Here is a 56,912-nt window from a genome sequence, read left to right on the forward strand (position 1 = left end):
GTGTTCGCTTGCCTTGATATTAGGTGATGATTCACCCTCATCGGCAAGCGCCCACATGAATTACCTGATCAAATTGTTAAAGAGCTACTGTCATCATTTCGCTGCGACGGGCTCGGTGACCTGAACCGTGTTGCCTCAGCGAGGAAGGCGTATTCTACGCATTCCGTGGTGTTTGTCAAGGCCTGCTTTCAGCGCGTGAAGCGAGCGATCAATCCAACCAACAGATGACGCTAACTTCCTGACAAACCGAAGGTTTTTCAACCTTCTTCACCGCTGGTAACGCTTGGCGTCCCCGGCAGCGGATGCGTACTTTACGGATTCGCTGCCGGGTTGGCAAGGAGTATTTACCAAATAGTCAAAAAAAGTCGCCCACGCGATCACACAACCCGTGGAAAGCACTTCGGCGCTTACTGTTTGGCGGTTACACTTGGCACTCCGCAACATTCGCCACATCTATTGCACCTACGGATATGAGGTCTTCGATGAGCCAGCACTTGTTAACCGTCGATTCATTAAATCGCGAAAGCGTTGATCACCTGTTACGGGTGGCCGCACGCATGGAGCCGATTGCCAGTCGCCGTCAGGTCACGCGAGTGCTGGAAGGTGCGGTACTGGGCAACCTGTTCTTCGAAGCCAGTACGCGGACGCGGGTGAGTTTCAATGCGGCTTTCTGCCGTCTGGGAGGCAGTGTCTGTGACACCACGGGCTTTACCTTCTCGTCCATGGCCAAGGGCGAATCCTTGTACGACACCAGCAGGGTAATGAGCGGCTACTGTGATGCCATCGTCATGCGCCACCCGGATCAAGGGTCGGTTGCCGAGTTTGCCGCCGCAACGCATGTGCCGGTCATCAACGGTGGTGATGGTCCAGGCGAGCACCCAAGCCAGGCGCTGCTGGACCTTTATACCATCGACAAGGAGTTCCAGCGGTTGGGCAAGCGCCTGAGTGGTGCCCACATTCTACTGACCGGGGATTTGAAATACGGGCGCACGGTGCATTCGCTGATCAAGCTGCTATCGCTTTATGATCCGCTGCGGATAACGCTGGTCTCCCCACCCGGCCTGGAAATGCCGTCTTATCTGGTGGATCTGGTGGTATCGCGGGGCCATCGGATCGAGCAGCGCGACTCCCTGGCCAGCGACTTCTCGGATCTGGACGTCGTCTATACGACGCGCATCCAGAAGGAGCGCTTCACGGATGAAATGAACGAGAGCTTCCAGGGGCTTTCCGATGACTTCATGGTCAATCGCGATTTTCTGGATCACCGCTGCAGCCAAAGCACGATCGTGATGCACCCGCTACCGCGCGATAGCCGTCCAGGCGCCAATGATTTGAACGTCGATTTGAATGGCGATCCGCGCCTGGCGATCTTCCGCCAGACAGATAACGGCATCCCCATGCGGATGGCCATTTTTGCCACGCTATTGAAAGTGGACGAGCTGATCGAACAGGACATGCGGCCAGTGCGCTGGTTCGTACCGCCGCAAATTGGCACGCTGGACCGCTGAGGAGCCGACGGCTGAGCAGCTAAACGCTCAGTGCGCAGTTCGCCCACTGGGGAGGCCTTCTCGGTGGGCGAACCAGCCTTCCAGAATCAGCACGGCAGCGATGCCGTCCACGCTTTGCTGACGATAGTTGCCGCGATGTCCCGATGCGTGGGCGATCTGCTTGGCTTCACGGGTAGAGCCACGCTCATCGACCATTTCGCACGGCTTGCCATAACGCCCATGCAGGCGGTTGCCAAACTTGCGCGCACGGGTGCTCATGGGCGATTCGCTACCATCCATATTTAGCGGCAGCCCGACAACGAACAGGTCGGGCTGCCACTCCTGAACCAGACGAGACACCACGTTCCAGTCAGGAATGCCATCCCGTGCAGGGAGAGGCGTCAGCTCGCGGGCGCTGTTGAGCAGCTCATTGCCTACCGCCACACCGATGCGCCGCGTTCCATAATCGAATGCCAGGATCAGGCGTTCCCCACTGTCGGCCATCGCGTTACTGCCCCTTCGTCATGCGTGACCGGCGTCACGGGTCATCAGGTTGAGATCGACGCCCAGCAGGCCAGCGGCAGCGGCCAAGCGCTCGGCGGGAGGGGTGTCGAACAGCACGCTTGGCTGGCCTTCCACCGTCAACCAGGCGTTGTCCTTGAGCTCATCCTCCAGCTGCCCTACTTCCCAGCCCGCGCACCCCAGGCACACGAGGAAGTGCTCTGGCCCCGTGCCATCCGCCAGCGCCTGAAGAATATCCATGGACGTGGTGAGGGCAATGCCATCTTCTACCTGGACGCTGGAATCCCACGCCTGGCTATCCCCTTCGTGAAGGATAAAGCCACGGTCTTTATGGGTGGGGCCACCGTAATAGACAGGCGCATTGCGGTGCGGGCTCTCATCGCCCCCCAGGGAGAGCTGTTCAAACAGCGCATCCAGGGTGATCTCCAGGGGGCGGTTGGTAATCACCCCCATGCAACCATTGTGGTCATGGTCACACAAGTACACCAGGCTGCCCGCAAAGTTGGGGTCGTCCAGATGCGGCATGGCCATTAAAAAATGGTGTTTTAAGCTTTGCATGCGTCTCCTATGGCTTGCCGCTGAATCAGCAAGTCGGGCGTTATTGGGCGGAAGCAAGGCGACGCTCGATGGCGTCCAGCAGCATGCCGGCGATGTCGGTGCCGCGCTGATCGTCGATTTCCCGCACGCAGGTGGGGCTGGTCACGTTGATCTCAGTGATGTAGTCACCGATGACATCCAGACCCACGAACATCAGCCCTTTCTCACGGATCAGCGGCTGTACCTGCTGGATCAGCCAGTGATCACGCTCGGTCAGCTCGCGACTCACGCCACGCCCACCGGCGGCCAGGTTGCCGCGGGTCTCTCCCGCCGAGGGGATACGCGCCAGCCCAAAGGGCACAGGCTCGCCATCGACCAGCAGAATACGGGTATCGCCGTGTTTGATTTCCGGCAAGTAGCGCTGCGCCATGATCTGACGCTGACCGCGCAGCGTCAGCTGCTCGATGACGGCGCCAATGTTGCGGCCATCAGGGCCGATATGAAAAATGCCCGTGCCCCCCATACCGTCGAGTGGCTTGAAGATCACGTCGCCATGCTCGGCGTGGAAGGCGCGCAGCACATCATCACGGCTAGCCACGACCGTTGGCGCGCAGCACTGAGGAAACTGCTGGGCAAAGAGCTTCTCGTTACACTGCAGCAAGGCGGCGGTGGGGTTCACCACCAGCACTCCCTCGCGCTCGGCAAAGCCCAGCAGGTGCACCGCATTGATGAACTCGGCATCTACCGGCGGGTCCTTGCGCATCAGCACGACGTCCAGTTCTGCCAGTGGCCGCTGAGCTGCTTCGCCAAGGTCGTACCAATGTGCAGGATCACGATGCACGGTCAATGGGCGCATGCGTGCGTAGGCCTGCCCTGCGTTCAAGAACAGATCGTCCTGCTCCATGTAGTGCAAGGTATAGCCGCGCTCCTGGGCAGCCCACAGCATCGCCAGGGTGGTGTCTTTCTTGTAGGCGATGTCACTGATCGGGTCCATCACGACACCGAGATGCAACGTTGAGTGGCTCATCGAAATACCGTCCATGCAGAAACAATCATTATTCAGTATGCCGTACTGCAGGCACGGCTCCAACCGCGGCTATTTGTCTGCGGTTTCGGAGAGCGCGCCGGGCACCAGGCGAATGGCATCAGGGGTCAGGGTGATCAGCTGTTGCTTGTAAAGCCGCCCAATCGCTTGTTTGTAGGCGCTCTTGCTCACCCCCAGGCGCGCCTTGATGGCGTGGGCATCGCTTTTATCGCCCAGCGGCAAGTAGCCGCCGCTTTCACGTAGCGCTTGCAGTATCTTGTCACCTACCACATCGAGGCGTGCCGCCCCCGGCGGCAGCAGCGAGATATCGACTCGGCCATCCTCGCGACGCTGTTTTACATAGCCTTTCAGCGTCTGCCCTCGGCGCAGCGGCTGGGTCATGTCGTCCTGATAGATCAATCCCCAGTAACGGTGCTCGACCACCACTTTCATGCCCAGGTCCGTGCGATCGGCCACCACTACCGTGACCTCATCCCCCTGCGACAGCACCCAGGCGTCGTCGCTCAGAAAGCGGTCCAAGCGCATGGATGCCACGGGACGCCCCTGGTCATCGCTATACAGCATGACCAGAACGCGCTTGCCGGGATCCGGGCGAAACCGCTGTTCGCTATAGGGCAGCAGCACGTCCTTGGGCTGGCCCCAACGCAGAAAGGCGCCCGTACTGTTCACTGCCGTCACGGTCAAGTAAGCGACTTCTCCCAGCTGGGCAGTCGCATCGCTGGCAGAACGGGGGGAGGCATGGGACTCACGGGCCATGGAGGTGTCCTTGCGAAGGGTTGAGAATCGGTAGCGTACCTTGCTAACGCTAGCCAAAGCGAGGCCGTATTCGGCCTGACAGCCTGCTATACAAAAGCCGCTGCCACATAGAATGCGGCAGCGGCTGACAGTAAGCGCTTACAAATCGCCGAAATGATGCTGCAGGAGGGTCAGCGCGACGACCGGTGCGGTTTCCGTACGCAGTACACGGGGCCCTAATGTCAGCGGCGTAAAGCCGCTGGCGGTGGCCGCAGCGATATCGGTCTCGCTGAGCCCTCCTTCGGGGCCAATCAGCAACGCTGCCGAAGCGGGCCGAGACGACTGTGCAAAGCCATTGCCCGTGGCCAGATGAAGCATCAGGCGCAGCGGCTCTTGCCGTTCGGCCAGCCACTCCTCCAGCCCCTGCGGCGGGTATACGGGAGGCACCACTGCACGCCCACTTTGCTCGCAGGCGCTGGCAGCCACCGCCTGCCAATGGGCCAGCTTCTTCTCTTCTCGGTCGCCTTTCAGGCGAACATCCCCCCGCTCGGTATAGAGTGGGGTGATGGCAGCGACGCCCAGCTCCACGGCTTTCTGAATGGCATAGTCCATGCGATCTCCCTTGGAAATCGCCTGGCCCAGATGCACCGCTAGCGGAGACTCCGCGTTGCCTGGCCATACCGACTCGACGGTTGCGGTGGTCTGTTTTCGCCCCACCTCCGCCAGCCGAACGCCTGCCTCCTGGCCCGCCCCGTCGAACAGGATCAGTGCCGCGCCCTCCCCCATGCGCAGCACGCGGGTAACGTGCCTGGCAGGGCCTTCCGGCAGCGTGACGGTTGCCCCGACACGCAGCTCGGTGGGCACATGAAGGCGCGGCATCTTGCCGTGCGTGGCGAGCCAGTGTGCTGCCGAATGCGCTTCGAGCATGGCTTAGTGGGTGTTCTCGGCAGCCTGGCTTGCCTGCTGCGCTTCACGCTGCTTGCGCTGGGCGTACATGGCTTCGAAGTTGACCGGCGCCAGCATCAGCGCAGGGAAGCCGCCACGGTTGACCAGGTTGTCGATACACTCACGGGCGTAAGGAAACAGCAGGTTAGGACAGAAGGCGCCTAACGTCTGCTCCAGCTGCGCACCTTCGATGCCGGAAATACGGAACAGGCCAGCCTGCTCGACTTCGGCCAGGAACGACGTGGTGCCGGACTCGCTGTCATTCACCTGGGCGGTGACCTTGACCACGACTTCGTACTGGTCGTCAGCCACTTTCTGGCTGGTAGTGTTCAGGTCCAGATTGACCTTGGGCTTGAACGCCTGCTTGAACACGGAAGGAGAGTTCGGCGCTTCGAAGGAAATGTCTTTCACGTAAATACGCTGCAAAGAGAATTTCAGCTGCGGCTTTTCGCCTTCAGCGGCACCGGCCTGCGGGGTGTTGTTATCTTCCGCCATGGGAGACTCCTCGTTATTCATTCAATAAAAAAGCGTGCGGCCCAGAGGCCGCTTTCGTCGTTTACTTCTTCACTACGGGAAGGCCATCGGCCTGCCACTGCATCATGCCACCACGCAACTTCGTGGCCCGCTCGAAGCCCGCCTTGACCAGCTTGGCTTGTGCGGCACCCGAGCTTTGGCCATGCTTGCACACCACGATGATCGGCTGGCTTTTGACTTTCTCCAGCTCGTTCATGCGGCTATCGAGGCTGCTCTGGGGAATGTTGCGTGCACCGGCGATATGCCCCGCCTTGAAGTCTTTGCTTTCACGAATGTCCACCACCACCGCATCTTCGCGGTTGATGAGCTGGGTGGCCTGGCTAGAGGACACGGCATTCGAGGCAGCGCTACGCGTTTCGTAGACAATCCACGCCGTGAGCACCAGCAAAAATGCCCCCACCAACAGGGGGTGGTTCATTACGAATTCGAACAGCTGATCGATCATCGCGAACACAATCTCTTGGTCTATGCAGAAAAAAGCGGCCTGGCCGCCATCAGAAACGCGACAAGTATACACGTCACAGGGCATACCGCGCAGGCCATGACGCCCAGCGGCTGCCTGCGTTATGATGCCCCAAGCACGCGCCCGCCGCGACCCTGTTTCTCAGGTACTGTCTGAAAACTGGCTGAATGGCCATTGCCAGCGTTTCAAACAGCTCTTTTCGTTGCTTGGCTGACCCATATAACGAGGTTTCTCATGGCATCATCTGCACCCCGCCCCGTCGCCCTGATCATCCTGGACGGCTATGGCCACAACCCCGATAGCGCACATAACGCCGTGGCTGCCGCCCATACCCCGAACATGGATGCTCTGTGGGCCAAACGCCCCCACGCCTTCGTACACACCGATGGCCGCCATGTGGGGCTGCCCGATGGGCAGATGGGCAACTCCGAAGTCGGCCATATGAACCTGGGTGCCGGGCGTATCGTTTACCAAGACTTCACGCGCATCACCAAAGCCATTGAAGATGGCGACCTGGATACCAACGAGGTGCTCACCAAGCCCATCGACGCAGCAGTCGCCAATGGCCGTGCCGTGCATCTGCTGGGCCTGCTCTCTCCAGGCGGTGTCCACAGCCACGAAGACCACTTTATCGCCATGGCCGAGCTGGCGGCACGGCGCGGCGCTCAGCGAATCTACGTGCATGCCTTCCTGGATGGCCGCGACATGCCCCCGCAAAGCGCGCTGGCCTCCATCGAGCGCGCCAATGCCCGGCTTGCCGAACTGGTCGGTGCCGACAACGGCTTCGTGGCCTCCATCATTGGCCGCTTTTTCGCCATGGACCGAGACAACCGCTGGGAGCGGGTCGAGCAAGCCTATCGCCTGCTCACTGAAGGGCACGCCGACCACATCGCCACCAGCGCTGAAAGCGGCCTGCGGGATGCCTACGCGCGTGGTGAAACCGACGAGTTCGTGGCGGCCACCAGCGTTCCCGTCAACGGTAGCGCCATGACGTTACAAGATGGCGACGCGGCGATCTTTCTGAACTTCCGCTCTGACCGGGCCCGCGAACTGACCCGTGCCTTCACCGATGCAGATTTTTCCGGTTTCCAGCGCCAGACCCGGCCTGCCCTGGCGGGTGACGGCCTGGTGATGATGACCCAGTACGCCGCCGACATTGCCGCTCCGGCGGCATTCCCCCCCACCGACCTCACCGATACGCTGGGCGAAGTGGTGGCCAAACGCGGCCTGACCCAGCTGCGCATCGCCGAAACCGAGAAGTACCCTCATGTGACGTTCTTTTTCTCGGGGGGTAACGAAGCCGAGTATGACGGCGAAGAACGTATCCTGGTGCCGTCGCCTCGGGATGTGAAAACCTACGACGAAAAGCCGGAAATGAGCGCGTTCGACATCACCGACAAGCTGGTGGACGCCATCGACAGCGGCCGCTTCGACCTGATGGTGTGCAACTACGCCAACGGCGACATGGTCGGTCACACGGGGGATTTTGCCGCCGCCGTCAAGGCCATTGAAACCGTCGACACCTGCGTTGGGAGGGTCGTGGAGGCCATCGAGCGGGCCGGTGGCGCCTGCCTGATCACCGCCGACCACGGCAATGCCGAACAGATGGTGCACCCGGTGACCGGCGAGCCACAAACCGCTCACACCACCTTTGTGGTACCGCTGATCTACGTCGGTGAGCGCGAGGCTCAGCTGTCGGACGGCCGTCTGTGCGATTTGGCACCCACGCTGCTGGCGATGATGCATCAGCCACAGCCAGACGCGATGACGGGCCAGTCACTGCTGCGCTTCGCCTAATGCCATCGTGGCAACGGCTGCCCTTGCTGGCGCTGCTGATGCTGGGCACGCCCGCTGCCGTCGCGCAGGATGAGCGTGCCGCCCAGCAGCAGCTGGATGCGCTAGGCCAGCAAATCGATGCCATGACCCAGCAGTTGGGCGTGACGGACCAGGCCCGTGACAGCGCCCAGCAGGCCCTGCGTGCCGTCGAGACGGAGCTGGCCCAAACGCACCAGCGTCTGGACCAGCTGCAGGGGGAACGCCGCCAACTGAACGAAGAGAGCGAGCAATTGCGCCAGCACCGTGAGCGGCTCGAGCAGGAAAGAGCGGCGCAATACGCAGCGCTGGGCCAGCAACTGGCGGCCCTCTACCGGCTGGGCCCCACCCCGCAGCTCAAGCTGCTGTTGAACCAAAGCAACCCCGCAGAGCTGGACCGCATGCAGGCCTACCTGAACCGCTTGACGCAGGCACGGCAACGTCGCCTGGGCGACATTGCCCGCCTGGATACCGCGCTGGTGGATACCGAGCAGGCGCTGGCCGAGCGCCAGACCCGGCTGGATACCCTGGCGGACGAACTGGAAGCGCAGAGTGCGCTGCTGGCCCGCCGTACCGAGGAACGGCGCAGCGTCGTGACCACGCTGGATGATCGTTACGAGAGCGAAGCCGACCGTCTGGCCGACCTCAGCCAGAGCCGCGAGCAGGCCGAACAGCAGCTACGCGCCATCCAGGCCGAGCTTGCCCGACTGGCCGAGCCGACGCCCTCCACCAACATCACCCGCACCCAGGGCGACCTGCCCTGGCCAGTACAGGGCGCCATCACGGCCAGCTACCAGCGCCGTCAGGGCGTGCATTACAACGGTATCGTGATTCAAGCGGGCGCCGGCACGGCGGTCACGGCCGTCCACTCTGGGCGCGTGGTCTTTGCGGACTGGATGCGGGGGTTTGGCAACCTGATGATCATCGATCATGGTGATCAGATCATGACCCTGTATGCCCACCTTCAGCAGTTCGATGCCCGCCCGGGCCAGCAAGTAAACCGGGGCGACCGCATCGGCCGAGTGGGCAACAGCGGAGGGCAGCCTTCATCCGCGCTCTATTTCGAAGTGCGGCGAGGTGGCGCCCCCATTAACCCGCAACGTTGGATTGCACGACGTTGACGGGATAAGCTGATAGCAGCGGCACCCTTGAAGGTGTCGCGCCGACCGTCTAACCCATGCGGCGCCCAGCGGCGCTGCCTTTCGCCTAGCGGAGTACGCATGACGCTATCTGTAACCGAGGTATCGGCCCCTGCCAAGCGTTTCTTGGCGACCCTGCTTCCGCTCGCGCTGCTGGCAGCACCCTTACCCCTAGCGGCTCAAACGGCCAATAGCGTCGCCGACGACCTTCCGCTGGAAGAGATCCAGACCTTCGCCGAGGTGTTCGAACGCATCAAACGGGCCTATGTCGAGGAAGTGGATGATCGTACGCTGCTGCGCAATGCCATGCGTGGCATGCTCAGCGAGCTGGACCCTCACTCGGCCTATCTGGATGCCAACGAGTACCAGAGCCTTCGCGAGTCCACCCAGGGCGAGTTCGGCGGCATCGGCATCGAAGTCGGCACCGAGAATGGTCAACTCATGGTGATCACTCCCATCGACGATACACCGGCCTCCCGCGCGGGCCTGCTGTCGCGGGACATCATCATCGCCATCGATGGCACACCCACCGATAACCTCTCCTTGCAGGAAGCCGTCAACCTGATGCGGGGCGAGCCGGGCAGCCAGCTGCGGCTGTCCATTCTGCGCGCGGGCGAAGATAGCCCACGAGACCTTACGCTGACCCGGGAAATCATCCGTAGCGAAAGTGTGCGCCATGAAACCCTGGAGCCTGGCTACGGCTATTTACGTATCAGCCAGTTCCAATCACGCACGCCGGAACAGGCACGCCGCGCCCTCGAGCGCATGGCACGCGAACAGCCGCTCGAAGGCCTGATTCTGGATTTACGTAACAACCCTGGCGGAGTACTGCAGGCGGCGGTGGGCGTGGCCGACCTCTTTCTGGATAGCGGGCTGATCGTGTATACCGAAGGCCGCCTGTCGGATACCGAGATGTCCTTTTCGGCATCGCCCGATACGCCTGCGCGTGATGTACCGCTCGTGGTGCTGATCAACAGCGGCAGCGCCTCCGCCGCAGAGATCGTGGCAGGCGCGCTTCAGGACCAGCGTCGCGGGGTCATCATGGGCACCGAAAGCTTTGGCAAAGGGTCGGTGCAGCAGATCATGCCGCTAGGCAACGGCGAAGGTCTGAAGCTGACCACGGCGTTGTACTACACGCCCAATGGCCGCTCCATCCAGGCGCAGGGCATCGAGCCGGACGTGGAAGTGGTGCGTGGCCGCCTGGAAGTGGCCGAAAGCCGCCGTGAACTGCGCGAAGCCGACCTGGAAGGGCATCTGGGCAGTCAGAACCAGCCTCGCGAGCGCGCAGCCATGTCGCAGCGGCTGCGCGACGACTATCAGCTCAGCGAAGCGCTCAACCTGTTGAAAGCGCTCAATGTCGTCGACCGGCGTCGCTAACGGCACGTGCTCGGCAGGCGACCTCTTTCACCGGTGGCCTGGCGCATGATGAGCCGCTTGAGTGGCACCCACTGGTTCATGCCACTCATGCCGACATTACGCAGCAGGGTCAGGCCCGGCTGCTGACTGCCAAACAGCCCCTTGAAGCCCTTCATCAGGGCCAGCATGGCCGTATTGTCGAGGCGACGGCGGCGTTCGTAGCGCGACAGGATGGCCAGGCTGCCCCAGGGCGAGCCACGCCGCCAGGCAGCAACCACTTCTTCCGCCAACACCGCCGCATCCATCAGCCCAAGGTTCACCCCTTGCCCCGCCAAGGGGTGAATGCTGTGCGCCGCATCCCCCACCAGGGCAAAGTGCTCCTGCACATAGCTGCGGGCGTGGCGTTGTACCAGCGCAAAGCGATAGGCTCGATCGAGCACCGTGACAGCCCCCAGACGGTGATCGAAGGCGCGACCCAAGTCCTCTCCCAGCGCTTGCGGTGCCAGCGACTCAAGCCGGGCCGCCTGCTCGGGTGGCACGGACCACACAATCGAGCACAGCCGATCATCGCCGTCCACGGTCAACGGCAGGAAAGCCAGCGGGCTGCCGCTTACGAAGGCCTGACGGGCCGTCGCTCCATGGGCGTGCTCACAGCGCACGGTGGTGACCACCGCTTCCTGGCCCATGGACTCCTCTGCCACCTCGATGCCCGCCAGTTCGCGCAGCACAGAGCGCGCACCATCGGCCGCCACCAGCAGCGGGGTTTCCAGCTGGCGGCCATCCTCCAATACCAGCCAGCGCCCTTTGGAACTGGTCTGTAGCGCGGAGACGCGCACGCCATTCAGCCGGGTCAACGTCGGCAGGTTGGCCAGCTGTGCATTGAGTGCGGCCAGGGTCACGTCGTTCTCGACGATATGCCCCAGCACGGCGGTGCCCGCCTCGTCCGCCGAAAAGTGGATGTTGCCACTGCCCTCGGCATCCCATACCTGCATGTAACGGTAAGGCGTGATACGCGTCGCCGCCATGGCAGGCCAGGCACCCAGATGGTTCAACAGCCGCTGTGACACCGGCGTCAGGGCGCTGACACGGGGCGCCGGTAGCGCCTGGGCCACCTCTTCCAACTGCAGAGGCTTCTCACGGGCCTCGACCAGCGCGACCTGCATACCGGCCTTGGCCAGCAACCCTGCCACGCTGGCCCCGACCATGCCGGCCCCCACCACCACCGCATCGAAACGCGTGACCGTGGCTCCCTGTTCTGCTTGAATCGTCATAGCCAATCCTTATTGTGTCAGCGCTATCGTTCTAGCCCCATGGCTCGGCGTGCCAACCCCCGGCGCAGCGGTCCCACCAGGTTCAGGCCGATCAATCCGGCACCACGGGCATGGGGCAGCAGTGGCAGCGAAGCACCGAACAGCCGCACCAGACCATCGCTGAAACGGATGACATTGGCACGGTCATCGGCACGGCGGCGCTCGAAAGCCGCCAGGGTTGCCAGACTGCCCAAGGGATGCTGGTGTTGGGCAGCCTGGGCCAGCGCCTCGACCAGATCCATCACGGAGCGCAGCGCAAGATTGAAGCCCTGCCCGGCCACGGGGTGCAGCGCGTGCGCAGCATTGCCAAGCACCGCCAGCCCCGGCCTTACCGGCTCTTCGGCAGTCACCAGCGAAAGCGGATAGCAATAACGCTGCCCAAGCCGATTGAAGCGGCCTACCCGGTCGCCGAATGCTTGCTGCAGCTGGCTCAAAAAAGCTTGCTCAGACAGCGCCATGCGCGCCTGCTCACCCCCGCTGGGGTGTGTCCAGACCAGCTCCATGGCCTGACCGGGCAAGGGCAACAGCGCAATGGGGCCGTCTGCGGTGAAGCGCTCGTAGGCGACCCCGTGGTGCGGCTGACTGACCCCCACATGGGCAATCACGGCGGTTTGTTCATAAGAGTGACGGCGACTCTGAATGCCCAACTGCTCTTTCAAGCCCGAGCGGCCTCCGTCGGCCAGTAACGTCAGCGTGGCAGTCAGTTCACTGCCATTCGACAGGCGAAGATGATGCTGCCCCCCCGCCTGCGGGGTCAGCGACGTGACCGAGGCGGGGCAGTGCCACTCGATGGGGAGTTGCTGCAATCGACGGTGCAGCACCTGCCCCATCCAGGCGTTGGGAATCACATGTCCCAGCGCCTCGACGCCCAGCTCTTCCGCGCTCAGGCGCGTCGCCCCCAAACGTCCTCGCTCGCTGATATGAATGCGCTGGATGGGCGAGGCCTCGGCCTGCATCTCCTGCCACACGCCCAGTTGGCGAAAGCGCTGGGCGGAACCCTCGGCAATGGCGCTGGCACGCGCATCGAAGCTGGGCTGCCAGGTGGCCTGGTCACTCGTGTCGGGCAGTGCCTTGGCCTCGATCATGGCCACGCGCCAACCAAAACGCTCTATCAGAGGTGCGAGGGCGCACCCCAGGCTGGCGCCTACCAAGCCACCACCCACGATCACGATATCGTGAGTGGCAGGCCGCTCACTGGAAGCTTCTGTTACCGCTGCGGACACCTGCATTCACCTCTCCTGGCTTGGCTGTTCAGCCCATGCGAATCATCGTAACCCATAACGTAATTTACATAACGACTTCTTTAGCTTTGTAGGCTGGTCACTATTTAGCCATCAATTGCTCGATGGCCTCGACCTGCTTGGGAACTCCCTCGGTGATCACCTCTCCCCCAAGCGCAGTAACCACCACGTTGTCTTCGATACGAATACCGATCCCACGGTAAGCCGTAGGAATATCGTCATCACAAGGGATATACAGGCCCGGCTCAATGGTTAGTACCATGCCCGGCGCCAGCGGCCTGGGCGTGTTTTCATCGAGTCGATAGGTCCCCACATCGTGGACGTCCAGACCCAGCCAGTGCGACGTAGAGTGCAGATAAAAGCGTCGATAACTTTCGTCATCGATACGTGCCTGCACCTCGCCTTCCAAAAGCCCCAGGTCGATGAGGCCCTTGGTCAAATCGTGCACGACCCCGTGATGAATATCGGCCAGGGTAGCGCCCGGAGCGACGGCGTTCACAGCACGCTCCTGAGCCTCCAGCACCACCTGGTAGAGCGCTCGCTGGGCATCGCTGAAGCGACCGGAGACCGGGAAAGTGCGGGTGATGTCGCCAGCGTAGAGGTCGAACTCAGCGCCCGCATCGATAAGCACCAGCGCCCCTGCCTCCAGCGCATCGCTGTTTTCAATATAGTGCAGCACACAGGCGTTGGCGCCGCCGCCCACGATAGTGCTGTAAGCGGGACCACTGGCCCCTTGCCACATGAACGCGTGCTCCAGTTCGGCCTGAAGCTGGTACTCATACACGCCTGCCTGGCAGGTGCGCATGGCACGCACATGAGCCTGAGCAGAAATGGCCGCCGCATGGCGCAGCAGGGCGATTTCCCCCGGACTCTTGATCAGCCGCATCTCATGGATGAGTGGGCGGCAATCCAGCCAGCCTTTCAAGGCAGGCTTACCACGGCGCACGCCCGCCTGAGCCTGGGCTAGCGCCTCTTCCAACAGGCTGGTCGCTTCGGGGTTATCCAGCGGCGCGTAGAGCAATTCGCGGCCATCGAGCAGCGCTGCCAATTGCACATCGCGCTGGGCGTTCTCGAAGGCCTGGTCGACCCCCAGCTGCTGTTCCACCCCGCCCGCACCCAACCGACGGCCCGTCCAGGCCTCCAGCGTGGGGTCCCGGTCCTGGCAGAACACCACGCTGCTGCCTTCGGCACGCCCAGGCAGAAGCACCAGAAGGCCGTCGGGCTCTTGCAGGCCCGTGAGGTAGTAAAAGTCGCTCTGCTGACGGAAGCGGTATTCGCTGTCGTGGGAGCGCGTCACCAGCGACGCACCGGGGATCAGCATGGCCGCGTTCGGCGGCAGCTGGGCCATCAGCGCCTCACGCCGCTGGCGGTACTCGTCGGGCCCAATGGGCGCGGGGCGCGGCAATAGCTCAGGCAACATAGTGGCTCCTTGCGTATTCTGAAGAACAGTCAGATATCAGTGGACGGGGGCGTCGACCTGCTCGACCTGGGGCTGGCCCGGGTGCTGCTCGGTATACAGCAGCATGGCCGCCATGCGCGCGTGCTCGGTCAATGCAAACAGGTCGTTCTCGTTGTCCGGGCTATCATCGATATCGGTTTCGATCTGACTCAGCCCTGCCAGATCTTCGATGGCCTCACGCAGGGTCTGCGACCAGCGCTCTCGCAGCGTGTCATCGGCCACCTCTTCGACGACTTCCATGAAGCCCAGCGTCCACTCCTTGAGCCCTTGGGCCTGTTCGGCAAGCGAGAACAGCTCATCCGGCAGCAGCGGCGCGTAATTCAAGTCGCTGGCACTCAAGGCTTCCAGCGTCTGACGTCGCCAGCCCAACAGTCGCTCTGCACTTGCCTGGTCCCGAGGCTGTTCGACACCGAGGCCCAGGCAAACCTCTTCCAGCCACCCTTCGGCACTCACATCACGCAGCGCCAGCAGGCCACATAGGCGCCCATCCAGAAAAGCGGGAGACTGCATGCTCCCGTGCAATAAAAATACATCCGCCACGTCAGAAAAGTCCTGGCGCTCGTCAATCAATGACATGTTTTGTGCTCGCTTTAGCAAAAGTCAGAGTAAGATTCTGCGCAGAGCGCGGCCGGTACGTGCGTTGACCCCGTACGAGCGGCTCTCTTATAGTGAATATCGTCTATCCATCCTATTTATGTGATGTTAACGCATTGGGGCCCTGACTGGCCCGTGCTGGAGTCAATGATGAGTACCGCCAAGCGGCCAACGAAAGAGATCACCCTATTGGGGCGCAGCTATGTCATTGCCTGCGATAACGGGCAGGAGGTGCAGCTGGAGCGCGCTGCTCGCTATCTGGACAGAGCCATGCACGGTATTCACGCCCAGAGCAGCGTGTTAGGCAACGAGCGCATTGCCATCATGGCCGCGCTGAACATCACCCATGAATTGCTGGAAGCGCTGGACGAGCACCGTGCGGGTGAGGCTAACCTGAGCCGCCTCAATGAGCGCCTCGAACGAGCGTTGGCAGGTACTCGCAAGCCAACGGACGCGTAAAGAGAGCCGTTCGGGGCATGGATGCTTTGGCATTGGCAGCGCCTCTGTTAGGATAGGGATGTTCTCTGGAATGCGCGCCAGTCGTTATAGTCCCTCGAGCCTATACGCAGTACCAGGGGGCCAAATGCTAGCCAGACCCGTGCGCATGTCCGTGCGTCGGAAAGCCTGACGGTCTGGCTGCGGCCACCCACCTGAACCCATAGGTTCAGGGCCAGAACGACAGCGGCATTCTGGGGAACACTTCAACATGGCCTGATAGAGATGACGCATACGACGCCCGATGAAAAGCAGGCCCTGCGCCGTGAACTCAAGCGCAGACGCAAGGCGCTGACCGCCAAACAGCAACAGCAGGCGGCCCACTCACTCTGCCAGCGCCTGAGGCATCAGCCCGAAATCAGACGCGCCAAACGCATCAGTCTCTACCTGCCGGTCAATGGCGAAATCGACCCGACACCCCTGATCGCATGGCTTCGCCAGCGACGCACCACGATTTACCTTCCTGTGCTACGCCCTTTCAGCGCCAATAGCCTATGGTTCGTGCGTTACGACCAGCATACCCCCATGGTCAAGAATCGTTTCGGCATTGCCGAACCCTGCCCAAGGTTTGCTGCCCACCGTGGCCATCGGCTACCCGCCTGGGCACTGGATACGCTGATCGTACCGCTGGTCGGGTTCGACCAGCAGGCCAACCGCATGGGCATGGGGGGAGGGTTTTACGACCGCAGCCTAGCCTTCATGCGCAGACCTGGCCCGGCTCCCGCCTTGATTGGGGTGGCGCACGCTTGCCAACAGGTCGACCAGCTGCCGTTGGAGCCCTGGGATATTCCTCTGAAGGCAGTGGTCAGCGATCAAGCTACGGTACGCCCCATAAAAAAGGGCTGATCCATGATCAGCCCTCTTGTTTGATCTTTTGCAGGCTCGCGACGTCGATACCGCTCTAGCCTGCAGACATCGATCAGCTTCCCGATATTGCCTGGGCATAGCCAGTCGCCAAAACCCCAAGTAAAAACACCACGGTTAGCGCCATGACCATATCAGGTTTTCTTCGCCGCATGCCAAATCTCCAACGTCTTTCCAAGTGCCGGTAGCCCTGGGTGCGTCACCAAGGAGTTGCCTTTGGAAAGATGACACACCTCATTATTTGTGGCGATGACTATAGGGCTATAAGGGGGGTAGTGACAACCGCTATTGGCACTATTTTCACCCCTTAATTAAACGTTTTAGTCTTGTGAACCTGGCGGGCAGTCCTTATCTGCGAAGTTAGCAAACACTTACATTCATTTACGCCATGAAAAGCCGATAGGCGGGATTGTCGCTCTCCTGCCAATAGCGGTAACCAATGGCGTCCAGGTACTCGGTCACATGGGTGCGATCCTCATTGGGTACCTGCATGCCCACCAGCACACGACCATAAGCAGCCCCGTGGTTGCGATAGTGGAACAGTGAAATATTCCAGTCATGGGGCAATTGGGTGAGGAAGTTCATCAAGGCGCCAGGACGTTCCGGAAATTCGAAACGGTAAAGTTCCTCCTCGAAGTGCTCCCGGGGCCGACCACCACTGAGATGGCGAATGTGCAGCTTCGCCAGTTCGTTATCGGTCAAGTCTTCGACCTGATACCCGCCTTCGCGCAGCTTTTCGATCACCGCCAGGCGGTCTTCGCCACCTGGCTTGACCTGCACGCCCACAAAGATATGGGCTTCGCTGTCATCGGCATAACGGTAGCTGAATTCAGTCACCATACGTTTGCCCAGCGTTCGGCAAAACTTCTTGAAGCTGCCAGGCTTTTCGGCAATGGTGACGGCCAGAATGGCTTCGCGCTGCTCGCCCAGCTCCGTCCGCTCGGCAATATGCTGTAGGCGGTCAAAGTTGGTGTTGGCTCCCGAATTGATGCACAGCAGGGTTTCCCCCTCGGCACCGGTCTGCTGCACGTATTTCTTCAGGCCGGCCAACGACAGCGCTCCAGACGTTTCCGCCACGGCACGGGTATCTTCAAAAATGTCCTTGACCGCCGCGCACATCTCATCGGTGTTCACGGTAATGACATCGTCGATCAGGTCACGTACCAGAGAGAACGGCAGGTCGCCAATTTGCGCCACGGCCACGCCTTCTGCAAACACGCCCACCTGCTCCAGCACGACGCGCTCCCCGGCCTCCAGAGCCGCTTTCAAGCAAGCGCTATCCTCGGCCTCGACGCCAATGATCTTGATATCAGGACGCAGGTATTTCACGTAGGCCGCCACCCCGGCAATCAGCCCACCACCGCCTACAGGGATAAAGATCGCATCCAGCCGCCCGCTGTGCTGACGCAGAATCTCGACCCCGATGGTGCCCTGGCCCGCCACGACGTCGATATCGTCAAACGGCGGAATATAGGTGTAGCCATGCTCCTTGATCAGCTCCTGCGCATGCTCGGCGGCGGCGGCAAAGGCGTCGCCCTTCAGCACCACTTTTGCCCCCCGCGCACGTACCGCCTGCACTTTGATATCCGGTGTGATGCGAGGCATCACGATGACGGCCTTCACGCCCATCAATTTGGCCGCCATGGCCAAGCCCTGTGCATGGTTGCCCGCCGAGGCAGCAATCACCCCTTTGGCTTTCTGTTCTTCCGTGAGCTGGGCCATCTTGTTGTAGGCCCCACGGATCTTGAACGAAAACACCGGCTGCAAGTCTTCGCGCTTGATCAAAATCTGGTTGTTGAAACGACGCGACAAAAAGGGAGCGGGGGAAATAGGCGTCTCGCAGGCTGCTTCGTAGACACGGGCCTGGAGAATCTTTTTGACGGTTGCTTCGAGCATGCTGATATCCCGGAAAAATGGCGTGACCCTGGCGGGTGCGAACAAAACCTCTATTGGTAGCAGATGACAGCCGCCATCGTCTAGCGGCGTTGCCATCGGCAGCGGGCGTTCAGGCCGTTATACTAAGCACGACTGCCCACCCTGATTGGACTCCATCATGACACAAGACGAACTAAAAGCCGCTGTCGCCGATGCCGCGCTCGATGAAATCGAGCCATATCTCGAAAAAAGCACCGTGCTGGGCATTGGCACCGGCTCCACCGCCAACCTGTTCATTGATCGTTTGGGCGCGTTACGCGACCGCTTCAAAGGGGCCGTGGCCAGCTCTGAGGCCAGTGCAGAGCGCTTGAAAGTACAGGGTATCGAGGTCTTCGAGCTCAATCACGTTGGCAACGTCCCCTTTTACATCGATGGTGCCGACGAAGTGAATGCTCACTTGCATATGATCAAAGGTGGGGGTGCCGCACTGACGCGTGAAAAGATCGTCGCCGCCTGCGCCGAGCGCTTCATCTGTATTGCCGATGGCTCGAAATACGTCGCCCAGCTCGGCAACTTTCCCCTGCCGGTAGAAGTGATTCCCATGGCGCGCTCTTATGTGGCCCGCGAGCTGGTCAAACTCGGTGCCGACCCCGTTTACCGTCAGGGCGTCATCACCGACAACGGCAACCAGATCATCGACTGCTTCAACTTCATGATCGACGACCCGGTAGCCATGGAAGCACGGATCAATGGCATCGTCGGCGTGGTGACCAACGGCCTGTTTGCTGCACGCGGCGCCGATGTCTTGCTGCTGGGTAAAGCGGATGGCGTAGAGCGCACGGCCTTACGCTGAGCTCTCGCCAAAGCCTGGCCTTGGCCAGGACTAATTCCCGGCCAAGGCCAGGCACCGGCCAAGCCCATCCAGCGTGCGCCAAAGCGCCCCGCGCTGAGCTTTGATGGCCGCTTGCCCAGCCAGCCCGCGCTGCCTGGCACACTCAGGGTTGGTGATGTGTTCTACCAGAACGCTTGCCAGCGCATCTGGCGTGTCAACCATCGTTAGTGCCTTGGCGGCCAAGAGCGGTTCGGCAACATCACTGAAGTTTTCCAGCGACGGACCACACAGCACGGGCTTACCCAGCGCAGCAGGTTCCAACACGTTGTGCCCGCCCAGTGGCACCAGGCTCCCCCCCACATAGGCGACGCTGCCCGCAGCGTACAGCGTCGCCAGCTCGCCCAGCGTATCCCCCAGGTAGACCTGGGTGGCGGGCGTGACGGGCTGTTGCTGGCTTCGACGACTCACCTTGAACCCTTCACGCTCACACTGGGCCGCCACTTCATCAAACCGCTGTGGATGCCTGGGCACCAGCACTAACAGCGCCGCGGGGAAGCGCGTGAGCAATTGACGATGGGCAGCCAGCAGCAGCGCCTCTTCCCCGTCTCGGGTAGAGCCAGCGACCCACACGGGACGCTGACCCCAGGCATTAAGTAAGTACTCACTCTCTTCCAATAGCCTTTCAGGAAAGGCTTGTTCGAACTTCAGTGACCCGACCACGGTGGTGGATTCAGCCGCACAGCCCAGCGCGTGAAAACGCTCGGCGTCCTCTGGCGACTTGGCAGCCAGCCACGTCACGTTGGCCAAGGCCCCCTGCATCAGCGGGCGCAAACGCTGGTAGCGGCCAAACGCGCGGGGCGATAGTCGGCCGTTCACTACGGCAACGGGCACCGCCTGCCGATGGCAGGCGTGAAGCAGGTTCGGCCACAGCTCGGTTTCAAACAGGATGGCAAGGTCCGGCTGTACGCGAGCCACAAAACGCCTGGCCGCGCCGGGAAAATCCAACGGCAAAAAACGGTGGGCAAGGCGCGTCTGGTCGGCAGCCTCCTGTTCTGCTATCAACGCCTGTGCCTGTCTGGCGCCGGTAGCCGTCATGGTGGTCAGCAGCAGGCTGTGGCGAGGAAAGCGCTCCAGCAGCCCTTCGATCAGCGGGCGTGCGGCGCGCACTTCCCCCACGGAAGCACAGTGCAGCCAAAGTCGCGGCGCGGGCGGGAGTGGTTCAAGGCGCAGTCCCAGCCGCTGGAGTCGTGAGTACGTGGGGACTTGCTCACGCCAGATGCGCCAGCCAATCAAGGGCGCCAGCCCATACAACGCTGCCGAATAGGCCAGCCGTGGCCAGCGGGGGGTGGTCATCAACTTTCGCGATCCAGAATCGAGCTGATCATTGCCGTGGTGGAAACACCATCCTCGAAGCCCAGCACCTTGACTTCGCCCCCGTTGGCAATCACGGCGCTGCCGCCAGCAATGTCTTCGGGACGGTAGTCGCCGCCTTTGACCAGAATATCCGGCAATACTTGCTCGATCAGGGCGGCAGGCGTGTCGTCACTGAACGGCACCACCCAATCCACCGCGCCGAGCCCCGCCAGCACCTGCATCCGCCGGTTCAACGGGTTGATGGGGCGCTTCGGCCCTTTCAACCGGCCAATGGACGCATCATCGTTCACCGCCACGACCAGCCGGTCACCCAGGCGCTTGGCCTGTTCCAGGTAGGCCACATGGCCTGCGTGGAGAATATCGAAGCAGCCATTGGTCATCACCACCCGCTCACCGCGCAGCTGCGCAGCGCGAACGGCATCGACCAGAGGCGCTGGCTCGATCACGCCGAACTCGGCCAACTTGTCGCTATGCAGCGCGGTGTAAAGCTCGGCAATGGAGAGCGCGGCGGTACCCGGCTTGGCCACCACCAGGCCCGCGCCCAGATTGGCCAGCATCATGGCTTCCGGCAGCGCATGGTTAGCGGCCAGGGCCAGGCCCATCAGGCCAATCACGGTATCGCCGGCCCCCGTGACATCGAACACTTCCTGGGCACGGGTGGGCAGGTGCAGCGGTGCATGGCCTTCACGGATCAGCGTCATGCCCTTCTCGCTACGGGTAATCAGCAGCGCTTCCAGTGCCAGCTCGGCACGCAGCGCTTCGCCACGCTCGGCCAGGATAGCGTCGGTGGCGCAGGGGCCCGCCACGGCCTCGAACTCGGCCAGGTTAGGAGTGATCAGACTGGCTCCCCGGTACCTGGTGAAATCCTGACCCTTGGGGTCGATCAGTACCCGCTTGCCGTGCTGGCGAGCCATCTCGATCAGCCGCTCGACCTGATTCAACGTGCCCTTGCCGTAATCCGACAGGATCACCACGTCGCATTCGGGCAGCGCCTGTTCCACTTGCGCCAGCAGGGCGCTGGTGTCCACGCTATCGAGGCGCTGCTCGAAATCCAGGCGCAGCAGCTGCTGGTTACGGCTCATCACACGCAGCTTGGTAATCGTTGGGACATCAGGGCTGCGCTGGAAGTAAGTGCTTACATTGGCTGCCGCCAGGCGCTGGGTGAGCAGCTCGGCATTGTCATCCTCTCCCACCAGGCCCGCCAGCGCGGCGTGCCCACCCAATGACGCCACGTTGAGCGCCACATTGGCCGCGCCGCCGGGGCGGTCATCGGCATCTTCCACGCGTACCACGGGCACCGGCGCTTCCGGTGAGATACGCGAGGTGCCGCCATGCCAGTAGCGGTCGAGCATGACATCCCCGACCACCAGTACGCGGGCATGTTCCAGGGCGGTTAGATCAACTTTCATCCGAGAGTCCTGTTGTGGTGTGCGCTGCGCTATGCGCCAGCAGCGCGTCTAACTTGGCAATGACGTCGTCCGCCTTGATCAGGTCCATGGCATCGGCATGCCGCACCCGCTGCCCCCAGCTCACTTCGTCCACCGATTTATGCAGATAGGTGCGTACCGCATCGGGGTACGCATTGACGGCAAAATCGCGCCACAGATAGGGCGCAGCCCGCTGAGGGTTGGTGGTGGCATAGAGGCCAAGCGTCGGCGTGCCCATGGCGTTGCCCATATGCGCAGGACCCGTATCTGGGGCAATCACCGCGCGAGCGTTATCGATCAGCGCCAGCACGCCCTTCAGCGAGGTGCCGCCGATGGCATTGATGACGCTCCCCGGCTGGCAGAGCGCCTCGATATGGTCGCCCATTTCACGCTCCAGGGGGCTACCGCCCCCCGTGAGCACGCTCTTGAGACCATGCTGTACCCAGGCGTGTTCAATCACGCTGGCATACCCTTCCACGGACCAGTTGCGAAAATTGCGCAAGCGCGCATTGCTACAGGGGTTGATCACCAAATAAGGCGTGTCGCCACTGATTGCCCGGGCTTCCTCGTAGGCAACGGCAGGCACCGCGAGATTCCACTCCAGACGCTCGTCTTCGACGCCCAGCAGACGCGCAAAATCCATGAACGACTCCAGCACATGGGCGTTCTCGTGGGGGGCTAGCTGGTGCTGGGTGAACCAGTGCTGGGCGTCCTTGGCACGGGCCTTGTCATACCCTACCCGGACGCTGGCTTTGAGGCCGAGCGAGAGCACACTGGCACGAATGGCCTGCTGCATATGCAGCAGCACGTCGAAGCGGGTATCGGCCAGCTCACGCCAGATGGCCCGCATGCCGGCAAGCCCGGTCGCTTTGTCGTACACGACGAACTCGACCCCGGAAAGCCCGGCCAGTAAACTGTGCTCCCCCTTGCCGATAATCCAGGTAATGCGCGCATGCGGCCACTGGCGCTGCAACGCTCGCACCGTGGGCACGAGATTGCACACGTCTCCCAACGCGGAGAGGCGCAAAATGGCAATATGGTTTGGTTGAGCAGGCAGAGAGGGCTTCATGCGCTTAGCGGCACTCCAGCAGAAAAATGGGCTGATTTTACATGATGCAGACAGTTTAAGTGACGCCTGCGCATCACACCAACTGTCCTCCCCGACTCACCCACTGAGCACGGCGCTGTTCGAGGCATATTACTGGCAATCGCGAGGCCTGGTAGTCGGCGAAGCACCCGGCCGTGGCAGCAGCCTGTTCCTGCAAGCACGCGACCATGAGCAGTGGGTGCTGCGCCCTTACCAGCGCGGCGGGCTCATCGCCAAGGTCAGCAAGCAGCGCTATGTCTGGCTGGGGGCAGAGCGCACACGGGCGTTTCGTGAAGTGCGCTTGACCGCCGCGCTGTATGAGCAAGGGCTTCCCGTGCCTCGCCCAGTGGCCTGTTGCGTCACACGCTTTGGCCTGACTTACGAAGCGGCACTGCTGACCGTGCGCATTCCGGGCGCCCGAGCGCTCGCCTCCTTACTGAGCGCCGAAGAGGCAGACGAGGCGCTGTTGATGCGCGTAGGCGCCATGATCAAGCGGTTTCACCAGGCAGGGCTCGATCATGTGGATCTGAATGCGCGCAATATTCTGGTGGATGAGGCAGGCAAGCCCTGGCTCATCGATCTCGACCGCTGCCGACTGCGCCCGCCGGGCAAATGGCAAGCGGACAACTTGCAGCGGCTGGAACGGTCTGTGGCGAAGTTTGCCCCTAGCCAAGAGAAGCGCCTAATGGCACCGCTTTACGCAGGCTATGCCGACACTGAGTAGATCTCCATTAAGCGCTTCACGTGCTGCTTGTTACTGAAGTGCTCCTCCACGCGCCGCCGCGCGGCACGCCCCATGGCTTGACGTGTGGCCGCATCACGAATGAGCGTGTCCATGGCATCGCGCCAGGCGGGCACGTCAAACGGGCCTACCAACACGCCGGAATCAGCATCCACTAGCTCCGGCAACGACCCGGTATTCGAGCCAATGATCGGCATGCCGCAGGCCATGGATTCGATGATCGTCAGGCCAAACGCTTCGTTTTCCGAAGGAATACACACCACGTCCAGCACGGGCAGAATCTCCGTCAAGTCGCTGCGATGCCCTAGAAAGGTGATTTTATCCGCCAGCGGCGTGCCCGCGATGGTGCGCTGCAGCTCGGCATAGAACGCTTCCACGCCACCTGACGCATAGTCAGTGCCACCGATAGAGAGCGCATAAAAGTGAAGCGTGGGGTCAAGCGCTAGCAGCGCGTTTACCCAGACGTCCTGGCCTTTGCCAGGCGTCACCCGGCCCGGAAGCCCGATGAGCACCGCGTCTGCCGGTACACCCAGCGCTTCGCGCTTAGCCGTAATGGCAGCGGGGTCACGATTGGGCTGATACTTATCGATATCGACTCCGTGGGGTAAACAAACCACCCGCTCCTGGGGAAGCGGTAAATTGCGAATATTGCGCTGATACGTTGCCTGGCTAATAGATAGCACACGATCAACGCTGCCATAGGCAACACGGTGATAGGGGCTTTTTTTAGGGCGCTGACCGCCAACGTGATCTGTATAAAGTATTCTCAACTTTGGTATCAGCGCTTTTAACAGCGTAGTGAGGCGCAGATCACTCGATTTATGGCAGTGAATGACGGAGATGTTTTCCTCCCTCAACCAGCGACGTATCGACAGCAGGTTGACCAGCGCCTGCCCGTTGCTAGCAAAGGCCTTATGCGGCACTCCGTTGCGCTGCATGTAAGTTTCTACCTTGGTGTCTTTCAGGCAGATGCCGATGACGTCCCAGCCTTCCGCCAGCAGGTCTTCTATCACTCGGTCTACGTATAGCTCCATTCCGCCTTTACCATCGGAAAGACACAGTTGCAGTACCTTATTTGCCATCGCTTGCCCTACCTAGCCGCCCACTGTTAAACAATCCTTACAATCTCTTGTAGTATACAGGCTGCTATTAATGGGGCCTAAATCATGGCGCAGAGACTGCTTGTCGTGCGTAACGACAAAATCGGCGATTTTATGTTGGCGTGGCCAGCCTTGGCGTGTTTGAAACAGGCATCGCCTGCGCCCCACGTTACGGTGCTGGTGCCCGCTTATACGGCCCCCTTGGCCAACGCGTGCCCATGGGTCGATGAGGTCATTATCGACCCCGGTAGCCAGGCCGATAAAGCGGCGCAGCAAGCATTATTGTTTCACGTGAAACAATCGCAATTCGATGCCCTGCTAACGCTGTTCTCGACGCCACGCATTGGTTGGCTAGGCATGAAAGCAGGTATTCCGCTGCGCGTTGCCCCCGCGACCAAGTGGGCGCAGGTGTTCTATAACGTGCGGGTACGCCAACGCCGCTCGCAGTCAGCAAAGCCGGAGTACCAGTACAACGTCGATCTGGCCTGTGAGCTGCTGGCACGCCTTTCGCTGAAACTCTCTACCCTGCCTTCACCACCCTTCTGGCCGCTGGATGACGCACTGCGCCATGCACAGCGCCAAGCGTTGATAAACGATACGTCAGAGCGCGTGGTGGTAGTTCATCCTGGCAGTGGCGGCTCGGCGGTGAATCTATCGGTGGCACAGTACGCCGAGTTGATCACTCACGTTCACCAGCAGTGCCAGCACTTGCCACTACGCTGGCTGATCAGCGCTGGCCCTAGTGAGCAGCCTCAGGCACAAGAGTTGAGGGAGCAGCTAGCCAAACAGGGTGTTGAAGCAGACCACTTCCCCGACACCGCAAGTGTCGACGCTTTTGCCTTACAGCTAGGCGGAGCGGACATGCTGATTGCTGGCTCGACCGGCCCGCTGCATATTGCAGGCTGCCTGGACATCGCCACGGCGGGTTTTTATCCGGCCAAACGCTCTGCCACGCCGCTCCGCTGGCAAACCTGCAACCGTGCGGAAAAGCGCCTGGCGTTCAGCCCGCCTTCAGGCGCTGACACACAGGACATGACTGCCATTGATCTCGACGCGGCAGCCCAACAGATCTCAGCGCTGCTTCTCGGCGGTTTGGGTACGCACCCATAGATCGGCGTACTTGGCGAACGTGGAATGCGCAGAGAGCAGCGCCAGCAACAGCCCCTGCTTGCCATCCTTGAACCCGGCTTTGAGCACGTACATCTTGAGAAAGCAGGCCAGACCATGGCGAATGCCTTGCCATAGCGTGGCCGTTTTGCCCTGCGCAGCCCGCTGCTCTGCCCAGGCCTGGGCATAGTGGGCGGACTTTTCCAGATAGTGGCGCAGATCGCGGTAGGTGTAGTGCAGCAGGTCGCCGGATAACGGCTTTTCGGCAAGGCCTGCGTCGACGACCAGCTTCTCGTGCACCAACGCGGCGTTATACCCTGCCTGACCTTTCGGGTAGAGACGCAGCACCCGGTCTGGGTACCAGCCAGAGTGGCGAATGAAACGGCCAAAACACCAGGAGAGCCGACTCACGCTATAGGCAGCGGGAGGCTGCTGAATGGCCGCCTGAATGCTGTCACGCAATTCAGGGGTCACGCGCTCATCGGCGTCGACCATCAAAATCCAGTCACTGCTTGCCAGGGCTTCTGCTCGTTGGCGCTGAATGCCAAACCCCTGCCAGTCGGCATTCACATGGACCTTGTCCGTGAACGCGCGGGCAATCTCGCAGGTGGCATCCTGGCTGCCCGCATCCAGCACGACGATTTCATCGGCCCAGGTGAGCGTTTCGAGACATTCACGCAAATGGTGGGCTTCGTTTTTGACGATCAACACAGCAGCAAGAGTCACAGTTCACCTATCCCAGCGAATTTATACCAACGAATCTATAGCAACGAATCCATAACAACGAATCTATAACAACGAGATGAGCGATCCATTCGCTCATGCTTCATGGCCAGTTTCATTGCATGCTACCACGACCATGAACGTCGAGATTTGGTAAGCTAGCAGGCTCATTCAGCAAGCGACGAAAAGGGACATGGCATGCTCGCTTCCAAGTCACCCCCCCTGACTCCCTGGCTACCGCTGGCCGTGATTGGCGCGAGCCTGGGCTATGCCGTTACTGTCTTGACGCGCTTGCCCTGGTGGACGCTTTTCATCACCGCCACCGTGTGGATGCTGATAGGCCTCAAGCTACGCTGGGGCGCTCCCTTGAACGCTCGCTACCGCCCCGTCTGGCCATGGTCGCTGCTACCGCTGAGCCTATTTGGCATTTACGTCTATTTGGTGGATAGCTTTGGCAGCGTGGACCTGGGCGCGGTATTTTTCCACCTGCAAGCGGGCATGGCCGACCATGGCGGTGGCGGCAAAATGGTCATGGCAGTGGTATATACGCTGGTCGTGCTCGCCATGCTGATCTCCGTCCTATATATCGCCCGTCACGACCAGCGCTGGCGTCTGACCGAACGCTTTTTTGCCATTGCCTTGTTAGCCGGAAACCCGCTGCTATACGGGCTGGGGCAACGCAGTGCCGCCATCGTCACCGACGATGGGGCCTGGCTGGATCGACGCTACGTTCAGCCGCCGCTGGAAGACCAGCCCGGTGCTCCTAACTTGCTGCTCCTCTACCTGGAAAGCATCGAGCGTACCTATCGTCACGACATATTCGGCAATGCCTATGATGACCTTGACGCACTGGGGGCGCGTGGCGTCGTTTTCGAAGGCGTGCAGCAAATGGACAACACCGGCTGGACCATGGCCGGGATGATCGCCAGCCAGTGCGGCGTGCCCCTGATGCCCGCTGGCCTGTTGCATGACAGCCAGTTCGAACCCCTTTCTCAGGTCGTGCCTGGCGTAGACTGCCTGGGCGATATTCTTGCGGGTCAAGGTTACCGGCTCAGCTATCTGGGTGGCGCCAGTACGCAGTTTGCGGGTAAAGGTCTCTTTTACAGAGGGCATCAGTTCGACACGGTCAAGGGCAAGGAGGATTTCATCACGGACATGGACGACCCCGAGTATCTCAATAGCTGGGGCCTCTATGACGATACCCTCTACGACTTCACCGTCGACGAAATACGTCGCTTGAACCGTGAAGACGATGGCCCCTGGGCAGTGGTCAACCTGAGCATCGCGGGCCATGCACCCAACGGCTTTCCCGCCCAGCGCTGCCGGGACCGCCAAGGGGCCTTCGATGGCCAGGACATTCTTTACTCCGTGGAGTGTTCGGCCTGGCTGGCCCGCGATCTGATCGAACGCCTGGAAGCAGAAAACCTGCTGGAGAATACGCTGGTGGTGGTGCTCAGCGACCACCTGACCATGCGCGTGTCGGTATGGGACCAACTGACGGCGCTGGATCGCGACAATACCTTTATCATGCTAGGCGACAGGGTGGTGCCCCAGCGGATACGCCGCGAAGCCACCATGCTGGACGTGTTTCCCACCATACTGGACGCCATGGGATTGCCGCTACACGAGGGTCGTGCAGGCCTTGGCACCTCCCTGCTGGGCCGCCGCGCGACCCTGGCGGAAACCCACGGGCTGAGTACGCTCAATGCTCGCCTGCGCGAAGAAACGGCCCTCCAGCACCGGCTATGGGAAGGACTCGCTCCTCAGCGCAGAGAGACCGAGGAGAGTTCCTCGGCGCAGGTCATGGAGACCCCGGCCGATCAAGCCGAAGAAGTCGAGATCCTTCACTGACAGCTGCCTTGGCAGCCCCCTCACGGCAGGCCGACGCAGATCGACTGATAGACGCGCTCGACGGACAAGTCATTGAGACAGTTGGTATGACCCAACGGGCAAACCCGTTCGAAGCATGGCGAGCAGGAGAGCCCCAGGTAGTGAATGGACGCCTGTTCGGTGAGGGGCGGCGTATAGGCAGGAGACGACGATCCATACAGCGCCTGAATACGTACCCCAACTGCTGCCGCTACGTGCATCAGGCCAGAATCATTGGTCACTACCTGGCAGCAATCGGCCAGCAGATCGACGGCGTCGGCCAGCTGGGTTTTCCCGCACAGATTGTGCGCATGCGACAACCCCTTCACGATCGCCTGCCCTGCCTCATGGTCCTTTGCTCCGCCCAGCACGCGCACCTCGAAACCGTCCTGGGTGAGCTTCGCCGCCAACTGGTGAAAGTAGGCCAGCGGCCACTGCTTGGCCGGCCCATACTCAGCGCCTGGCATCATGCCGATTGCTGGGCGGGAAGAGAGCGCGAGGCTCAACCGCAGATTCACCAGGTTGTCACGGTCAATGGTGAGCCTGGGCTTGGGAATGGCAAACTGGCCAGTTTGCGCTTCAGAGGCAGGAAGCCCCAGCGAGACAAAGCGCTTGACGGTCTGATCCAGCACCTGTTTATCCAGCTTGCGGCGCTCTTTCAGCAGCCCGTAACGATGCTCCCCCAGGAACCCTACCCGCTCAGGGATCCGTGCCATGAAAGGCACCAGCGCCGCCTTCCAGGAGCGCGGCAGCACAATGGCGCGGTCAAAGCGGCCCCGCAACCGAGCGGCCAGCTCCCGCCGACTCGCCAGGCCAAATTCACCATGGCCGACCTCCAGTGGCAACACCTCATCGACTTCGGGCATGCGCTCGAGAATCGGCTGCGACCAGGCCGGGGCCACCACGCCCAGCGTGGCCCCCGGGGTGCGCGCCTTCAAAGTCATGAACAGGCTTTGCGCCATGACCATATCGCCGACCCAGGAGGGGCCGACCACCAGAAGCCGCTTGGCAGAGTCAGCCATTCAGCCACTCCAGATAAGCCTTGACCCCCTGAGCCACCGTCTTGAACTCGACATCACATCCCGCTGCTCGCAGGTGGCCGATGTCCGCACGGGTATAGCTCTGGTAGCGCCCCTTCAGCTCCTGGGGGAACGGGATATAGTCGATTTCGCCCTGACCATAGAAATCGATCACCGCTTCACCAATCGCCTTGAAAGGTTCGGCACGGCCCGTACCCAGGTTGAAGATGCCCGACGCGCTGGGGTTGTCCAGGAACCAAAGGTTCACGTCGACCACATCGCCGACGTAGACAAAGTCGCGACTCTGCATGCCCGCCTCATAGCCGCCGTAGGCACCGAACAGTTTCAGCGTTTCGCCGTTACGGATCTGGAGATGGTTGTGGTATGCCACGCTCGCCATCTTGCCCTTGTGTTGCTCTCGAGGGCCGTAGACGTTGAAGTAGCGGAAACCTACTACCTGGGTAGTCAGCTCGTTCCAGCGCGAACGCACGTGCTGATCGAACAGCAGCTTGGAGTAGCCATAGACGTTGAGCGGTTTCTCGTGCTCAGGGGCTTCCTTGAATACGTCGCTGCCGCCGTAGGTGGCCGCTGACGAGGCGTACAGAAACGGAATGCCCAGCTTCTCGCAGTAGTTGAGCAGCACCTTGGAGTACTCGAAGTTGTTCTCCATCATGTAGTGGCCGTCCCACTCCGTGGTATCCGAGCAGGCACCCTCATGGAAAATCGCATCGATGGTCGGCAGGTCTACCGTTTCACCGCGCAGCGCGGCTTTCACCCGGGCAATGAAATCATCCTTGTCCAGGTAGTCGGCGAGCGTGCAGTCCGCCAGGTTGACGAATTTGGTGCCATCGCGCAGGTCGTCGACCACCATCACATCGTCACGGCCACGAGCATTTAGCGCTTTGACAATATTGGCGCCGATAAACCCGGCGCCGCCTGTTACCACGATCATCTCGTTCTCCTTATCAAAAGCGGCTGTTTTGCTAACGTGCCTATAACCCATCTGCCTGTAATTGTATACTTGACGGCTTATGAATTCATGGTCAACGGTGCTTTCCGCGATGAGTGTCTCGACAAACCAATCGACACCCGATGTGTCGACCTTTCAAGGCTTGATCCTTGCTCTGCAACAGTACTGGGCAGAACAGGGCTGTGTGATTCTCCAGCCCCTCGATATGGAAGTCGGCGCGGGCACCTTCCACCCCGCCACCTTCCTGCGGGCGATTGGCCCCGAAACCTGGAACGCTGCCTATGTGCAGCCTTCCCGCCGCCCCACCGACGGCCGCTACGGCGAAAATCCCAATCGCCTGCAGCACTACTACCAGTTTCAGGTGGTGATGAAGCCCTCCCCCAGCAATCTGCAAGACCTGTACCTGGGGTCACTGAAGCGCCTGGGCCTCGACCCTCTGGTTCACGACGTTCGCTTCGTGGAAGACAACTGGGAATCCCCCACGCTCGGGGCCTGGGGCCTAGGCTGGGAAGTATGGCTCAACGGCATGGAGGTCACCCAGTTCACCTACTTCCAGCAGGCGGGCGGCATCGAGTGCTACCCCGTCACCGGCGAGCTGACCTACGGCCTCGAACGTATCGCCATGTACCTGCAAAACGTCGATAGCGTTTACGATCTGGTCTGGGCCATTGCGCCGGACGGCAGCAAGGTCAGCTACGGCGATGTTTACCTGCAAAACGAGCGGGAGCAGTCAGCCTACAACTTCGAGCACGCCGACGTCGACCAGCTCTTTGCTGCCTTCGACCATCAGGAAAAAGAGTGCAGCAAACTGCTGGCCGCCAGCCTGCCCCTGCCCGCCTACGAGCAAGTGCTCAAGGCGTCGCACACTTTCAACCTGCTGGATGCGCGCCACGCCATCTCGGTCACCGAACGTCAACGCTTCATCCTGCGTGTGCGGACCATGGCCCGTGACGTGGCGACCGCCTACTTCGAATCACGCAAAGCAGCGGGGTTCCCCATGGCACCCGAGGCCCTGCGCCGCGAACTGCTAGCCGACCAGGGAGACGCATAATGGCCGTTGATACGCTTTTACTGGAACTGGGTGCCGAGGAGCTGCCGCCTACCGCCCTGGACGCGCTCTCTGATGCGTTTGCTGCGGGTATTGAAAAAGGTCTGCAGGAAGCAGAGGTTCCGTTTCAGTCCGTCACTGCCTATGCAACACCGCGTCGCCTGGCCGTCCAGGTATCGGGGTTGGCCGACAAGCAGCCGGATCGTGAAGTGGAACGCCGCGGTCCCGCGCTGGCTGCCGCATTCAAGGATGGCGTGCCCACCAAGGCCGCCGAAGGCTTTGCGCGCTCCTGTGGCGTCAGTGTAGATGAGCTGATTCACCTGGAAACCGATAAAGGCACCTGGCTGGGCTTCCAGGAGCAGCAGCAAGGTGAGCGTGTCCAGGCGCTACTGCCAGAGATGATTCGCAAGACGCTTCAATCGCTGCCGGTGCCCAAGAACATGCGCTGGGGCGCGTCTCGTGTGGAGTTCTCCCGCCCGGTACACTGGCTGGTCGCCCTGTATGGCAAGGAAGTGATTGCCGCAGAAGCACTAGGCCTGCAGGCCAGCCGCACCACCTACGGTCATCGTTTCCACGCCCCGGATGCGATCCAGCTCGAACACGCCGACGATTATCTGGCAGCACTGGAAAACGCCTACGTGCTGGCCGACCGTCAGCAGCGCCGCGAGCGTATTCGTGAACAGGTGCTGGCCGAGGCAGAAGTTCAGGAAGCCAACGCGGTCATCGATGAAGACCTGCTGGTCGAGGTCAGCGGTTTGGTCGAGTGGCCCGTGGCATTGACCGGCAGCTTCGATGAGCGCTTTTTGGACGTGCCCGCCGAGTGCCTGATCTCCTCCATGAAGGCCAACCAGAAATACTTCCACCTGCTGGATGACCAGGGCAAGCTCAAGCCGCTATTCATCACCATTTCCAACATCGAAAGCCAGGACCCTGATCAGGTCATTGCCGGCAATGAGAAGGTCATCCGTCCTCGCCTCGCGGATGCTGCATTCTTCTACGATACCGACCGCAAAAAAACGCTGGCATCGCGCATTCCTCAGCTGGAAAGCGTCGTGTTTCAGCAGCAGCTCGGCACGCTGGCAGACAAGGCACGCCGCAGCACGGCCATTGCTACCTTCATCGCCGAGCGCATCCAGGGGGATGTCGCCCACGCTCAGCGTGCCGTGGCACTGGCCAAATGCGACCTGGTCACTGAGATGGTACTCGAGTTCCCCGAGCTGCAAGGCATCATGGGCCGCTACTACGCCGAGCAGGATGGCGAGCCTGCCGAAGTAGCCCAGGCACTGGAAGAGCAGTACCTGCCGCGCTTTGCCAGCGACGCCATCCCCGCCAGCCTGACTGGCCAGGCACTGGCCCTGGCAGACCGCCTGGATACGCTGGTGGGCATCTTCGGCATCGGCCAGCGCCCCACGGGCGCCAAGGACCCCTTTGCCCTGCGCCGCGCGTCCATTGGTGTGCTGAATATCCTGGTAAAAGGCGAGCTGAACCTCGACTTGCGTGAACTGCTGCAGGTCGCCGTCGACCAGCACCAGCAACTGCCCAAAGCCGAAGGACTGGTAGAGGAAGTGCTGACCTACATGCTCGACCGCTTCCGCGCCTGGGGGCAGGACGAAGGCATTACCGCCGATATGTACCTGGCCGTGCGTGCGCGTCCCGTCAGCAAGCCGCTGGACTTTGCGCGTCGGTTACGTGCCGTCAAAGCCTTTGCCCAGCGTGAGGAAGCCACCGCTCTGGCGGCTGCCAACAAGCGTGTCTCCAATATCCTGAGCAAGCAGGCGCACGATGGCAGCACGCAAGTCGATACCACACTGCTTCAGGAGAGCCCCGAGCAGACACTGGCGAAGGCCGTCATCCACTGTCAGCAGCAGGTAGCTCCGCTATTTGCCGCCGGTGAGTACCAACAGGCCCTGGACACCCTGGCAACGCTGCGTGAGCCGGTCGATACGTTCTTCGATCAGGTCATGGTCATGGCCGATGACGAGGCCGTGCGTCGCAACCGCCTTGCTCTGCTCGCCAGCCTGCAGGCGCTTTTCCTGGAAGTCGCGGATATTTCTCAGCTACCCCAGTAAGCCTCTACTCGTAAGCGCATGCAACCCGGCCCTGGTGGCCGGGTTTTTTGTTGAATGTATTCAACGAAGCTTTTGTTTCACGTGAAACATCAAGATAAAATTAATGAAACATTTCAATTGCCGCTGCGTCTGATATACCGGGCGGCCACGCACTTACGCCGTCAAGGGAGTTGGCCATGTACGATATGTTTCTTTTCGATACTCTGCCTCAGCAGCAGTCCAATATGGCATCCTATGAGCTGGCAGGGCGAAAGGTCTGGCTGAAAAAAGCGGCTAAACGGAACTCACGGCTGGCTTACCTGCCGCTGACCTTGATGGCGCGCTGGCTGAACATCGAAGCACTCAAACCAGTGCCCAACCTGGGCGGCCAAGAGAGCGTGGCGCTGGAAGCCAGTCGTATTAAAGCGCTGTCTGCCGCAGGCATCGCCGTACCGACCATTCTGGCAGAAACCCCCGACGCCCTTTTGCTGGCCGATGCAGGCAGTGAGGATGAGCCTGCAGCCACGCTGCTGGATAAATTGACCCAGGCGCAAACACCGGAAGAAATCGACCAACTGTTAAACCTCGGTATTTCAGCGCTCAATGATGTGCATGAGCGCAGCTGCTACCTTAGCGAGGCTTTTGCACGCAACATTCTGGTCAACAAGGATGGGGTCGTGTTCATCGATTTCGAAACGGACCCAGGCCAGGTACACGAACTCACCGACTGCATGGTGCGCGATTGGCACTGTTTCATCTTTTCTCTCTATGGCAAGCTGAGCAAACGACCACTTCATCGTGAACGCCTGACCGCAGCCCTGATGGACGGCCTGCAGGCCACCCGGGACGATGTACGCGAACGCTTTCTGGCAACCTTGCCGCGCCTGCAGCATCTCCAGAAAATCCCTTTCCAGCGCTTTGGCAGCGATGGCAAGAAAATTGCCCATACCCTGCATGCCCTCGCGCTACTGAATCAGCACCTACGCAGTAAATAGGACTTTCATGCCTTCGATGACTTCTTTGATGCCAGAACGGCTCGTGATTCTTGACCGGGATGGCGTCATCAATCACGACTCGGATGACTACATCAAGTCCCTGGCGGAGTGGGTGCCCTACCCTGCTTCCATTACGGCCATCGCGCGGCTTTCACAGGCTGGCTTTACGGTGGCGGTAGCCACCAACCAATCAGGCATTGCACGGGGCTATTACGATGAAGCCACCCTGGCAGCCATGCATCATCGCATGAGCAGCCTGGTAGAAGCCGAAGGTGGCCAGATTGCGCACATCGCATATTGCCCCCATGGGCCGCAAGATGACTGCACCTGCCGAAAACCGTTGCCCGGCCTACTGACGCAAATACAGCAGGCACTTGGCCTGGATCACCTAGGGGGTAGCTGGATGGTAGGTGACAGCCTGCGAGATCTGCAGGCCGGAGAGGCGGCAGGTTGCCAAAGTGTGCTGGTAAAGACAGGCAAAGGTGAGAGAACGCTAGCCAAAAGTGTGGGCCTGGAACACACGCTGGTCGTCAATGACCTTGCCGAATTCGTTGACCAGTTGTTAGCCGGTGCACTGGATACTCACCCACGGCGTGGCTGAAGGTGAGTTAAGCGCCAAACCTGACCACATGCCAGGCTCTTATATATAGCCTCATACAAAAAAGCCGCAGAGGGCGATGCCCACTGCGGCTTTTCTTATTCAATGTTTCACGTGAAACATCTTTCATTAACGACCGCTAGCTAATGGAGTACAGCGCTATACGTCGAGATTCGCCACCAGAGCGTTGGTTTCGATAAAGTCACGGCGTGGCTCTACTTCATCGCCCATCAAGGTGTTGAACATCATATCGGCGGCAACGGCGTCTTCAATGGTCACGCGCAGCATGCGGCGACTATCAGGGTCCATAGTGGTTTCCCAGAGCTGATCCGGGTTCATTTCCCCCAGCCCTTTATAGCGCTGCACTGACAGGCCACGCTGGCCCTCATGCATCAACCAGGCCAGCACATCAGAGAAGTGACTAACCGGCTTCTGACGCTCGCCACGGGCAATATAGGCGCCCTCTTCCAACAACCCGTTAAGCGTTTGCCCAAGCCCTGAAATCGCGCGATAGTCGGCACTCTCGAAGAAATCCAGCCCCCACACATAATCGGTCGTCACGCCATGAGCAATCAGTGATACTGCGGGAAGGTGCAGGCCACGCTCGGTGTCTTCCTGAAGATGGAACTGATAACGCGGGCCGCCCTCATACGCCACTTTGTCATCCATGGCTTTCTGAAGCTCGGCAATCCAGTTCTGCATGGTACCGCGATCTTTGAGGCTGGCTTCCCCTTGCAGTGCAGTGGCATGTACTGCCTGCTTCAATACCTCAATGGGGTAAACACGTGCCAGGCGATCAATCCGCTTCATGACATTGCGGTACTGATTCACCAGGGCCTCGAGCTGCGAGCCTGCGATGCCCGGTGCATCGGCATTCACATGGAGCCCTGCACCATCCAGTGCCGTCGTGGTCAGGTAGTCCACCATGGCCTGCTCGTCTTTCAGGTAGAGCTCCTGCTTGCCACGCTTGATCTTGTACAACGGTGGCTGCGCGATAAAGATATGGCCCCGCTCGATCAGCTCGGGCATCTGGCGGAAGAAGAACGTCAGCAGCAGCGTACGAATATGCGAACCATCCACGTCGGCGTCCGTCATGATGATGACCGAGTGGTAGCGCAGCTTGTCAGGGTTGAACTCTTCGCGGCCGATACCGCATCCCAATGCCGTGATCAGCGTGCCTACCTCGGCGGAAGAGAGCATCTTGTCGAAGCGTGCCTTCTCGACGTTTAGAATCTTGCCCTTCAATGGCAGGATGGCCTGGGTACGACGGTCACGACCCTGCTTGGCACTGCCGCCGGCCGAGTCACCCTCCACCAGGTAAAGTTCTGACTGGCTGGGGTCTTTCTCCTGACAATCAGCCAGCTTGCCGGGCAAGCCAGCAATGTCCAGAGCCCCCTTACGACGCGTCATGTCACGCGCTTTGCGGGCAGCTTCACGGGCTCGCGCCGCGTCGATCATCTTGTTGACGATCGACTTGGCTTCATTGGGCTTTTCGATCAGGTAGTCTGCGAACAGGCGACCCATCTCCTGCTCTACCGCCGTTTTCACTTCGGAAGAAACCAGCTTGTCCTTGGTCTGCGAGGAGAACTTGGGATCCGGCACCTTCACCGAAATGATGGCCGTCAAACCTTCGCGGGCATCATCACCGGAGGTATTGACCTTCGATTTCTTGAGAAGATTTTCAGCTTCGATGTAATGATTCAGCGTTCGCGTGAGGGCTGCCCGAAATCCTGCCAGGTGGGTGCCACCGTCTCGCTGGGGAATGTTGTTGGTGTAGCAGAAGATGTTTTCTGTAAACGCATCGCTCCACTGCATGGCCACTTCGACTTCCACTCCGTCTTCGCGCTCCGCATTGAAGTGGAAAACCGGATTGAGAACGGTCTTGTTCTTGTTGAGGTGATCAACAAAGGCTTTCAAGCCACCCTCATAGTGGAAGAGCTCTTCCTTACCACTGCGCTCATCCATCAGGCGAATTGCAACGCCGGAGTTCAGGAAGGAGAGTTCACGTAGCCGCTTGGCCAGAATATCGTAGTGAAACTCGATATTGGCGAACGTGGCAGGAGACGGACGAAAATGTACGCGAGTGCCGCTTTTTTCAGTTTTGCCCACGACACCAAGCGGAGCCTGCGGCACGCCGTGGTGATAGATCTGCTCGAATACTTCGCCTTGCCGCCAGATGGTGAGACGCAGCTCTTCTGAAAGCGCGTTAACCACCGAGACACCTACCCCGTGCAGCCCGCCAGACACCTTGTAGGAGTTGTCATCGAACTTGCCGCCTGCGTGCAGCACGGTCATGATGACCTCAGCTGCCGAAACGCCTTCGCCTTCATGCAGTTCAGTCGGAATACCGCGGCCGTTATCACTCACGGTGATCGACTCATCCGGGTGGATGACGACGCGAATTTCACTGCAGTGGCCTGCCAGAGCTTCATCGATGGAGTTATCCACCAGCTCGAAAACCATGTGGTGCAGCCCGGTGCCATCGTCGGTATCACCGATGTACATGCCCGGACGCTTGCGTACTGCGTCCAGTCCTTTGAGCACCTTGATGCTTGATGAATCGTAAGCCTGCTCGCTCATTGACCACTCCGTCGTGAAGTCTGTCTGGTTCCGTGTCGTTTAGCCATCCGTCTCCAATTGACTCCATCCAGCCGGGGAATGTTTCACGTGAAACATTTTTATGTCCGTACTGGCTTGCCAACTATTCCTTAGAGCCGTGGCTTCAACGCTGGTAATAAAAGCCTGACACTGCATTTCTTCCAGTAAATGGCAAAATTGATGGCGGTGCCTGTCATCCAGCTCCGCAGGTAAATCATCAATCAGATAGATACAGTGCCGCTGCGTGGTACTTTCCAGAAGCCGCCCCTGAGCCAGCTTCAGCGCACTGACGACCAATTTCTGCTGGCCTCTGGAAAGCACCTCGACGGCGGGCTGCTTGTTCAATCGAATACGCAGGTCTGCTCTCTGGGGGCCCTGCTGGGTAAACCCCATCTGCTGATCCGTCTCTCGGCTATCTCTCAGCACTTCCGCCAGAGAGCGTTGCTTATCCCACCCTCGGGCATAGCGAAGCGTCAGGCCAGGTAGCGGCAGCAATTTATGCAGCGTTTCTTCGAACATGGGCAAGAACTGGCTAAACCACTCAAGGCGAAGCCGATCCATCTCTTCGCCCCACTGTGCAAGCTCTTGCTCCCAAACAACCAGCTCACTGGCCACCATTCTACCACGCCTGAGAAGGGCATTCCGATGTTTCACTGCTCGGCGCGTTCTTCGCCAGGCATCCAGAAAATGATGTTTCACGTGAAACACACCCCAGTCGAGAAACTCTCTACGCCCGGCAGGAGAGCCCTCCAGCAACCTGAAGGCATCGGGATTGATGAGCTGTAGGGGCATCGCCTCCACGAGCTCGGCCAAGCGCACCCCCTTCTCCCCCCTCAAACGCAGCTCCAGCTCGCGCTGAGTGCGTAATCGCCTGATCCCCAGGGTAACCTCAGGGTCACCCGCCAAACGGCCATACAGGGTCATATATGGGGCTTCCGTCTGGATGGCATGCTTGAGCTGACGGGTTCGAAAGGAGCGCCCCATACCCAGCACATGAATACCTTCCAGAACGCTGGTCTTGCCACTGCCATTATCGCCGTGCAGCACATTGATGCGCGGCGATGGCTGCACGGTGGTGGGGGCCAGGTTACGCAGGCCGTGGAAAGTAAGCTCCTTGATGCTCATGCGTCGATGTCACTCTTCAAGACCATTGACTGCCGTCCAGCACACGTGAAAACGGCGCTTCTGAAACCAGAAGCGCCGTCATAGATAACGTCCTGCTGCCGTTTATAGACGCATGGGCATGACGACGTACAGCGCATCACCGCCACCTGGCTCTTCCAGCAGCGCACTGCTATTGGGGTCAGCCAACGTCATTTGAACGCGGTCTTCATTCAACACGGAAAGCACGTCCACCAGATAACTAACGTTGAAGCCGACTTCCATGGCACTGCCATTGTATTCGACAGCGACGTTCTCCTCGGCTTCTTCCTGTTCCGGGTTGTTGGCCATCACCTTGAGATTGCCCTCTTCCAGATAGAGACGAACACCACGGTACTTCTCGTTGGAGAGGATGGCGGTCCGCGACAGCACCTGACGCAACTCGGCGCGCTCGGCGATCAGCACCTTGTCACCATTGCGCGGCACAACACGTTCGTAGTCCGGGAATTTACCGTCAACCAGCTTGGTCGTGAACGTAAAATCACCCGTGTGAGCACGCACATGGGTCGCGCCCAGCGTCAGGCTTACGGGCTCGTCACTGTCGTCAAGTAAGCGAGAAAGCTCCAGAATACCCTTGCGCGGCACGATCAGTTTCTGCGCCTGGCTGACGGCCACTTCTACCGGACGTGAGCACATGGCCAGCCGATGCCCATCGGTGGCCACCGTGCGCAGCAGATTGCTCTGAATCTCCAGCAGCATGCCATTCAGGTAGTAGCGCACGTCCTGCTGGGCCATGGCGAAGGATGTCGACTCGATCAAGTGCTTCAACGTACCGCGCGGTACGCTCAACTCCTGGCTACCATCCGCATCTTCGATGTTGGGAAACTCTGCAACCGGAAGTGTAGAAAGTGTAAAGCGCGAACGACCACTACGTAATACGGCGCGCCCGTCCTCCACAGCCAGTTGAATATCCGACTGATCCCGCAATGACTTGCAGATATCCATCAGCTTGCGCGCAGGAACCGTTGCTGCGCCTGGCTGGTCCACTTGGCTGGCCACCGTGCGCCCCACCAATTCGACTTCCAGGTCGGTACCGGTCAGCGCTACCTGATCACCTTCGACCTGGATCAAGACGTTCGACAGCACAGGCAGCGTTTGGCGCCGTTCTACGACCCCCGCCACCAGAGTCAGCGGGCGAAGCAGCGCCTCTCGGGAAATGGTAAATTTCATCGAAACTCCGGTTTTCTATCCTGAAAGGCCCACCGCAGCAGGCCGACATAATGGGTTAGCTGGTCAGCAGGCGCAGGAGGTTCTTGTAGTCCTCGCGAATATCTGCGCTCTCCTCCTGCAACGCCTTCACTTTACGACAAGCGTGCAATACCGTCGTATGGTCTCGCCCACCAAAGGCATCACCAATTTCCGGCAGGCTGTGATTGGTCAACTCCTTGGCCAGCGCCATGGCCACCTGCCGAGGGCGCGCCACCGAACGAGAGCGTCGCTTGGAGAGCAGGTCCGCCACCTTGATCTTGTAATACTCAGCCACCGTGCGCTGAATATTATCCACCCCCACCTGCTTGTCTTGAAGCGCCAACAGGTCTTTCAACGATTCACGGATGAAGTCCTGGGTGATCGGCTTGCCCATGAAGTGGGAGTCGGCAATGACCTTTTTGAGTGCACCTTCCAGCTCCCGCACGTTGGAACGTATTTTCTGAGCGATGAAGAAGGCTGCATCATGCGGTAACTCGACCTTGGCCTGGTCGGCTTTCTTCATCAGGATCGCGACCCGCGTCTCCAGCTCAGGCGGCTCGATGGCTACCGTCAAGCCCCAACCGAACCGCGACTTCAAGCGTTCTTCGACGCCACTGATCTCTTTGGGGTAGCGATCCGAGGTCAGGATCATCTGCTGGCCACCTTCCAACAAAGCGTTGAAGGTATGGAAAAACTCCTCCTGGGAGCGCTCCTTGCCAGCAAAGAATTGAATATCATCAATCAACAAGGCATCGACACTGCGATAAAAACGCTTGAAGTCATTGATGGCGTTGAGCTGAAGCGCCTTCACCATATCCGCCACGAAGCGCTCGGAGTGCAGATACACCACTCGGGCATTTTCCCGCCTACCTGCCAGGGCATTGCCCACGGCATGCATCAAGTGGGTTTTACCCAAGCCTACCCCGCCGTAGAGGAACAGCGGGTTGTAGGCCCCACCCGGATTTTCGGATACCTGCCGAGAGGCCGCACGCGCCAACTGGTTCGATTTACCTTCCACGAAGGTATCAAAGGTGAAGTTGGGATTCAGGCCGCTGCTGTGCTTGAGGCTACCTTCTACCTGTACCTGGCGCTCGTTGCCGCGTCGGCCGGCGCCCGGCTCTTCGCGCAACTGCTCGATTTCACGCTCATCGCCGACTTCACCGCGGGGTGGAGTATGCACCGCAGGAGCAGGCGCCTGGGCAGGCGATGCAGAGACAGGGTTGCCCAACTCTCTAGGCTGCGGTGCAGCTGCGGAGGTGCGACGACTACCTACGGTAAGGCTGACCTTGGGAGGCTTGGAAGGGGCAAGCTCACGCATCAGCTCACTGATGCGCTTGGCATATTTATCGCTCACCCAATCGCGCACAAAGCGGTTCGGCGCCAACAAGCGAAGCTCGTTGGACTCTCCTTCTTCTGCCTGCAGCGGACGTATCCAGGTATTGAACTGTTGCGAATTCAGTTCGTCCTGCAGGTAGTCCAGGCACTGTTGCCAAAGCGCGAGTGACACTCATCTCACCATCGATTGAAAACGGCCGACCATTGTAGCGCCCAACGAAACGGTTATCCACACGCACTCGAGGCTCTTTTTTGCCTGTGGACAAGTAGCCATGAGGGCTTAGGAAAAGCAGCGGACGGCATGGGTACAAAACCGCATATTGCTGAGTTATGCTGCGTTAATCACACATAAATCACAGCTTTTACGCTGCTTTACAGCCAGTTACCCACAGATTTTTTATCATTTTAAGATCTTGATAAAAATAGAGATAAATGAGTTATCCACAATTAGTATCCCCACTATTAATAACAACAGGTTTAAGAAAATCCATTAGTAATAGTGGTGTCATCGACGTTCGTCAGACTGACAGGGTATCGTGGGTCGCCATTGCCCTTTTCACGCTTTTCATGCAAGGAAAAATTGCACCGAGGCCAGGAAGTCTCTACAATTTCCGGTCTTGAATTGAAACTCCCCGGCTGGTTCCTCACTGGACCGGGTCATCTGGAATTCAATTTCCGTCCTAAACCACGTGGGAATAACGAGTTATGAAACGCACTTTTCAACCCAGCGTTCTCAAGCGCAAGCGCGCGCATGGCTTCCGTGCTCGTATGGCAACCAAGAACGGCCGTGCCGTTATCGCACGCCGCCGTGCCAAAGGCCGCAAGCGTCTGAGCGCCTGATCTCGGATTGCGTGTGTCGCCTCAAGGCTTTCCCCGGTGCTTGCGATTGCTGAACGCTGGGGATTTCAGTCACGTGTTCGAACAAGCCGACTTGAAAGTCCATGGCAAGGGCATGATGGCGCTAGCGCGCCTGAACAGCCTGGGACATCCCCGCATTGGTCTGATAGTCAGCAAGAAAAATGTGAAGCTTGCTGTGGATCGTAACCGCTTCAAGCGCCTGGTTAGAGAATCCGTTCGCCTTCGTCAGGATCGCTTACCCGCTGTGGATATCGTGATCATGGCCAAGCGAGGCGCACAGGAGATCGATAACGAGACGCTGACTCGCCAATTACATGGCATGTGGAAACGGCTTCAGCGCGAGGCTCCGGCGGTATCGACATCTCCGCCATCACATGGCCAGACACGTGACACTTGACGACACACCTCGCCGCTCGACCTCGGCCTGCCGCTTGGCAGGCTTTCGTGTGTCATGGGCCGAGCAAATGACACTGCGCCATTAGCATGTTCACCACCCATCGGGCAGAACCCTCATGGACGTAAAACGACTTTTATTACTGATTCCACTGGCAGTGCTTGCCTACCTACTGGTTGTACAGTGGAATCAGGATTACGGGCAGACCAGCTACGACTCCACTCCCGAAATGACCCAGACAAGCAATGGGGCACCTGCGAGTGAAGGCGGCAGCGACGATCTTTCCGTTCCCAGTACTTCCGCACCTCAGGCCACCATCGATGAAGGCATGAGCGACTCGCCAAGCTCGACCGCCAGTCGTGATTTCATTGCCGTCACCACCGATGTGCTGGACGTACGCATCGACCCCTTTGGTGGGGATATCGTGTATGCCGCTCTGCCACAGCACAAGCTGACGCTGGACTCTGAACGCAACTACGTGTTGCTATCGGATAACGCCACGCGCAGCTACGTAGCACGCTCTGGCCTGCAGCTGGATGGCCAGGCAAGCCGCATCACGTTTACGCCTGAAAACACCGAATACCGCCTGGGTAACGACGAGCAAGAGCTCACCGTCGACCTGACGGCAGAGGTCAACGGCGTTGACGTGATCAAGCGTCTGACCTTCGAGCGCGGCAGCTATGCGGTCAATGTCAGCTATTACCTGGCCAACAACACTGATGAGCCTGTCAGTGCCCGTTTCATTGGCCAACTGGCGCGCGATAACAGCCCGGACCCCTCCAGTGGCGTCGCCATGGGCATGAGTTCCTATCTGGGCGCCGCCTACTCGTCACCGGATACCCGCTACGAAAAAGTCGATTTCGATGATATCCAGCGCGGTCGTTTCGAGAACCGTGAGGCCCAGGGTGGCTGGGTCGCCATCATTCAGCACTACTTCGTCTCTGCCTGGGCACCTGCTCAGAATCAGCAGAACCTGTACTACGCGACCACCGACTCCAGCAACCGCAACGTTGCCGCCTTTGCAGGGCCAGTGACCAGCGTAGCCGCCCAAGGCGAAGCGACGCTGGGGGCTACCCTTTACATGGGTCCCAAGGTTCAGGAGTACCTGGAGCAGGTGGCACCGAACCTGCGCCTGACCGTGGACTATGGCTGGCTGTGGTTCATTGCCAACCCGCTGTTCTGGCTGCTCGACAAGATTCATGACCTGGTCGGCAACTGGGGCTGGTCCATCGTTCTGCTGACCGTGCTGGTCAAGCTCGCGCTATTCCCGCTTTCAGCCAAGGCCTATAAGTCCATGGCTCGGATGCGCAAGCTCGGGCCGGAGATGCAGCGTCTCAAAGAGCTTTATGGCGATGACCGCCAGAAAATGTCTCAAGAGATGATGAAGTTCTACCAGAAAGAGAAGATCAACCCGCTGGGTGGCTGTTTGCCGATCCTCATCCAGATGCCGGTCTTCATCGCGCTGTACTGGATGCTGCTGGAATCCGTTGAACTTCGCCATGCGCCGTTCATGCTGTGGATCCAGGATCTGTCGGTGAAAGATCCGTACTTCATTCTGCCCATCCTGATGGGGGTATCGATGTACGTTCAGCAGCTGCTCAACCCGACGCCTCCGGATCCCATGCAGGCCAAGATCATGAAGATGCTGCCCATTATCTTCACGTTCTTCTTCCTGTGGTTCCCGGCGGGTCTGGTTATCTACTGGGTGGTGAACAACATCATCTCGGTAGCCCAGCAGTACGTGATTACCCGCAATATCGAGAAAGACCCCAACGTGGGTAAAGGGATGCGCACCAAGTAGCCTCTCATCCCGCCCTTTACCAGACCCCCGCTAAAGCGGGGGTCTGGTGTTTCAGGCCTGCCCTTTTCTTCCGCTGCATACACGATACACTCTCTTTTTTGATCTCTGGGACGCGTTATGGCTGAACGATTCTATACCCAAGACACGATTACCGCCCTGGCCACCCCCCCAGGGCGCGGCGGCGTGGGCATCATCCGCGTATCCGGCCCGGAAAGCCGCCATATCGCTCAGGCCATACTGGGGCAATGCCCTCCCCCGCGTCATGCCTATTACGGCCCCTTCAGTGGTGCTCAAGGCATTATCGACGAAGGGATTGCGCTGCTGTTTACCGGACCTAACTCCTTTACCGGGGAGGACGTGCTGGAGCTGCAGGGGCACGGTGGCCCCGTGATCATGGATATGCTGCTGGAGCGCTGCCTCGCCCTGGGCGCCCGCCTGGCTCGGCCTGGCGAGTTCTCCGAACGCGCGTTCTTGAATGACAAGCTGGACCTGGCCCAGGCCGAAGCGATTGCCGACCTGATCGATGCCAGCTCACGCTCGGCTGCCGAAAATGCCCTGCGCTCGTTGCAAGGCGAGTTTTCACAGCGCGTTTCTGGGCTGGTTCAGCAGTTGATCGAGCTGCGTGTCTATGTTGAGGCCGCCATCGACTTCCCCGAAGAAGAGATCGACTTTCTTGCCGATGGCCACGTGGCAACGCATCTGGAACAGGTGCAGCAGGCACTGGTGCGTGTGCGCCAGGCCGCAGGCCAAGGCGCCTTGCTGCGTGAAGGCATGAGCGTGGTGATTGCAGGGCGCCCCAATGCGGGCAAGTCCAGCCTGCTCAATGCGCTGACCGAGCAGGACACGGCCATCGTCACGGACATTGCCGGCACTACCCGTGACGTACTGCGTGAATACATCCACCTGGACGGCATGCCACTGCACATTATCGACACCGCTGGCCTGCGCGATACACCGGACGCGGTAGAAAAAATTGGCGTTGCCCGGGCCTGGGAAGAGATCGAGAAAGCCGACCGCGTACTGCTGCTGGTCGATGCCTCGCTTACTCAGGCAACGGACCCCATGACCATCTGGCCCGAATTCGTGGCCCGCCTGCCGGACCAGCAGCGATTGACCCTGGTACGCAACAAGATCGACAGCAGCGCCGAAGCGCCAGGGCTCGAAGCATCTGAGTTACCCACAGGCACTCCCATCGTCAGGCTCTCGGCCAAAACGGGGGCAGGTGTGGATAACTTGAAAGCCCATTTGAAAGAGGTGATGGGCTTTTCCGCCACTACCGAAGGTCGTTTCTCGGCACGCCGCCGCCATCTGGATGCCTTGGACCGTGCCATGGCCGCATTGGAAGCAGGGCGCGCTCAGCTGGAAGGCTACGGTGCAGGAGAGCTGCTGGCCGAAGATCTGCGCGATGCCCAGCAGGCACTGGGAGAGATTACCGGGGAGTTCAGCGCCGACGACCTGCTTGGAGAGATCTTTGGCAGCTTCTGTATCGGCAAGTAATTCGAGCAACATAATTAGGCCAGAGCGTCGACACCAACGCTGGGGCAGATACGCCGCCTAAGCCAAATCACGGTAGCCAAAAACACTTGACCACTACACACTGGAGACCAGTGTGATGAAGGTATTTAAAGTCTGATGCGGAGAGACAAGAATGATACATCCTCCTTTTATTAAGCGCATCGTCTTGCGCAACTACAAGAGCATCGGCTACAGCGATGTATGTTTGCGCCCGCTAACTTATCTGGTTGGGCACAATGGTGCAGGCAAAAGTAATTTCATGGATGCTCTGCATTTCGTACGCGACGCGCTGTTCAATTCGCTGGATAGTGCCTTGAATGAGCGCGGCGGCATCAACGAAGTGCGCCGACGTAGCGGTGGTCATCCCACACATTTCGCACTTCGTATCGAGTTTGTCATGCACGGTGGCCAAGCCGCTCACTATGGCTTCGTCATAGGAGCGTTGAAGAATGGCGGTTACGAGGTTCAAAGAGAAGAGTGTGTTATCGCAGGTATTGGCAAAGGCCCATTCTTCCGAATCGACAAAGGCAAATTACGTGACAGCAGCGAAGCGACCTTTCCGTCTGTCACTGCGGATAGGCTAGCATTGGTAGCCGCTTCAGGGCTAACGGCTTTCCGCCCGGTATTCGATGCCTTGACTGCGATGGGGTTCTATAACCTCAACCCCAAGCTGATGCGCGAATTACAGAAGCCGCAAGATGGCCGACTGTTGCGGCCGTCTGGGGAGAACATCGCCAGCGTGATCGGTCATTTGGAAAAAGTAGCACCTACCCAGATGGCGCTGATCCAGGAGTATTTGCACTCCGTGGCACCGATGGTGCATGGCGTGGAACGCAAGCCTATTGGGCCAATGGAAACATTGGAGTTTCGCCAGGATATGGCGGGCTCCAAGCACCCCTGGCGCTTCCTTGCTCAAAATATGTCCGATGGCACCTTGCGTGCCTTGGGTGTTCTGGCCGCGTTATTACAGGGTAATGTGGATTATTCACCAACTTTGATCGGCATTGAGGAACCTGAAACTGCACTTCATCCTGCAGCGAGCGCTGCGCTGCGTGAGGCGTTGGTGCGTGCGTCCAAAACTACGCAAATCCTGGTAACCAGCCACAGCCCGGACCTGCTGGATGACCGTAACATCGACGAAGATGCCGTGCTGGCCGTAGTATCAGAGGCAGGGGAAACCAAGGTTGCGCCGCTAGATGAAGGATCGCGCCAAATGATGCGGGATCACCTGTTCTCGGCAGGAGAACTGCTGCGCATGAACCAACTGGCACCTGATCGCATGAGCATAGATCAACAGAACAAGGCTGCCTCTGGTGACCTTTTCAGTGAGACAGAATCCTCATGATCCAAATAGCCAGCATTGTAGAAGGCCATGGCGAGGTGGCCGCACTACCTGTGCTACTGCGCCGCTTGAACGAGTGGCGCCCCGGACATTGCTATGCGCAGGCGCTACCGCCCATTCGCGTGCATCGAGACCGCTTCCTCAATCGAGAAGACGAGTTTCGCAAGCAACTGCTGTTAGCAGCCGCCAAGTGTGGTGAGCAGGGGTGGATTTTGGTGGTGCTGGACGCCGATGACGATTGTCCAGTCGAACTGGCGGCTGACATCTATCAGCGCGCAAGGCAGCATGTGCCGCACCGACGCTTGTCGGTAGTGTTGCCAAAGCGAGAATACGAAGCCTGGTTCATTGCCGCAGCACGATCGCTCGACGGGTGCAGGGGATTTCGTTGTCCAGATGAACTTCCAGCCGACGCAGAGACACCACGAGACGCAAAAGGCTGGTTACGCCAGAATATGGGAAGCCAAACCTATAGCGAAGTACTAGATCAGCCTGCTTTCACCGCTTACTTCGATCTGCAACAGGCACTTGATAACAGCCGATCATTCCGCAAGTTGTGCAAAGAGTGGCAAGCCAACGTCGTCGATATGAACGTGGATTGAAGCATGAAATTTCGTATCGCTGCCCCAGCTTAACTCGCCTAACCGGCTACCCGGCTCGAACTGACGACCAGTGGCACGCCAATATTGTCGAAAGTGACGAGCAAAGGAGCACATCCTTCCTACAATCGGATGTGCAACGCCGCTCGCAGTCATGTCCGATTTGGACAACTTGGCATGAGTCCCTTTGATACCTGTGGATCCCTACTCCGGGACCAACCAGGACGCTCGGAAGCGGCTGTGAACGCTTAGCTTTGGCGTTACCTGAGCCATGGCATTGGTCAGACGCTCATCCAGCCCCCAGGGGGGGTTGATGACCAGCATACCGCTTCCATACATGCCGCGGGCACCCGCTTCAGGGGCACGTAGCAACAGTTCGCTTTGCCAGATTTTGCGAATTCCGCTGTCACGCAGGCCCGCCAGCAGCGCTTGATGGTGTTCAGCAGGTAATAACGGATACCAGATCATCACCACGGCATGCCTGGCTTTCTCAAGCACGTAGGTCGTGCTCTCCACTACTTCGTGGTACTCGATCTTGCGCTCGTAGCTGGGGTCCATCAGCACGCACACCCTGGGGGTCGATGCCGGCACCTGTTGGCGCAGGCCGACCAGTCCATCGCCAAAGATGCGTGTCGCCCGTTTGGGCAGCGACTGGCTGGCAAGATGTTCGTGCTCACCAGGATGCAGTTCGAACAGCGTCAGCCGATCCTCCGAACGCAGACGCTGTGCAAGCCACCAGGGGGAACCCGGATAGCAGGACAGTTCATCAGCGTCTGGCTGGGCACTGGCCACGGCTTCGAGCCAGGCGCTGAGCAGCGGATCGGCCAACTGCTGGCGATGCTGCCAAAGCGGTAACACTCCCTCACGATACTCCAGCAGCCGCTGTGTCTCTTCGGTAGCCAGTGGATAGAAGCCTCTGCCCGCATGGGTATCTATATATGTAATTGCTGATTTTTTACGTAATAGATGGTCGATGACAGCATAGAGCGTCAGATGCTTCTGAACATCGGCGAAGTTACCGGCATGGTAGGCGTGTTGGTATGACAGCATGAGGATGCCTATATAAACAGAACGCCCGTTATGGGAGCATAGCGGGCGTTCTAGAGCAATACAGGTTTTTTACGGCTTATTGACCGTTGCCTGTCGGGGTCAACGTGATTTCTACACGACGGTTTTGCGCCCGTCCCTGCTCGGAATCGTTGCTGGCAACGGGCCGAGTAGCACCGTAGCCCAGGGTATTCAGACGCATGGAGGAAACGCCATTCTGGCTCAGGTAACGCCCTACCGATTCGGCACGGCGCTCGGAAAGCCGCTGGTTATAATCCGCGTTACCCGTGCTATCGGTGTGGCCAGCAATATTGACGCGGGTATCCGTGTACTGGGTCAACACATTGGCGACTTCATTGAGTGCGCTGCGTGCGTCGCTGGTCAGCTCAGCAGAGTCGAAGCCGAAGGTGACGCTACTGGGCATGTTCAGCACGATGTCATCGCCACGACGGTCGATCTCGATACGTGATCCCTGGAGGTTTTCACGCAGCTGCTGCTCCTGGCGGTCCATGTAGGCCCCCACCCCAGCACCGGCAGCGGCGCCAACGGCGGCGCCGATCAAGGCCCGATCACGACGGCTGGTGCTGCCATCACCAGACAAGGCACCGGCGGCAGCACCAATGGCAGCCCCCACGCCTGTGCCTACGGCAGTGCTGGAGCGTTGTGTTTGGCCGCCATAAGGGTCGGTGGTGGCACAGCCCGCCACCAGAATAGCCGCCGCCAACGGGGTCAGTAGTCGGAACATACGCATCACTTACTCCTTTTTACGATTAGGTTCTGCCCTTGTGATCACTGTTCACTCATCGCTGATCAGTGCCAGCAATTCGTTCAAGAATAATAGACCTTGAGGAGAAGCACGCAGCTTTTCAGGCATTTCCACCAAAAGTCCTTTTTTGTGAGCACTTTGTAAACGGTCGAGTAACCGTTCCACAGGCTGCCCCGTATGCGCTTGCCACGCCTGCAGGCTTACTCCTTCCGTCAACCGCAGCGCATTCATGGCAAATTCCAGCGGCAGCTCATCAGCATCGATCAACTGCTGGCCTGCCACAAAACCACGTGGATCGTTGAGACGCCTCAAATAAGACTGAGGTTGGCGGGTTTTCCAACGGCGTTCGATCTGCCATTGGCCATTCCTATCGATATGCGTCAGTTTGCCGTGGGCACCCGCCCCAATGCCCAGATAATCGCCAAAACGCCAATAATTCAGGTTGTGCTGGCTTTGTAAGTCGGGGCGCGCATAGGCCGATATTTCATAACGCTGTAGCCCTGCCTGTTCAAGGCGCTCATGCCCCGCCTCCTGAATGTCCCACAGCGCTTCCTCTTCCGGTAACGGAGGTGGGTGTGAAAAAAAAGCCGTATTGGGTTCCAGGGTCAGCTGGTACCAGGAGAGATGCTCTGGCGACAGTGCCAAGGCCTGGTCGATGTCTTCCATGGCCTGTTCGGGCGTTTGCTGGGGAAGCCCATGCATCAAGTCAATGTTGATATTCTCGAAGCCCGCCGACCTGGCCTGCCCCACGGCCGTCAATGCCTCTTGCCCGCTGTGGATACGCCCAAGCGCTTGCAGTTGAGCGGGCCTGAAACTTTGCACGCCCAGTGATAGCCGGTTGATACCCGCCTCACGGTAACCGACGAAACGCTGCTGCTCTGTCGTGCCTGGGTTGGCTTCCAGGGTGATCTCGATCGATGGTGCAAACGCCAAACGCTGCTGAATGCCCTGAAACAGCCGCTGGTAGAAGTCCGGCGACAGCAGACTCGGAGTGCCGCCACCAATGAAGATCGTTTGCAGCGGGCGTTCGGCGGCCAAAGGAAGATCATGCTCCAGATCAGCCAATAGCGCAGCCAGGTACGCCTCTTCAGGGAGTGTCTGGGCACCCGGCTCGTGAGAGTTGAAATCGCAATAAGGGCACTTGCGGACACACCAAGGGGTGTGGATGTACAGCGACAGGGGCGGCAGTGCCTCAGCCATGCGCCACCTTCAGGATATCCACGAGGTCATGCAACGCGCGCCCTCGATGACTCAGTCGGTTCTTGGACTCTGCCGCAAGCTCTGCCACGCTCATGCCTTGATCCGGTAACCAGAACAGCGGATCGTAACCAAACCCACCATCCCCGCGGGGATGCGCCAGAATTTCGCCTTCCCAGCTGCGCTGTACGATGACGGGGACGGGATCTTCAGCGTGGCGCAAATAGACCAACACACACCAGTAGCGGCCACTGCGCTGGCCTTCCGCACAGTCGGCAAGCGCCGCCAGTAGTTTCTGATTGTTGCGTTCGTCACTCTTGGGCTCACCTGCATAGCGCGCCGAATAGATACCCGGGGCTCCTTGCAGTGCATCCACCTCCAGCCCCGAATCGTCTGCCAGGGCAGGTAACCCGCTGACTCGGCTGGCTTCACGGGCTTTTAACAGCGCATTCTCAACGAAGGTCAGTCCGGTTTCTTCCACGTCTTGCACGCCAAACTCTGCCTGTGCTCTTACATCGAGCCCAAGCGGGGCAAGCAACTGATTGAACTCTTTAAGTTTTCCTGCGTTTCCACTGGCCAGGACAAGCGTCGTACCCGTCGACATATCGAAACCTCCAAACAGGGAGCCTCAGTTTACGCTTATCGGAAACGCAGCTAAAGCACACGAAATGTAACTATCAGAATTTTAATCATCACAACGCAATGACCATAAAACTGGCTATTTTATATATAAAAATCAAATACTTATTCATAAATATCAAAACAGCATAAAAATATTCAAATTACTTTACTCACTGCTTTAGTAACAATTCTTTTCGAAAAGCATCTTATAGACAACAATCATAAGGTCACCTGCTGACGCTCTCCTTTGAATGAGGCTTTCCCCATGTCCCAGCAAAAGACCCAAGGCTTGGTGTACATCGTCAGCGTACCGCCCTTGCCTTGGGTCGAGGAGCGGGAACGGTTGCTGCCCTTGACGGTGCCTTCCAACGTATCGCCTTCGAAGGTAAATTCTGCTGGAACCGTGCCACGGGTTTCAGGGTGTTCGACGGTGTCGCCGTCCTGGGTAATGCGCCACTCGGCGGTGAATAGCGTGCCGTATAGACGTGAAGCGTGCCAAGCCGATGATCGTTTCATGTTAGCTACCTCGGTAACCACAAGAGCCGCTCGACGAGAGCGGCTCTTGTAGTGTAGCAGGCGCTTGGCTCGATAGTTACTTATCGTTACATAACGGCAAAGGCTTTTTCGGCCGCATCCAGCGTGAGCTGAATATCTTCGGGCGTGTGGGCGCTGGACATGAAGCCCGCTTCGTAGGCAGACGGTGCAAGATAGACGCCATGGTCGAGCATCGCACCAAAGAAGCGGCGGAAGGCATCGGGATTACACGCCGTGGCTTGGGCAAAGTTATCCACACGGGACTGCGAGGTGAAGAACACGCCGAACATGCCGCCTGCAGATTGGGTCATCATCGGTACTCGCGCCGCGTTGGCACGCTCTTGCAGGCCGTTACACAGGGTTTGCACACGCTGGGTAAGAGCATCATGGAAACCCGGCACCTGCAGCTTGGTCAGCAGCGCGACACCTGCCGCCATGGCCAGCGGGTTACCCGACAAAGTGCCTGCCTGGTACACCGGGCCAAGCGGCGAGATGTTCTGCATGATGTCACGCTTGCCGCCGAACGCCCCGACCGGCATGCCCCCGCCCACGATCTTGCCCAAACAGGTGAGGTCAGGCGTGATGCCGTAATAGGCCTGGGCCCCGCCCAGGGCCACACGAAAACCGGTCATCACCTCGTCAAAAATCAGCAGGCTACCGTACTGGTCGCACACACGGCGCAGGGTTTCCAGGAAACCAGGCTGGGGTGGGATACAGTTCATGTTGCCCGCCACCGGCTCGACGATGATGCAGGCAATCTGCTCGCCGATCTCGGCAAAGCACGCTTCCACGCCTTCCGGGTCATTATAAGAGAGCGTGATGGTGTGCTCGGCAAGCGCGGCAGGCACACCGGGCGAGCTGGGCTCACCGTGGGTCAGCGCGCCAGAGCCCGCCTTGACCAGCAACGAATCAGAGTGGCCATGGTAGTTGCCTTCGAACTTGACGATCTTGTCTCTTCCCGTGGTGCCCCGCGCCAGCCGGATGGCCGACATGGTCGCCTCGGTACCGGAACTGGTCATGCGGACCATCTCCATGGACGGAATCATCTCGCAGATCAGGTCCGCCATGGTGGTCTCTACTGCCGTAGGCGTGCCAAAGGAGAGCCCATTATCCAGCCGGGCCCGTACGGCGGCGAGCACGTCCTGGTCGGCATGACCGGTAATCATCGGCCCCCAGGAACCGATATAGTCGATGTAACGATTGCCCTCGACGTCGAACAGGTAGGCCCCCTGGGCGCGCTCCATGAACACCGGGGGACGATGCAAGCCTTTGAAGGCGCGCACCGGCGAGTTCACGCCACCGGGAATATGGCGACTGGCCAGATCAAATAATTCTGCAGATGTGGTCATGGCATCCTCTATAGCAATAGCTGACGGACAATAAAAATCAAAAGCGTGCAGGGCGTGATAGACGTTGAGGCAAACACTGCCCGCTGGGCGGCTGATAGCCGTGTGACAAACTCTCCCAGGTAAAGTGCTGTGCCTGTTCGCAAGCCGTAGGTAAGCGCTCACCTACCGCTAAACGAGCGGCCAGGGCGGAAGCCAGCGTACATCCGGACCCGTGAAACACTTCCGGCAGCCTGGGCCACTGCCACTGGCGAGTGGTATCGGGCGAATGCAGTGTGTTGACCACCTGCTGCCCGCTGCCGGGCAGAGGCTCATCCGTGGCGGTGACCAGTACCGCCTGGCACCCGCGCGATAACAATGACACGGCTCGGGCCGTATCATCGAACGGTGCGTCGATCTCAGGCGTGAGCGCGATCAGTTCATGGCGGTTGGGCGTCAGGATATCCACAAGGGGAAGCAGACGGTCACTATAAAGCTTCTGCAAACGGGGTGTGGATAACTCAGTGCCGCCGCCCGCTTTCAAGACGGGGTCTGCCACCACTGGTACACCCGGAAAACGCCGCACGATCTGCTCGGCCGCACGCAAGGTTGCTTCGTCCGCCAGCAAGCCTAGCTTGATGGCGGCAATCTGCATGTCGACCAGCGCTTCTGCCATTTGCCGCATGGCAGCTGCATCGGCTGGCAATACCGTGGTGACATTATGGCAGTTCTGCACGGTCAGGGCGGTGGGAATGGTCACCGCCCAGCCACCACACGCGGCGATGGCTTCGCTATCGGCGACCAGTCCAGCGCCGCCGGTAGGGTCATGGCCTGCCAATACCAGTACAACGGGAGGAAGTGGTTGGCGCATCAAAAGGGTTTCACTACCGCCAGAAGAATGATGGCGATCAGGGCCACGACAGGGGCCTCATTGAACCAGCGGAAGAACACGTGGCTCTTGGTGCAGCGATCCTGGGCCAACTGCTTCAAATAGATCAGACATACGTGGTGATAGGCCACCAGCAATACCACCAGCGTCAGCTTCACGTGCATCCAGCCCTGAGTGAACCAGGCAGGTACCAGGTAAAGCAGCCAGCCGCCAAACAGCAGCACGACGATCATGGAGGGCGTCATGATGCCGCGATAAAGCTTGCGCTCCATGGTCTTGAAGTAGTCGATGGCCTGGACATCCCCCTTGTCGCGCGCCATCGCGTGGTACACGTATAGCCGTGGCAGATAGAACAGTGCAGCAAACCAGGTCACAACGGCCATCAGGTGAATGGCCTTTATCCACTCGTACATGGTCTCTCCTTAATAAATGCGCTCATTGTGAAACAGTGGGGTCACGGGGGTCAGAATGACGTGTATCGGTATAGTGGTAATAGCGCTCGATGGCGCCGCGGGTAATGATACCTGAAATTCTCTGCTGCTTTGGCCGGTAGCCATGAATCACGTAGAGCGCATCCAGCGTATTGTCCTGCAGCTTGAGGAAGGCTTCCGATAGGGTGGCCTGCAAACCGATGGGGGCCATTTCAAGCCGCTGCCCGGGAATCTCCAGCAGGTCGATCAACTCCTCCTCTTGCGCGGCTCCCTCTTTCAAGGCTTCGTCATGCTCCAGCAACCAACGGGCCAGCTCTGCCGCTTTCAAGCCCAATACCGGCTTGTCGTCGCTGGATCGTTCGATCACCAGCCAGGTAGGGTTGGTCTCCAGCCGCTGGCGGGCCTGCTCGAGGGTGATCATGCGCTCGGTACGCACCAGAGAGCGCTCCATGACCGCCGGCACCGATACTCTGGAAAGTGCCTGCATCAACGGCTGCTGCAAGGGGTGCATGCCATACCGCACCGAACTGACGAAAAACCCTTCACAGCCCGTCAACTGTCGCGAGGTCAGGCAAGCCACCACCACCGCCAGCATGCCAGGCAACATCATGTGGGGGGTGTGGGTCAACTCCAGCAGTGCCATCAAGGCCGCCAGCGGAGCCTGCAGCACGGCGCCCATCATGGCGGCCATCCCCAGCATGGCATAAATCCCGGGATCTGCCGCCTTGTCGGGCCATAGCCAGCCACCCAGCATGCCTGCCAGTGCGCCGATGGCTGCGCCCGACACCAGCACGGGGCCGATGATACCGATCGGCACCCCGCCCGCCACGGTCAGGGCCGTGATCAGCAGTTTGCCGATCATCAGCGCCAGCAATACGCTAACGGTCAGTTGGTTATTCAGCGCCGCGGCCAGGCTATCGTAGCCAATGCCCTGTATTTCAGGAAACCACCACGCCAGTGCTCCCGTGGCCACTCCAACGCTGCCCAGCCTCAGCCATAACGGCAGCCCTTGCAGGAACGCATGGCGTGCCAGATGAATGAATACGCCAGCCATCAAACCAATCACCAGCCCTGTCACCACTATCCAGGGCAAGTTCATCAGCGAGCCAAGCGCTACTTCAGGGATGCGGAAGGCTGGCTCGTTGCCATACGCCAGCTGAGCCACCAGCGCACCCATGGTAGACGCCAGGATCACCGGCATGAAGCTCATCAGGGTGTACTCCATCATGACCACTTCCATGGCAAAGATGACCCCCGCGATGGGCGTATTGAAAGAGGCAGAAATACCTGCCGCCGTTCCACAGGCCACCAGCACACGCAGGCTGTTGTGAGGCAGTCGCAGCCGCATCCCCAGGCCACTGGAAGCCGCCGCCCCCAGATGAATCGCCGGTCCTTCACGGCCAGCAGAGAGACCGCCCAACACCGATACCACCCCGACCCACCACTGGTTGAGCCAGTTACGCAGTGGAAAACGCCCCTGATGATAGGTCAGGCGCTCGATGACATGGCCGACGCCCAGCTTGCGTGCGGTGGCCTTCTGCCGATACAGCAGCACGCCGATGACGCTCACGGCCAGCAGGGGCAGCAGCGCTCTGACCCACGGGGGCAGCGCTTCGAAGCCTTCCGGGTTACCGTCTGGCATGTACAGCGCAGCGCCAGCCTCCAGCAGCAGCCTGAACCCCACCATGACGGCCCCGGTCATGACACCGGACACCAGCCCCAGCACACACAGTTGCGGCAAGGCATCCACATTGGCCAGCTGGCGACGAAAACCCTCTAAGGTGAAATCTGACCGAGAAAAACCTGCCACAACGCTCGTCCTTGGGTGGGTAGAGTAGGTCTACGACACGCAGTGCTCTTCTGCGCCTGCTCTCTTGTGTATCATAGCTGGAGACACATCAACAGCCTCGCAAAACTTGCCAGGCTGCTAATTACCGCTGCCAGGACTGTGCAGAAGGCGCA

The 56,912-nt window shown here is 59.6% G+C and carries 52 protein-coding genes and 1 other RNA gene; 21 read left to right on the forward strand and 32 right to left on the reverse strand.

The annotated features are described in order from the left end of the window. Positions 1–482 precede the first annotated feature (482 nt). Entirely contained in the window at positions 483–1,508 is a 1,026-nt protein-coding gene (locus CWI66_RS05060) for an aspartate carbamoyltransferase (RefSeq protein WP_100731092.1), read from the forward strand. Between the two features lie 27 nt (positions 1,509–1,535). On the opposite strand, the gene ruvX is transcribed toward CWI66_RS05060, so the two are convergent. The 7 genes from ruvX to CWI66_RS05095 form a co-directional block, all read right to left on the reverse strand. Continuing rightward, a complete protein-coding gene (gene ruvX, locus CWI66_RS05065; protein ID WP_100731093.1) occupies positions 1,536–1,991 on the reverse strand; it encodes a Holliday junction resolvase RuvX in 456 nt (151 codons plus the stop codon). Between the two features lie 18 nt (positions 1,992–2,009). Continuing rightward, on the reverse strand, positions 2,010–2,567 hold the full coding sequence (locus tag CWI66_RS05070; RefSeq protein WP_039179223.1) for a YqgE/AlgH family protein: 558 nt from the start codon (positions 2,565–2,567) through the stop codon (positions 2,010–2,012). A 40-nt stretch (positions 2,568–2,607) separates the two neighbouring features. Next, positions 2,608–3,573 (reverse strand): glutathione synthase, encoded by a 966-nt coding sequence (gene gshB, locus CWI66_RS05075; protein ID WP_026001921.1) that lies wholly within the window; start codon positions 3,571–3,573, stop codon positions 2,608–2,610. A 69-nt stretch (positions 3,574–3,642) separates the two neighbouring features. Beyond that, positions 3,643–4,347, reverse strand: a complete 705-nt coding sequence (locus CWI66_RS05080; protein ID WP_081138422.1) for a CvfB family protein — start codon at positions 4,345–4,347, stop codon at positions 3,643–3,645. 138 nt (positions 4,348–4,485) lie between these two features. After that, complete coding sequence (locus CWI66_RS05085; RefSeq protein ID WP_081138424.1) at positions 4,486–5,253, reverse strand: 16S rRNA (uracil(1498)-N(3))-methyltransferase; 768 nt, start codon at positions 5,251–5,253, stop codon at positions 4,486–4,488. Positions 5,254–5,256: 3 nt separating this feature from the next. Next, the gene (gene secB, locus CWI66_RS05090; protein ID WP_016915640.1) at positions 5,257–5,766 is read right to left on the reverse strand and encodes a protein-export chaperone SecB; all 510 of its coding nucleotides are present in this window, start codon (positions 5,764–5,766) and stop codon (positions 5,257–5,259) included. A 61-nt stretch (positions 5,767–5,827) separates the two neighbouring features. Further along, the gene (locus tag CWI66_RS05095) at positions 5,828–6,250 is read right to left on the reverse strand and encodes a rhodanese-like domain-containing protein (RefSeq protein ID WP_016915639.1); all 423 of its coding nucleotides are present in this window, start codon (positions 6,248–6,250) and stop codon (positions 5,828–5,830) included. Positions 6,251–6,502: 252 nt separating this feature from the next. Between CWI66_RS05095 and gpmI the strand changes: the two genes are divergently transcribed. The 3 genes from gpmI (at position 6,503) to CWI66_RS05110 (ending at position 10,596) form a co-directional block, all read left to right on the forward strand. After that, positions 6,503–8,065 carry a 2,3-bisphosphoglycerate-independent phosphoglycerate mutase gene (gene gpmI / locus CWI66_RS05100; RefSeq protein WP_100731094.1) on the forward strand — a complete coding sequence of 521 codons (1,563 nt, stop codon included), beginning with the start codon at positions 6,503–6,505 and terminating at the stop codon, positions 8,063–8,065. After that, positions 8,065–9,201: a murein hydrolase activator EnvC family protein gene (locus tag CWI66_RS05105; RefSeq protein ID WP_100731095.1), complete on the forward strand. Its 1,137-nt coding sequence runs from the start codon at positions 8,065–8,067 to the stop codon at positions 9,199–9,201. Before gpmI ends, CWI66_RS05105 begins: the two co-directional genes overlap by 1 nt. Positions 9,202–9,300: 99 nt before the next feature. Then, entirely contained in the window at positions 9,301–10,596 is a 1,296-nt protein-coding gene (locus tag CWI66_RS05110; protein ID WP_081138427.1) for a S41 family peptidase, read from the forward strand. On the opposite strand, the gene CWI66_RS05115 is transcribed toward CWI66_RS05110, so the two are convergent. The 4 genes from CWI66_RS05115 to CWI66_RS05130 all read right to left on the reverse strand — a co-directional run bounded on the left by CWI66_RS05115 (position 10,593) and on the right by CWI66_RS05130 (position 15,161). Beyond that, positions 10,593–11,846 (reverse strand): UbiH/UbiF/VisC/COQ6 family ubiquinone biosynthesis hydroxylase, encoded by a 1,254-nt coding sequence (locus CWI66_RS05115; protein WP_100731096.1) that lies wholly within the window; start codon positions 11,844–11,846, stop codon positions 10,593–10,595. The two genes, CWI66_RS05110 and CWI66_RS05115, sit on opposite strands and share 4 nt — an antisense overlap. 23 nt (positions 11,847–11,869) lie before the next feature. Next, positions 11,870–13,114, reverse strand: coding sequence for a 2-octaprenyl-6-methoxyphenyl hydroxylase (gene ubiH / locus CWI66_RS05120; RefSeq protein WP_100731097.1), 1,245 nt, complete (start codon positions 13,112–13,114; stop codon positions 11,870–11,872). A gap of 94 nt (positions 13,115–13,208) precedes the next feature. Further along, positions 13,209–14,546: a Xaa-Pro aminopeptidase gene (gene pepP, locus CWI66_RS05125; RefSeq protein WP_100731098.1), complete on the reverse strand. Its 1,338-nt coding sequence runs from the start codon at positions 14,544–14,546 to the stop codon at positions 13,209–13,211. A gap of 36 nt (positions 14,547–14,582) precedes the next feature. Next, positions 14,583–15,161 (reverse strand): UPF0149 family protein, encoded by a 579-nt coding sequence (locus tag CWI66_RS05130; protein ID WP_016915631.1) that lies wholly within the window; start codon positions 15,159–15,161, stop codon positions 14,583–14,585. Between the two features lie 168 nt (positions 15,162–15,329). Here CWI66_RS05130 and CWI66_RS05135 point away from each other — a divergent pair, with 168 nt between their 5' ends. The 3 genes from CWI66_RS05135 to CWI66_RS05145 all read left to right on the forward strand — a co-directional run bounded on the left by CWI66_RS05135 (position 15,330) and on the right by CWI66_RS05145 (position 16,520). Next, a complete protein-coding gene (locus CWI66_RS05135; protein WP_016915630.1) occupies positions 15,330–15,638 on the forward strand; it encodes a cell division protein ZapA in 309 nt (102 codons plus the stop codon). Between the two features lie 59 nt (positions 15,639–15,697). Then, positions 15,698–15,879: non-coding RNA, 6S RNA (gene ssrS, locus CWI66_RS05140), on the forward strand. Between the two features lie 20 nt (positions 15,880–15,899). Further along, positions 15,900–16,520, forward strand: a complete 621-nt coding sequence (locus CWI66_RS05145; protein ID WP_100731099.1) for a 5-formyltetrahydrofolate cyclo-ligase — start codon at positions 15,900–15,902, stop codon at positions 16,518–16,520. Positions 16,521–16,919: 399 nt separating this feature from the next. On the opposite strand, the gene ilvA is transcribed toward CWI66_RS05145, so the two are convergent. Then, complete coding sequence (gene ilvA, locus CWI66_RS05150) at positions 16,920–18,434, reverse strand: threonine ammonia-lyase, biosynthetic (protein ID WP_100731100.1); 1,515 nt, start codon at positions 18,432–18,434, stop codon at positions 16,920–16,922. A 157-nt stretch (positions 18,435–18,591) separates the two neighbouring features. Here ilvA and rpiA point away from each other — a divergent pair, with 157 nt between their 5' ends. Then, positions 18,592–19,266: a ribose-5-phosphate isomerase RpiA gene (rpiA, locus tag CWI66_RS05155; RefSeq protein WP_100731101.1), complete on the forward strand. Its 675-nt coding sequence runs from the start codon at positions 18,592–18,594 to the stop codon at positions 19,264–19,266. Positions 19,267–19,296: 30 nt separating this feature from the next. On the opposite strand, the gene waaA is transcribed toward rpiA, so the two are convergent. Genes waaA through CWI66_RS05170 form a run of 3 tightly spaced genes read right to left on the reverse strand, consistent with a single transcriptional unit; the run spans position 19,297 to position 23,115 of the window. Further along, on the reverse strand, positions 19,297–20,598 hold the full coding sequence (waaA, locus tag CWI66_RS05160; RefSeq protein WP_100731102.1) for a lipid IV(A) 3-deoxy-D-manno-octulosonic acid transferase: 1,302 nt from the start codon (positions 20,596–20,598) through the stop codon (positions 19,297–19,299). Next, the gene (gene hldE, locus CWI66_RS05165) at positions 20,598–22,028 is read right to left on the reverse strand and encodes a bifunctional D-glycero-beta-D-manno-heptose-7-phosphate kinase/D-glycero-beta-D-manno-heptose 1-phosphate adenylyltransferase HldE (RefSeq protein WP_100731103.1); all 1,431 of its coding nucleotides are present in this window, start codon (positions 22,026–22,028) and stop codon (positions 20,598–20,600) included. Before hldE ends, waaA begins: the two co-directional genes overlap by 1 nt. Next, positions 22,018–23,115, reverse strand: a complete 1,098-nt coding sequence (locus tag CWI66_RS05170; protein WP_039179142.1) for a glycosyltransferase family 9 protein — start codon at positions 23,113–23,115, stop codon at positions 22,018–22,020. The genes hldE and CWI66_RS05170 overlap by 11 nt, the downstream gene beginning before the upstream one ends. Between CWI66_RS05170 and CWI66_RS05175 the strand changes: the two genes are divergently transcribed. Next, complete coding sequence (locus CWI66_RS05175) at positions 23,114–23,857, forward strand: 3-deoxy-D-manno-octulosonic acid kinase (RefSeq protein WP_100731104.1); 744 nt, start codon at positions 23,114–23,116, stop codon at positions 23,855–23,857. The two genes, CWI66_RS05170 and CWI66_RS05175, sit on opposite strands and share 2 nt — an antisense overlap. Here CWI66_RS05175 and CWI66_RS05180 read toward each other — a convergent pair. After that, complete coding sequence (locus CWI66_RS05180; RefSeq protein WP_096921733.1) at positions 23,839–24,957, reverse strand: glycosyltransferase family 4 protein; 1,119 nt, start codon at positions 24,955–24,957, stop codon at positions 23,839–23,841. The two genes, CWI66_RS05175 and CWI66_RS05180, sit on opposite strands and share 19 nt — an antisense overlap. 84 nt (positions 24,958–25,041) lie before the next feature. Here CWI66_RS05180 and CWI66_RS05185 point away from each other — a divergent pair, with 84 nt between their 5' ends. Then, positions 25,042–26,085, forward strand: coding sequence for a glycosyltransferase family 9 protein (locus tag CWI66_RS05185; protein ID WP_100731105.1), 1,044 nt, complete (start codon positions 25,042–25,044; stop codon positions 26,083–26,085). On the opposite strand, the gene CWI66_RS05190 is transcribed toward CWI66_RS05185, so the two are convergent. Further along, positions 26,047–26,808 carry a glycosyltransferase family 2 protein gene (locus CWI66_RS05190; protein ID WP_100731106.1) on the reverse strand — a complete coding sequence of 254 codons (762 nt, stop codon included), beginning with the start codon at positions 26,806–26,808 and terminating at the stop codon, positions 26,047–26,049. The genes CWI66_RS05185 and CWI66_RS05190 overlap by 39 nt on opposite strands. Before the next feature lie 195 nt (positions 26,809–27,003). On the opposite strand from CWI66_RS05190, the gene CWI66_RS05195 reads away from it, so the two are divergent. Next, the gene (locus tag CWI66_RS05195; protein ID WP_100731107.1) at positions 27,004–28,656 is read left to right on the forward strand and encodes a sulfatase-like hydrolase/transferase; all 1,653 of its coding nucleotides are present in this window, start codon (positions 27,004–27,006) and stop codon (positions 28,654–28,656) included. A 20-nt stretch (positions 28,657–28,676) separates the two neighbouring features. Here the strand turns inward: CWI66_RS05195 and waaF are convergent, their stop codons facing one another. Both waaF and rfaD read right to left on the reverse strand, forming a co-directional pair. Then, on the reverse strand, positions 28,677–29,696 hold the full coding sequence (gene waaF / locus CWI66_RS05200) for a lipopolysaccharide heptosyltransferase II (protein WP_081138450.1): 1,020 nt from the start codon (positions 29,694–29,696) through the stop codon (positions 28,677–28,679). Beyond that, positions 29,689–30,645: an ADP-glyceromanno-heptose 6-epimerase gene (rfaD, locus tag CWI66_RS05205; RefSeq protein WP_016915616.1), complete on the reverse strand. Its 957-nt coding sequence runs from the start codon at positions 30,643–30,645 to the stop codon at positions 29,689–29,691. Before rfaD ends, waaF begins: the two co-directional genes overlap by 8 nt. A gap of 109 nt (positions 30,646–30,754) precedes the next feature. Here rfaD and glyQ point away from each other — a divergent pair, with 109 nt between their 5' ends. The 4 genes from glyQ (at position 30,755) to gmhB (ending at position 35,355) form a co-directional block, all read left to right on the forward strand. Then, positions 30,755–31,714, forward strand: coding sequence for a glycine--tRNA ligase subunit alpha (gene glyQ, locus CWI66_RS05210; RefSeq protein ID WP_026001915.1), 960 nt, complete (start codon positions 30,755–30,757; stop codon positions 31,712–31,714). Further along, positions 31,714–33,780, forward strand: coding sequence for a glycine--tRNA ligase subunit beta (gene glyS / locus CWI66_RS05215; RefSeq protein ID WP_100731108.1), 2,067 nt, complete (start codon positions 31,714–31,716; stop codon positions 33,778–33,780). Before glyQ ends, glyS begins: the two co-directional genes overlap by 1 nt. A 176-nt stretch (positions 33,781–33,956) precedes the next feature. Further along, complete coding sequence (locus CWI66_RS05220) at positions 33,957–34,754, forward strand: hypothetical protein (protein WP_100731109.1); 798 nt, start codon at positions 33,957–33,959, stop codon at positions 34,752–34,754. Between the two features lie 28 nt (positions 34,755–34,782). Beyond that, entirely contained in the window at positions 34,783–35,355 is a 573-nt protein-coding gene (gene gmhB, locus CWI66_RS05225) for a D-glycero-beta-D-manno-heptose 1,7-bisphosphate 7-phosphatase (protein ID WP_100731110.1), read from the forward strand. Positions 35,356–35,511: 156 nt separating this feature from the next. Here the strand turns inward: gmhB and gyrB are convergent, their stop codons facing one another. From gyrB to dnaA, 4 genes are all read right to left on the reverse strand, one after another. Next, positions 35,512–37,932, reverse strand: a complete 2,421-nt coding sequence (gene gyrB, locus CWI66_RS05230) for a DNA topoisomerase (ATP-hydrolyzing) subunit B (RefSeq protein ID WP_100731111.1) — start codon at positions 37,930–37,932, stop codon at positions 35,512–35,514. Between the two features lie 39 nt (positions 37,933–37,971). Further along, entirely contained in the window at positions 37,972–39,075 is a 1,104-nt protein-coding gene (gene recF, locus CWI66_RS05235; RefSeq protein ID WP_100731112.1) for a DNA replication/repair protein RecF, read from the reverse strand. Positions 39,076–39,177: 102 nt separating this feature from the next. Further along, a complete protein-coding gene (gene dnaN / locus CWI66_RS05240; protein ID WP_081193807.1) occupies positions 39,178–40,281 on the reverse strand; it encodes a DNA polymerase III subunit beta in 1,104 nt (367 codons plus the stop codon). Positions 40,282–40,336: 55 nt separating this feature from the next. Then, complete coding sequence (dnaA, locus tag CWI66_RS05245; RefSeq protein ID WP_016915608.1) at positions 40,337–41,806, reverse strand: chromosomal replication initiator protein DnaA; 1,470 nt, start codon at positions 41,804–41,806, stop codon at positions 40,337–40,339. Positions 41,807–42,339: 533 nt separating this feature from the next. On the opposite strand from dnaA, the gene rpmH reads away from it, so the two are divergent. From rpmH to CWI66_RS05275, 6 genes are all read left to right on the forward strand, one after another. Further along, entirely contained in the window at positions 42,340–42,474 is a 135-nt protein-coding gene (gene rpmH / locus CWI66_RS05250; RefSeq protein ID WP_009723348.1) for a 50S ribosomal protein L34, read from the forward strand. A 13-nt stretch (positions 42,475–42,487) separates the two neighbouring features. Beyond that, complete coding sequence (rnpA, locus tag CWI66_RS05255) at positions 42,488–42,889, forward strand: ribonuclease P protein component (protein WP_139788486.1); 402 nt, start codon at positions 42,488–42,490, stop codon at positions 42,887–42,889. Positions 42,890–43,004: 115 nt separating this feature from the next. Then, the gene (gene yidC / locus CWI66_RS05260; protein WP_100731113.1) at positions 43,005–44,687 is read left to right on the forward strand and encodes a membrane protein insertase YidC; all 1,683 of its coding nucleotides are present in this window, start codon (positions 43,005–43,007) and stop codon (positions 44,685–44,687) included. A 117-nt stretch (positions 44,688–44,804) separates the two neighbouring features. Beyond that, positions 44,805–46,184 (forward strand): tRNA uridine-5-carboxymethylaminomethyl(34) synthesis GTPase MnmE, encoded by a 1,380-nt coding sequence (gene mnmE / locus CWI66_RS05265; protein WP_100731114.1) that lies wholly within the window; start codon positions 44,805–44,807, stop codon positions 46,182–46,184. Between the two features lie 151 nt (positions 46,185–46,335). Next, positions 46,336–47,547, forward strand: a complete 1,212-nt coding sequence (locus CWI66_RS05270) for an AAA family ATPase (protein WP_016915604.1) — start codon at positions 46,336–46,338, stop codon at positions 47,545–47,547. Then, positions 47,544–48,143: a DUF4276 family protein gene (locus tag CWI66_RS05275; protein ID WP_016915603.1), complete on the forward strand. Its 600-nt coding sequence runs from the start codon at positions 47,544–47,546 to the stop codon at positions 48,141–48,143. The genes CWI66_RS05270 and CWI66_RS05275 overlap by 4 nt, the downstream gene beginning before the upstream one ends. A gap of 201 nt (positions 48,144–48,344) precedes the next feature. Here the strand turns inward: CWI66_RS05275 and CWI66_RS05280 are convergent, their stop codons facing one another. The 9 genes from CWI66_RS05280 to CWI66_RS05320 form a co-directional block, all read right to left on the reverse strand. Then, complete coding sequence (locus CWI66_RS05280) at positions 48,345–49,190, reverse strand: 23S rRNA (adenine(2030)-N(6))-methyltransferase RlmJ (RefSeq protein ID WP_100731115.1); 846 nt, start codon at positions 49,188–49,190, stop codon at positions 48,345–48,347. Between the two features lie 76 nt (positions 49,191–49,266). Beyond that, positions 49,267–49,938: an OmpA family protein gene (locus tag CWI66_RS05285; protein WP_016915601.1), complete on the reverse strand. Its 672-nt coding sequence runs from the start codon at positions 49,936–49,938 to the stop codon at positions 49,267–49,269. A gap of 45 nt (positions 49,939–49,983) precedes the next feature. Continuing rightward, a complete protein-coding gene (gene hemW, locus CWI66_RS05290; RefSeq protein WP_100731116.1) occupies positions 49,984–51,153 on the reverse strand; it encodes a radical SAM family heme chaperone HemW in 1,170 nt (389 codons plus the stop codon). Next, the gene (rdgB, locus tag CWI66_RS05295) at positions 51,146–51,754 is read right to left on the reverse strand and encodes an RdgB/HAM1 family non-canonical purine NTP pyrophosphatase (protein ID WP_100731117.1); all 609 of its coding nucleotides are present in this window, start codon (positions 51,752–51,754) and stop codon (positions 51,146–51,148) included. Before rdgB ends, hemW begins: the two co-directional genes overlap by 8 nt. A gap of 236 nt (positions 51,755–51,990) precedes the next feature. Next, a complete protein-coding gene (locus CWI66_RS05300; RefSeq protein WP_016915598.1) occupies positions 51,991–52,287 on the reverse strand; it encodes a hypothetical protein in 297 nt (98 codons plus the stop codon). 86 nt (positions 52,288–52,373) lie between these two features. Then, complete coding sequence (gene hemL / locus CWI66_RS05305) at positions 52,374–53,654, reverse strand: glutamate-1-semialdehyde 2,1-aminomutase (RefSeq protein WP_100731118.1); 1,281 nt, start codon at positions 53,652–53,654, stop codon at positions 52,374–52,376. Between the two features lie 37 nt (positions 53,655–53,691). Continuing rightward, positions 53,692–54,501 carry a bifunctional hydroxymethylpyrimidine kinase/phosphomethylpyrimidine kinase gene (thiD, locus tag CWI66_RS05310; protein WP_100731119.1) on the reverse strand — a complete coding sequence of 270 codons (810 nt, stop codon included), beginning with the start codon at positions 54,499–54,501 and terminating at the stop codon, positions 53,692–53,694. Next, the gene (hemJ, locus tag CWI66_RS05315) at positions 54,501–54,932 is read right to left on the reverse strand and encodes a protoporphyrinogen oxidase HemJ (protein ID WP_016915595.1); all 432 of its coding nucleotides are present in this window, start codon (positions 54,930–54,932) and stop codon (positions 54,501–54,503) included. The genes thiD and hemJ overlap by 1 nt, the downstream gene beginning before the upstream one ends. 22 nt (positions 54,933–54,954) lie before the next feature. Continuing rightward, positions 54,955–56,760 carry a chloride channel protein gene (locus CWI66_RS05320; RefSeq protein ID WP_100731120.1) on the reverse strand — a complete coding sequence of 602 codons (1,806 nt, stop codon included), beginning with the start codon at positions 56,758–56,760 and terminating at the stop codon, positions 54,955–54,957. Between the last annotated feature and the right edge of the window lie 152 nt (positions 56,761–56,912).

The sequence above is a fragment of the Halomonas sp. 141 genome (assembly GCF_002810305.1).
Classification (GTDB): domain Bacteria; phylum Pseudomonadota; class Gammaproteobacteria; order Pseudomonadales; family Halomonadaceae; genus Vreelandella; species Vreelandella stevensii.

Bases quoted from the DNA above. Each gene is read 5' to 3' on its own strand.
- CWI66_RS05080 (WP_081138422.1), bottom strand. From the start codon at position 4,347: ATGGCCCGTGAGTCCCATGCCTCCCCCCGTTCTGCCAGCGATGCGACT.
- CWI66_RS05175 (WP_100731104.1), top strand. From the start codon at position 23,114: ATGCGCTTAGCGGCACTCCAGCAGAAAAATGGGCTGATTTTACATGAT.
- CWI66_RS05130 (WP_016915631.1), bottom strand. From the start codon at position 15,161: ATGTCATTGATTGACGAGCGCCAGGACTTTTCTGACGTGGCGGATGTA.
- CWI66_RS05280 (WP_100731115.1), bottom strand. From the start codon at position 49,190: ATGCTGTCATACCAACACGCCTACCATGCCGGTAACTTCGCCGATGTT.
- CWI66_RS05105 (WP_100731095.1), top strand. From the start codon at position 8,065: ATGCCATCGTGGCAACGGCTGCCCTTGCTGGCGCTGCTGATGCTGGGC.
- CWI66_RS05135 (WP_016915630.1), top strand. From the start codon at position 15,330: ATGAGTACCGCCAAGCGGCCAACGAAAGAGATCACCCTATTGGGGCGC.
- ruvX (WP_100731093.1), bottom strand. From the start codon at position 1,991: ATGGCCGACAGTGGGGAACGCCTGATCCTGGCATTCGATTATGGAACG.
- waaA (WP_100731102.1), bottom strand. From the start codon at position 20,598: ATGACCACCCCCCGCTGGCCACGGCTGGCCTATTCGGCAGCGTTGTAT.
- gpmI (WP_100731094.1), top strand. From the start codon at position 6,503: ATGGCATCATCTGCACCCCGCCCCGTCGCCCTGATCATCCTGGACGGC.
- pepP (WP_100731098.1), bottom strand. From the start codon at position 14,546: ATGTTGCCTGAGCTATTGCCGCGCCCCGCGCCCATTGGGCCCGACGAG.
- CWI66_RS05115 (WP_100731096.1), bottom strand. From the start codon at position 11,846: ATGACGATTCAAGCAGAACAGGGAGCCACGGTCACGCGTTTCGATGCG.
- CWI66_RS05060 (WP_100731092.1), top strand. From the start codon at position 483: ATGAGCCAGCACTTGTTAACCGTCGATTCATTAAATCGCGAAAGCGTT.
- hemJ (WP_016915595.1), bottom strand. From the start codon at position 54,932: ATGTACGAGTGGATAAAGGCCATTCACCTGATGGCCGTTGTGACCTGG.
- CWI66_RS05195 (WP_100731107.1), top strand. From the start codon at position 27,004: ATGCTCGCTTCCAAGTCACCCCCCCTGACTCCCTGGCTACCGCTGGCC.
- CWI66_RS05275 (WP_016915603.1), top strand. From the start codon at position 47,544: ATGATCCAAATAGCCAGCATTGTAGAAGGCCATGGCGAGGTGGCCGCA.
- ilvA (WP_100731100.1), bottom strand. From the start codon at position 18,434: ATGCTCGAAGCAACCGTCAAAAAGATTCTCCAGGCCCGTGTCTACGAA.
- CWI66_RS05070 (WP_039179223.1), bottom strand. From the start codon at position 2,567: ATGCAAAGCTTAAAACACCATTTTTTAATGGCCATGCCGCATCTGGAC.
- hemW (WP_100731116.1), bottom strand. From the start codon at position 51,153: ATGGCTGAGGCACTGCCGCCCCTGTCGCTGTACATCCACACCCCTTGG.
- CWI66_RS05300 (WP_016915598.1), bottom strand. From the start codon at position 52,287: ATGAAACGATCATCGGCTTGGCACGCTTCACGTCTATACGGCACGCTA.
- thiD (WP_100731119.1), bottom strand. From the start codon at position 54,501: ATGCGCCAACCACTTCCTCCCGTTGTACTGGTATTGGCAGGCCATGAC.
- CWI66_RS05270 (WP_016915604.1), top strand. From the start codon at position 46,336: ATGATACATCCTCCTTTTATTAAGCGCATCGTCTTGCGCAACTACAAG.
- yidC (WP_100731113.1), top strand. From the start codon at position 43,005: ATGGACGTAAAACGACTTTTATTACTGATTCCACTGGCAGTGCTTGCC.
- CWI66_RS05170 (WP_039179142.1), bottom strand. From the start codon at position 23,115: ATGAAGCCCTCTCTGCCTGCTCAACCAAACCATATTGCCATTTTGCGC.
- hldE (WP_100731103.1), bottom strand. From the start codon at position 22,028: ATGAAAGTTGATCTAACCGCCCTGGAACATGCCCGCGTACTGGTGGTC.
- CWI66_RS05185 (WP_100731105.1), top strand. From the start codon at position 25,042: ATGGCGCAGAGACTGCTTGTCGTGCGTAACGACAAAATCGGCGATTTT.
- recF (WP_100731112.1), bottom strand. From the start codon at position 39,075: ATGAGCATCAAGGAGCTTACTTTCCACGGCCTGCGTAACCTGGCCCCC.
- rpiA (WP_100731101.1), top strand. From the start codon at position 18,592: ATGACACAAGACGAACTAAAAGCCGCTGTCGCCGATGCCGCGCTCGAT.
- CWI66_RS05085 (WP_081138424.1), bottom strand. From the start codon at position 5,253: ATGCTCGAAGCGCATTCGGCAGCACACTGGCTCGCCACGCACGGCAAG.
- dnaN (WP_081193807.1), bottom strand. From the start codon at position 40,281: ATGAAATTTACCATTTCCCGAGAGGCGCTGCTTCGCCCGCTGACTCTG.
- rdgB (WP_100731117.1), bottom strand. From the start codon at position 51,754: ATGTCGACGGGTACGACGCTTGTCCTGGCCAGTGGAAACGCAGGAAAA.
- secB (WP_016915640.1), bottom strand. From the start codon at position 5,766: ATGGCGGAAGATAACAACACCCCGCAGGCCGGTGCCGCTGAAGGCGAA.
- ubiH (WP_100731097.1), bottom strand. From the start codon at position 13,114: ATGCAGGTGTCCGCAGCGGTAACAGAAGCTTCCAGTGAGCGGCCTGCC.
- hemL (WP_100731118.1), bottom strand. From the start codon at position 53,654: ATGACCACATCTGCAGAATTATTTGATCTGGCCAGTCGCCATATTCCC.
- gshB (WP_026001921.1), bottom strand. From the start codon at position 3,573: ATGAGCCACTCAACGTTGCATCTCGGTGTCGTGATGGACCCGATCAGT.
- CWI66_RS05180 (WP_096921733.1), bottom strand. From the start codon at position 24,957: ATGGCAAATAAGGTACTGCAACTGTGTCTTTCCGATGGTAAAGGCGGA.
- waaF (WP_081138450.1), bottom strand. From the start codon at position 29,696: ATGGCTGACTCTGCCAAGCGGCTTCTGGTGGTCGGCCCCTCCTGGGTC.
- rpmH (WP_009723348.1), top strand. From the start codon at position 42,340: ATGAAACGCACTTTTCAACCCAGCGTTCTCAAGCGCAAGCGCGCGCAT.
- CWI66_RS05110 (WP_081138427.1), top strand. From the start codon at position 9,301: ATGACGCTATCTGTAACCGAGGTATCGGCCCCTGCCAAGCGTTTCTTG.
- CWI66_RS05220 (WP_100731109.1), top strand. From the start codon at position 33,957: ATGTACGATATGTTTCTTTTCGATACTCTGCCTCAGCAGCAGTCCAAT.
- gmhB (WP_100731110.1), top strand. From the start codon at position 34,783: ATGCCAGAACGGCTCGTGATTCTTGACCGGGATGGCGTCATCAATCAC.
- gyrB (WP_100731111.1), bottom strand. From the start codon at position 37,932: ATGAGCGAGCAGGCTTACGATTCATCAAGCATCAAGGTGCTCAAAGGA.
- glyS (WP_100731108.1), top strand. From the start codon at position 31,714: ATGGCCGTTGATACGCTTTTACTGGAACTGGGTGCCGAGGAGCTGCCG.
- glyQ (WP_026001915.1), top strand. From the start codon at position 30,755: ATGAGTGTCTCGACAAACCAATCGACACCCGATGTGTCGACCTTTCAA.
- CWI66_RS05285 (WP_016915601.1), bottom strand. From the start codon at position 49,938: ATGCGTATGTTCCGACTACTGACCCCGTTGGCGGCGGCTATTCTGGTG.
- CWI66_RS05145 (WP_100731099.1), top strand. From the start codon at position 15,900: ATGACGCATACGACGCCCGATGAAAAGCAGGCCCTGCGCCGTGAACTC.
- rfaD (WP_016915616.1), bottom strand. From the start codon at position 30,645: ATGATCGTGGTAACAGGCGGCGCCGGGTTTATCGGCGCCAATATTGTC.
- CWI66_RS05095 (WP_016915639.1), bottom strand. From the start codon at position 6,250: ATGATCGATCAGCTGTTCGAATTCGTAATGAACCACCCCCTGTTGGTG.
- mnmE (WP_100731114.1), top strand. From the start codon at position 44,805: ATGGCTGAACGATTCTATACCCAAGACACGATTACCGCCCTGGCCACC.